This window comes from Arenibacter sp. S6351L (assembly GCF_023016025.1).
Classification (GTDB): domain Bacteria; phylum Bacteroidota; class Bacteroidia; order Flavobacteriales; family Flavobacteriaceae; genus Arenibacter; species Arenibacter algicola_B.
The window spans coordinates 57,672-115,342 of sequence record NZ_JALKBB010000018.1 but is presented as its reverse complement, the minus strand read 5'-3'; the positions used below and the strand labels follow the sequence as shown (position 1 = coordinate 115,342).

The following is a 57,671-nucleotide window of genomic DNA, read 5'->3' as shown; positions in this document are numbered from 1 at the left end:
TTTGGTTCGCCGTTGAATTTTGAGATTTCGGTTTTGCGCTATCCTAGTGTCAAGTCAACGTTTAAATGACGGGTAAGGAATGATGGATCTTGAGTTGGGCCAAGGCGCAAAAAACGCACATAGCCGCCCGCGTGTCGCAGAAGCTTTAGCGGAGGCACTAGCTACGTAAGGATTTTTGCAACGCAGGAGCGGCTCAAGAGACACTTTAAATTACCCGTAGGTTTAGGCTTGACTGGACACTAACTATTGATTTGGATCCTTTTTATTTCTTACCAATTTAGGGAATTTTGGTTTGTGTATGGAGGATTTTTCTTTGCTTTCCTTAAGTGGTAATGATTAAATAGGAATGGCTGGCATTAATAACCGGGATATATTATTAACTGGCAGGCCACTTGGTAAGGGGAAACTAGGCTAAGGTTCAGTCAACACGGCGTTCATGTTTGGCTCCCGCAAATTTCGCGGGACAGGCCGTACCGACCACACGAACGCTTAGATATCAGCTGTAGTTATTTATTTTTCTTTGATATTGCTATTATAGTTTTCAATAATCAGTTTTGCTACCAATTCTGGATTTTGATAATATATGCCGTGGCTGTATTTTGGCAACAAAATAATTCTACTGTTATCATTGTCCTTTATCAAATCCGTGAAATGCTGTATTCTCAAATTATCGTATTCTTTCCACCAAGGCTTGAAATTAATTCCTAGATTAAGGTTCTTATTTAATTCTTCGTCTGGTTGTTCGATAGGTTTGTTATATGAAATAATTACCGTTGCAGCAATATTCCTATTCAATTCAGGTAAGTGTTGATATTCTTGAAAGTAACCCGATACACTAGATTTCAAAGCCCTTGTGGCATCATTCCTTGCTCCTTGGCCAAAACTATCATTTTCGGACATCATTTTCTGAATTAACAAAGACGTTTCCCGATAACCAGTAGCACTTTTAGATTTTATTCTTGCTTCTTCATCCTCTTCAACAGTCAACATAAAGTCGGTTGGGTCCGAAAAAACGAGCCCACAAACTTCGTTTGGGAACTTAGATGCGAATAATCTTATGTACGGTCCACCTATGGAATGCCCAACCAATAAATATGGTGGTTCAATGTTCAAGGTTGTTAATAAATTATGTAGTCGATCGGCAAGTTGAGAATCAGATGTTATTTCAGTATCTAGCTCTGATTTTCCAACTCCATTTCTAGCGTATTGAATACCCGAAATATTACTAGGTAGAAAAGGAAGAATAGGGCCAAAAGTTCCGCCACCTAATCCCGTTTCGAAAACAAGAATTGGTTCCCCTTTTTTTCTGTTTTCAATATTGAAGGATTTGTACGCTATTCTTTTGCCATCGACAACAACTAATTCGTTATCGTTATTTTGAGCATGATTTGACGGATTTAAGGCAATTACAAATAAAATGCTCAGAATTATTTTAAGTTCACTTCTCATATTTAGTGATTCAGATGTTTGTATTTTCTCCTGATGCAAAATTATTGGAGTAAATAGGAGAGAATTGAAAAAGACGTATGTCATTTTTACGCCATCTGTATGACAATGTAGGATTTAAAGAACATTTGGGACGAAGCTTAATACTTCCTTTTCTTTATTTATCTGAACTGATATATGTATTGTAATGATGATATTTGCTAACCCATAAGTTAAATAAGAGACTATTAAAATTATAGGAAATCCTCCATACCCTTTTCCTGCTAACAGGAATAGAATAACTAGGAAAAAAGGTAGTGCTAACATACTTAAAATTTGAAAATTCAAAATTTTCTTTCCAATAGTATTCATCTTTCTATCATTTCTATTCTTGAAAAATATAATTGATGGGAAAATAATATTACCAAATGGGATTACCAACATTGTTAAAACACTAAAATTCATAAGTTTCAATGTTTTTATGTTGTTTTTTACAAATAATTTGGGGTTACCTTCATCATGAAATATATCTGAGCTTTCAATGGATAAAGTTTTCGCTAAAGTTTTGAGGGTATGAGAACTTCCCGTTGACAATCCTTTTTCGATTCGCTGAATAGTTCTAATGGATATTCCAGAAGACTTTGATAACTCTTCTTGAGTCAGGTTTTTAAGTCTTCTATGCTCCTTTAAGCTATTCTTCATTGTGGTTTTCAAATTACCGTTAACATTATAGGATTAAATCAGGTAAGCCAAGGGCGCAGTTCTTTAATGTAACTATGCGGTCTCGGTTTTGCGCTATCCTTGCTACAGGGATTGGATCCTTTTTATTTTTTCCAATTTAGGGATTTTTAGTCAATAATATGCAAAGAGGTTGGACAGGAGCGGTGTTTGGCCAGCCAATTTAAGGGAAGGCACGAGCCAGTGGGGAATTTTATTTGTTTTCTTTAAAGTGGTACAATTTAAAACGGGATGGCTGGCACTGATGCATTAAAGAAAGCCTGTAAAGCGGTTTAAATAAGCTGGATTTTCTAAAAATTAGGACTTGTACAACGGCTGCCCGTGTTGGTTTTGTTGAAAGCTGGTTTGCAAAGGCCTCCAAAAATATCCGGTTACTTGCTGACCTAAAAAGAGAAACTGCCTTAAAAGGGAGTTATAGAAGTTTGTTTTTTTTATAATTTATTTGCTTGTGCAACGGTTACGTTCGTTTTATGGGACTTTAAAAAACTAGAATTTAACGTCTCACCAAACGCAGTTTCTTTTAACGAGGTGATGTACTTCATTTATTTGAACTCACTTTTCTGATACAACATAATGCTTCTTTCCATAACCGACGCGCCCGTCCCTTGAAATAGCCTCTACAACAATTATATAGTCGCCCGGAACGTCTCCATTATAAAAACGAGCCGATGCGCTTCCTGACTTATCAGTGCTCAGATGGGGTTGCCAGTGGATAAGTGCCCTAAGATCCGGCTTTTGTTCTTTGGTGGGAATCGGACTGTCGTATTTTGGGGTGTAGAATTCCATGACCGGGGAAAAGACCTCGACAGACGTATTAAAGGTGCCAGGTGTCGGCCTTATGGAAGTATTGATACCTAAACCGCCTTTGGTAACCACAGAAATGATATGTCCAAGAGATGGCGTATTCATGGGACTTACCTCTGGAAAAACACTCTGGTACAAGCTCCTAAAGGAACTGGCGTACTGGATAAGTTCTACCCGCTCTATAATTTCGGGGGACATATTGGACACCTGACCATATTGGTGTTTGTCAAGCGGTTTACCGTCGACGATCAATAAAGTCCCCTCCTTTTTTGGATTTCCCGGTACGATACCGCGTCCGGATTGATATCTTACGGCTCCATACTGTCCCGCTCTGACATGCGCAAGCATAAACCCGTCGCTATATTTTTCAATAAATACCTGATCTCCGTAATTGAAAAGAAGGATACTGTATAGCCCATAGGACCATTTTTTCTCCTTTGCCCTTAAATCATCTCCATTGACGATCCCATCTGGTTCTCCGTATTTGTCGTAAAGTTTTTTGCGCTCGGGACTTAAGAGGTTGTCGGTAACAATCACCTCGTCCAGTTGCGTAACCCCATAGAGGGAATCTAATATGGCTTCTGTTCGGACACGTTCCATTCCCGCCACGGCCACACTTCTGATCAGGGTATCCAGTTGACGAAAGGCCGGCCTACGATCATAGGTTACTTTTGGAGGCTTTGGGTTATTCAAATTGATCCTATAATCAAGTTTATTCCCCTTTTTTCCATCATCTACCGTAAGTAGGACCCGCATGGGTGGGCCATAGGTATCCTCCATCATGAACCTGAAGTTACCCAGACTATCGGTGGTTCCTGAGTAGAAGACCGGTGACTTTGAGAAGGAAGATAAGGTAAGCCCCACGCCTTCCTTAGAGAGTTTGCTCCTTCCGGGGGCCTGTACCGAGCCCCTGACCTCGAGGCGAGACTGAGGCCAATAAAGGGTCTTCTCGATGCGTTTTGCAGGATATTTGTAACGGCGCCAGCCCTGGGAGAGCATAAGGGCGTCGAGGTCCTGGGCACGTCCGGTATTCTGGGAATTAAAGTAGTAATCGGGATCCTCGATCGTTCCCCGCAGTTCCGAACTTAAAAGAAAGTAGGATTTAATGTTCCCAAACGTATGCTGGCCCTGTACTGAATTGATGGCCAAAACGGACAATTCTACGGGGCCCTGAACGGAATCTTGTCCCGTGATAAGGATATCCAATTGGGTAGGTTGGCGCCGTGCATACGTTTCCCTGTCCGTAGCCAGGTCCACCTTCAAATGGTCTTCGGTCTTTTCATTGAAGAACAGCCGCTCCGCAACGGTATTTTTGTTCTGGTCCATCAGGGTAAAGACGAGTATGCCCTCTGGCAATGCCTCCGATAAAAGGCTCTTGGACAGATATCCGTCTCGCAACGGACCCTCTATCATAATAAGATCCTGCCCCCGGCAAGAGACCTTGATATACACATTGCCGGAAAGGACATTTGAGTATACCCCCGCCCAAATATTTTTGCCAGTTCGTTGAACAGAGATAATACTTCCATTGGATGCCGATTTGGGCAAAGGGAATTTTACGATGGTTTTCGGTCCGTTCGTGGAACGAATTTCGGCATGGTAGGTACGGGAACTTTCGGCGTAAATTGAAAAATAGCCCATTCCCAAACGGTTTGACACAAAATCAATGATATGTTTCCCCCTGTCGTCGAAAACGGTTCCCTGGACCCTGCTTCCCTTGCCGTCGATGCCTATGGCCTTGTACGCTATCTTGTTGCTGTACCCCTCAATTAACGTACCGCTTTCAGGAAAGAATTGCAGGTCTACCTCGTTTTGATCCAGGACGACCGTTTCGGATAGCCCCTCTACTGTCACGGTCACCCAGCTAGGGTCTTCCAGCATCTCGTATTCAAATGCATAAGCTCCATGGCCATTTCTTTTTATAAGCAGGGTGTCGCTCCCCTTATCTCTTTCTATGGCGACCTGTACCTGCTTGGCCCCGGTCGATTCTATGGCGTCTGACCTAACCTTAGCGCTCAAAAGGAACCGCCCGTCACCTACTTTCTCCAGTTTTAGGGAATCCAATAATTTCGGGTTGTTTGAGGGCCAAGGAGCTACAATGTCCACGTAGCGCTTATAAATGAAATCATCCCCAAAGTTTCTGTTCCATTGGGTATAGGCCTGTACCAGATAGCGGCCCTCCGGCAAGCCCTTTTCGGGTTCAAAAGACCCCCTCCCTACCCCTTTGGACAACTTGACCAATTTACGCGACACGATTTTCCCGTCTGGACCAATCAATTCAACATGAAGTACACCGCTAATTTCCGTGAAACGGTGGGAAATTGCATCGGTTACGATGGCCTTGAACCAGATAGTTTGGTCGGTAGCGAACACTTCGGAGGCAAGCTGCAAATAGATCTTTTCGGGCGACCACCTATCTTGTGAAAAAACGGAGGTTGAAATCGACAATAATAGCAGAATGATAAACTTTCTTGACATTTTTATTTCGAATAGTAAACTTCTAACCAAACGCACACTTTAATATCTAGATATCTAGAGTTTGTACTTAAGTTAGTCATTTGAATTTATTTAAAATGAAATACCATCCTATTGGAAGGTATTAATGCTTTAAAAAATTTACTCTTTAAACATTAGCGACCTAAATACTTAAAGAAGAGAAAGCTTGTTTTATATTTTGAATATTACTTTTCCGATAATATTCTTTTGGGCAACAGGGCCAAATGACCTAGAGTCAATAGACTTGTTTCTGTTGTCCCCAATCATAAAATAGTAATCGTTTTTGAAAATATAAAATTCACTTTCTTTATTATCATAATAAAAAGAACATTCTTCTCCAATTTCACCCCCTTCTTCCCATTCCATAATATCACGATAATCCTTTATTTTGTTTGACTCAAAGCTAATCTTTAATCCTTTGTAGGGAATTACAAATTTATCCATGTTGTTTTCCGAATAGGGTGGGAATTGAATCATTGAGTTATTATGTTTGGCGTCTGGCTCGATTGCCCCGATCGAATCGACGCTTTTACAACCCATAAGCAATTTTTCCTGGTTCAAATCAAGATTGATTATAACGTAACCGGAATATTTCTGTATAATACTGCTTGAGTCCTTATTCATACACTCTTTTAAGTCATTAAAATTTCGGTACCAAACCTTTCGAAAATGACACGAGGTACGGGGAGGGTGTGCGTATCGCCCATTAATAAAAATATCCGTGTCTTTTATTTCAATTATGTCACCTGGCAGACCAACACATCTCTTCACGTATATCGTTGATTCTTTACCTACGCTGAAGACTAAAAGATCGTTTATTTTTGGTTTTTGCTTAAATTTCAGCTCTTTTAAGATTTTTGCTAGGGGGCTGCCGTAAAAAATCTTGCTAACAATTATAAAATCGTTTTTTTGTAAGGTGTTCTCCATCGAAGAACTTGGTATATGGAAAACATCAAAAAAAAATAACCTTAAAACAATCGTACTCAAAAAAAACCAAAATAAGACATTTAATAGCTTAAGAAAAAAAAAGCGAGCTATCTTTAGTCGTAAATTCAAACGCTTTTCCATAATTACAGTTATAATGATTTCATTTTTAATTGATTGTGCCTGCCGCAACCATAAACAACAGGTATTGTCGAATCAATCAACATAGTTCACACCTTGAAGTTTTAGAAAATTTTTTGCTCCATTTATTATTTCAAACGTTGTCTCGGAAGGAACTGTAACCTTTAAATTCAATATTCTATTAGCAACATTCACAGCATTTTCCATTTGATTGTTGTCGGAATACATTTTAAGCAATAAGTAATGGCTCCTAAAACTTCCTGGAACCATATTAATGGAACGTTGATAACATATTTCAGCATTTTTGTAATCTTCTATTTCCTTATAGCAATTCCCCAACACATTTTCTATTACGGAATTATTAGAATAATTCTTGGCTTTGCTCAATATATTAATGGCAGCATATGTATCCTTTGCACTATATAAAGCCAGACCATAGTCGGTAAGGAACTTCCCGTCGGTATCAAAAAACGGGTATATTAACCTGTAACCCTTAACTGCCAAATTAAAATCTTTATCCAAATAATTTTCGTGGGAATTATTCCAAACATAATAAGCTTTTGCTAGTTTCAGTGTCTTATAAAACAGTAAGCAAGAGATAGATAGACTAATCAATAGTATGTAAAATGATCTTGATTTTGATTTATTTTGGGGTTTAAAACGGTTGCAAAAGGAACTAGCCTGGTTTGCAGATAAAATTGCCACGTAAAGGATTAACACCAATTTAATAGGCAGAATTTTAGAAGGATACGAGAATAGTGAGAAGATAATTATCGACAAAATTCCGGCCATTGCCATCTCGTACAATGGTTCATTTTCTTTTAAAGTCCCTCTTCTAATAATTAAAAAATATAGCACTAGCAACAAAATTGACAATCCTAATATTCCATTTTCTACGGAAAACTGTAATGGTTCGTTAAAGGCATAAGCTGTATTCCCTGCCCTTAGCGCCATTTTTATGTTATTGTGTTTTTCAAAATATTCTGACTGATAAAGCATATAGTTACTATGGAACCTGTCATAGCCAAAACCCATAACAGGCCTATCTTTCAACATTTCCACAGTAGTTTTCAATATCAACAACCTCCCTTCAGTTGACCCTTTTTTAAAATTATATATAAAAATAATGGAAGTAATCATGCAACATATTGCCCCCAAAACCAACAAAACCTTTACAACCCTTTTCTTTGTGTTTTTTTCAAAAAAGGACTGAATATTCTTGCGATAGATATATCCTACAGTAAAGAAAATAACAATAAAGGCGGCTCTCGATCTTAATGCAGGAATTATTGTCACACACCCAATAATGTTTAAAACAACAGCAAAGTGAACGATTGCTTTTCGTATATTAATATATTTTTTCCCATCTTCAATTAGGAAATTACCATTCTTTAAGAACTGTAGGCCAATTGGAAAAACGGCTACCAAGTAACCACTGTAGGGGCCACTGTTAAAAAAACCACCTGTTACCTTTAAAACCGAACTGTTAGATTCTATCAAGCCGTATAATTGTAACCATCCTATAATGATTTGGATATTGGCACCGATAATGGCCGCAATAAGTAGCCAAGAATGATGTTTAGGTGTAAGCGATTTTATCACAAAATACAATGCCAGCAACCCCAGCAATTCGTAGAACCTTATTGAAAAACCGTAAGTGGGTTGAAAAAAATATCTATTGAACGTTATATAAACCACGAGTAGAAGAATTGAAATATCTATCCGGCCAATAGAAAAGGATTCATCAGAAACTTTCAGCTTTCCCAAAAATAAGCAGACGATTAATAGGGTTGCGAGTAAGAATATAATAAATTTTCCGGTCACTGGGGAGCGTCGAAATGGCAAGAAATCAATCGATGGCAAAAATACGTATAGAGAGAATAACAACAGCACTATCAATAAGTTAATACTATGTTCTAATCTTAATATTCTAATTTTGGTACAATCTATCTTAAGTGTCATTTCAATGTCCTTTTGCAAAATAACTTTCAGGATTCAAGGGGCTAAGGCTTTTTCAAATTTTATAGAAAGTGAGTATTACAATAATCGGAAATTATCCACATCTCCATATAGTCCATGTAAAATGAAAAAAATATTCACAAACTCCGAAACCTGTTAAACTAACGTTCGTTTACGAATATTTGCTTACCGTCCCTATAAACAAAGGGTAATTCTTCCTTACCGTGGTCCTTGTTTCTTAACCAGTATATCGTATTCTCGGGTACATTCTCAAATTTTAAAAAGTTATACTCTGCAATTTTGGAGCCTCCACTTTTCCATCTCTTATCGTAATATAAAAGCTCGTAATTATCCCCAATCACTATTCCATTGTTGGCATTTCTGGGGGCAAACCTTACTTGTGAAATGTGCTGAGGGCTTCCAAAATCGATACCTATGGAAAAAGTTGTAACGTATGTTTCTAGGTTGCCATCCAAGGCCCGCTCTACATCTTGGCTTGAAGGTAAAAGGTTACCATTCAATTTTGTATAAAGACCAACATCCACGTTTCTTAATTTTTCCTCAGACAAGATAGAAGGTTCCGACCCTTTGACAATATTCATGTTTTGATTTACTGAAGAGAACACCTCAAAAGTTGCAATATTAAGCGGTTTACCATTACTAATACACCTCACATACCTAAATTTCTTTTTTGTCGAAATAGGTAAGGCTTTCACTGAAAAATCCAAAATGTCTGATGAGCCAATGGAATAGAGGTCTATTGCATCCGAAAAATCCGCGCTGTTGGCCCCTTGTATTTTGGAGCCAATCATATCCTTCATGAACTCAATTAAATGGTATTTCAAGGGAAATTTACGAGTAAGTCGTAAGGTAATCGGATTGTTGTTGGGAGCTATTTCCATAACCTTTCTGTCGAAATCGATATGTAATGGGTTGGAGATTGGAATGAACCCATTGGAATCATAGATACCAACAATATAAGTTGCATTTACAGGAACTTTTTCAAAATTGATTTTTTTACGGTCATAATCAATCTCTCCCCAGGCAATGGGCTTCCAGCCTCTAGGGCTAAATATCGCCAAATAGCCCAATTTTCTATTGGTACTATCCTTCTTAAACTTGTAGGGAACTGAAAAGGTGGTAACCTTGTGGTATTCCTCGGTTACATCCTTCATATATGGGTTTTTGAATGTATTCGGGACGTATTCATTAATGCTGGCCAATGTTCTTGGGCACCTCTGTTTGACATACATATTTCTGTACATTTTGGATAATTCGTTTTGATGCCTGTAATCACCTAACTGTTGCCATTTAGGGGAATAATGGTGATAAATTCCTGAAGTATCCCGTACCGATACCCCATAATGTATTTTGTCCCTGTTAAAGTAACCCGAAGTATAGTCCAAATAAGCGGGAACGCCACATGCGTTTAATACCCTTACTGTCCATTCGGAATGTCGGTCGCAATCGAACTTATAAAACTGTAAAATATCGTAAAACCCTAAATTTCCGATTTTATGGCCATTGTCCTCGAAAACATCGAGACAATAGGTGGCAAAATTTAAGCGTCTCACGGTATTAGCAAGGTTTAAAGAATCATTAGAATGAACAATACCGTAAAAATAATTATTAATATAACTGGAATATGTATCCACAGATTCATTCATGCTCCTATATGTCAACAAGGTGTTCTTGAACTCGTTATAACTCAAATCCCTTGCAAAAGGGGACTTCTTCCAACAGGAAAACGCATTATCAATATGGTCAATCAACCAGTTGCAGGAGATATTTTTCAAATCGGGATAAATTCCGTTGGTTTGATTTTCCGTTTGGATATTGAATAGCAATTCCTTGCCAATACTATCTACAAAGTGCTCAAAATGTACAACTTTTTTTCTATGGAATTTTACGTCAACAGTATCAGGGTAAGTTCTTTTTATCAGGGAATCTACAAAGCCCTTTGTCGGAGCGAAATCCTTTGTGTCTAGAATATTATGAAGATAATCTGCAAACCGGAAAAGTGAAGTATCTGCCTCATGAAAGAAGATTACTTTGGTAAGCGAGTCAATTTTTTTAAATGATTCTTTTACTAAATCTGGGTAGGACTCAATCCTTTTTGATGAAAAATGACCCTTCATATTAGATATAAGAAAACAGGCCGCCCTATATTTTAAACTGTCTTGTGGATACTTTTTATAATGATCTAGCACTTTAATCAATTCCATTTTATTTTCCCCCGCTTTTTCTAAAGAGGAAAGCACACCTTTCGGATATGGATATCTTCTTAAATCCACACAATTATAGAATAGGAGAAGAAAAAATACCAATATTTGTAGATTTACCAAAAGAACAAATAATCTTTTACTCATTGGAAACAAAATAGAATATGAAGTGGAATAGCCCTTATGCTTAATAAATGTAACAAGCCAACAATCATTGGTTCTATAGTACTGTAAAGAGCCAAAGTTTCATTCCACCCTACCATAAAATGTCAATAAAAATGGGGATAATGGTGAATTACTGTTAACAGTCACTACTTTGTTTACAAAACCTTTCATGTGTTCATCACTTACAAAGATGCCAATTATCGAATCAGTCTTTCCAACAGGTAAAGGGCTATCATTAAAATAAGCTACCGTACAGCCACAAGTAGCCTCTGCGTTATAAATTAAAAATGGGTGTTGCCCTACATTCTTATATTTAAAAACCCTTTTAATTGTATCGCCTATCTTAACGGAACCTATATTGATAGTAGTATTTGTAATAAACTCAATCTTAACACTATCGTTTTGCACATTCTTAAATTCCAAATTATATTCATTATTCTTGTCTTTGTGTTTTTGATTACATCCAGTCAATCCAATAAAAAGTAATATTGTCCATAGCAATATTTTGTATTCATTTTCCATTTTCTAAAATAATTAAGTCACTAACTTTTACTGACTAGTTTTCAGATAATACATATTTAATTAATTTGTTAGAGTCCATCATTCCATATAAATGTGTGAAATTTTCTCTGTCGATAGCTATTGTATTCACTTTTCTGTCCAATTTAATTCTATTTACTGGATTCCCTTCCCAATCATAAACCAAGACAATATCGGATATATTGAAGTTTTCATCACTGTCGTTCAACAAAGGGCCACTGTAAAGGGCGAAGATATTTTTATCACTAACCGCAATATTGCGAAAGCCTTTTTTACTGTCCTTCCCTGCAACAATTTTCTTTGAATTTGGTCCTACAAGAAGATTAAAAGTAGGCAGATAGTATACTTTTTGATATTTTTTCTTTAAACGATAATTTTTGTCAACCGATATTATTTGAATTACTGCTCCTTTACCAGAAAAACAAGCAAATTCATGGAAGCTTCCTGGTCTATAGGCTACTCTATTATCCATTCTCATATTTAAATATTTGAAGTACAAAGAATCCTTTTCGCTTTGGGTTTTATTATTTTCATTTCCGGGTACTTCAATACCCGTTGTTAATTTGTTTGTATAGAGGTTCAAAACGCCAAAGGTTTTGTTATCCATATTTGAAGTTAAAAACTTACCGAATAGAATTGAATCGTTCAAGAAATAAGTATTCGAAAAAGTAATTTTTGTTGAATAAAAAATAGGTTTCGGCCTGTATTCAGATTTATTTAATAAACTGTCCCAATTATAGCGAAAGATTTTATGCGGAGAGTTTACCTGGGTAATACTAAAAACTGAATCATTGTTTGCGACACCATTTTCCATTGAAACTGCATTAATATTCATTTCGGATTCTCCATTGCCCGCAAAACCAAACTTCTCTACTAAACGGCCATCTTTTAAATTGACAATACTAAAACCCGCCTCACCTGTATTATCATTAAAAATGGCCAAGGTGTCATAAACTTCGAATTTACGGGGCCGAAATAGTATTGTGTCGCTTTGAAATCGGATTTCCTCACCTACCAGTACAATCTCATTATCTTTAGAAAAATCGTTTAACGGATTATTGTAGTTGTTAGCACAACCCAACAGAACACACGTTGCTAGTATTTTTAAACAGTATATATGTAGAGGCGGATGTATCTTATAAAATCCTTTATAAATATTCCTATAACATGTTCGTAAAATACGTATCATAAAAACAAAGCGCAACTTAAAATAATTAATCATCACAAGGTCGATTATACTAGCATATGTATGTTTTGATTTTTTGTGAATACATCCAAAAAATACTTTTTAGGGTGTTCCGTATCCAATTTTTTCCTTGATCTGTCATCAAGTAATTTAACTACATGACCAATTTGGTTGTTTTGCACGTTGCCCAAAGGTGAATCCTTGGAAAAATACTTTCTCAATAATTTGTTGGTATACTCATTGATGCCCGTTCCCAAGATACTTATGGATATATGAAAAATACATTACAACCGATTTCTTGGCGATTTTCATATGCCCAGAGATCTCCTTACCTTTGTCATTGGATTAATATGGATTCATTCCTTATAAAGTTCTTGTGCATTTACTGTGATCTTGAAGAACTTATCGATTGCATTTCCACCGACATTTTCGACTAACAGTAAGCTGGAGCACCTGTCCAAAATGCACCCTTATGCCCCTTTTCGATGATAAGGTCTTCCTTGAAGTTCCCGACAGTTTTCTTGTTTTCCACAATCGAGAGGAACTTATCTATGGCGACCCTTCCCAGTATGCCCACTATTGTCTTTTCTCAGTATCGTTTATATTTTACGTAAGAATTCCTCAAACTCTTGTAAAGTTTACCTCCAATAGCCTTGTCCTCCCATATCCTTATTTAGATGCGCTCACGACAGACCATATCTATATCCCTCAGACGTGCACTACTTGTTATCACTTAGAGGGACCATTAGTAATTCCAGAGCTTGTCCCATTCATAAAGCTACATCTTGGGCGTAAAACGCTTTTTCACATGTCCTTCCCTCATTCGCTCGTCTACAATTATTTCGGTATCTTTGGTATTGTTAACGCCCCGTCTTCCCTAGTTCCTTTCCTGCTCTTGGGAAAGGGACGACTCGGCAATGGATGCTTTATGAATATATCTATCTTCTTAAGGCCGTTTTTCAACTTCCACTCAACAACAGACCTTTGTTCCAAGGTCATTTGTTTGTAGCTCTTAACACAACTATTTGACTTTTTTGGGGAATTTTTCCTTCGGGGATACCCCCGAAGGAAAACTCCCATCAAAAACTTTCAATAGCAATTGAATCTAAGCCAAATTCCCCTTCTATGATATAATAAATCCAAGAGGCAAAATAACATATCTCCAAAACGTTAAAGCAAATCATACTTGGATACACTTTGAACTACAGTCTATTCATCTGAGATAAATCAATAAAATTTAGCAGAACCCCCTTAACTTGACAACAAATATGATAGTACAAAGTAAAACAATGAATAATCCATGAGACTTTTATATTTCTTCAAAATCATAAAGTGTATACCATTCACCACCACCCTCTTCAATACATGTATCCCAATCACTGTAAACACAAAAGCCAGATGCCTTGGCATCTTTAACCTCTATAACAGAAAAAGAATTTGCCGAACTACTATTAATGTTAACATAATTAACCGCCATCACAACAGCTACTAATAAACCACCTAATAATTTTAAATAATTTTTTGTTTTCATAATTAAAAATTTTTAAAAGATTAATAAAAATTACTTATGTATATACACATTAATAAAATTAGTAGATTATTTATTTAATATACACTATTTCTTACTTTTTTGTAATAAAATATTAACTATAAAAGAAAAAAAAACTTAGGTAATAGCTCAGGGCAAACTCACACTTTCCAATAAATACATCTTCAATAAAATTTCATCCAAATAGATGTAATTCAAGTAAATAAGTGTTGTTTTTTAGGTCGATTATTTGTATATTGTACTGATAATTGATTGTTGTTGAAAACAATCCACAATTTCAAGTCCATTTTCAGCAAGATGGACGACCCCAGGAGCGATATAAACAAGCTTCACAGATTGGACGATATCCTTCTTATTGGTATAATTTCGGTGATCTGTGCCGCGGATACATGGAAAGATATGGAAACATACGCCAGGGCAAAAGAGGATTTTTTACGTTCGTTCCTGGATCTTCCCAATGGCATACCTTCCGATGACACCTTCAACCGTGTATTCTCATCAATAGATCCAGAACAGTTCGAATCCTGCTTTATGGGCTGGGTATCGGGATTGGCCGATCTTACCGATGGCGAGGTTATCCCCATTGATGGCAAAACGCTAAGAGGATCCAGATCCAATGGAAAGAAGTCCCCTTTTCATATGGTAAGTGCCTGGGCCAGTGACAACAACATGGTTTTGGGCCAGGTCAAGGTCTGCGAGAAGTCCAACGAAATTACCGCCATCCCAAAACTCTTGGAGCTTATTGCCATAAAAGACTGTGTAATCACCATAGATGCCATGGGTTGCCAAGAACATATTGCCAAGACCAATGTTGGGCAAGGGGCCGATTACATCTTGGCCGTAAAGGACAATCAAAAGCGGTTGCACCGGGATATCGAAGATGAATTTAGATTTGGCAAAGCTATCGGGACCCATATCCATGACGACCTGGGCCATGGTAGAATAGAGACACGTAGCTGTAGTGTCATCAATACTTTTGACTTTATAGAAAACACGGATAAATGGACCAAATTAAAGAGCATCATAAAAATTGAAAGCATCAGGGAGTTTAAAAATAGTGCAAGATCCAAAGAAACGGCTACCCGATATTATATCTCAAGCTTGGAGAACAGTGCGGAGGCCTTCCAGAAAATGATACGCCTACATTGGGGAATTGAAAATAAATTACATTGGGTATTGGATGTCGCCTTCTCGGAAGATGCATCAAGAAAAAGAGCGGGAAATGCCGCCCAAAACTTCTCGATACTGAGCAAAATTGCCTTAAACCTGTTGAGACAGGACAAACAGACCAAGCAAGGCTTAAAAGGCAAAAGACTTAAAGCGGCCTATGACAATAACTATATGACCAAAATATTAGGAATAAAAGTGTGAGTTTGCCCTGGGTAATAGCTTACATTTAATATGTGCCTAGCAAAAGCTGGAGTATTTTTTCTTTTTTACCTTAAGTGGCACAGATTGAAACGGAATGGGTGGCACTGATAAACGGTTCTTCCCCAAATTTGAGGAAGAACCCATCACTCCGAAATAGCCATATCGCTATTAATTTCAAATTCTTCATATAAATGTTCTTCAATCTCTTTAGAAATAAGACTTAAATAGTTCTTAATACGCTCTATCATTAAACTAGTGGTAATTGATGTTTTGTGTTGAATGGTCTAAATCAAATATATCAAAATTTAACAAGTAATCGTTTACGGAAAACCGTAACATATTTTGGAGAAAATAGTAAAAATAACATTCCACACATATTACACTCCCCTCCTATTGTCGGCTAGCATAAAAAGTGTTCCATTAATTTTTTAGAAGAAACTTTTAGAAGACCACATAATTTTTGAAGATTGATAATCTTAAAAAATTTGTACGAGATGCAGCGAGGGCCTGAGAAAACAAATACCAAATACGCCAGCACACCTCCCGATAGCCATATCGGGACACTCAAAAAAGTAAAGAATCTCAATCTTTACTTTTTATGCCGCACCCAAAGCAAAGTTACATAACCTGCCTGAATGAATTCGTTCAAACAGCCGCAAAACATTATTTTATAGCTTAATAAATTTCCTCAGCTCTAACCTTTTTTAGCTTCATCGTAGCCATCAAATTCTGCATATCCTCCCCTACCTTCTTTTCAACCACTCTAGCATAGATTTGAGTAGTTGAAAGCTTGGTATGCCCCAAAAGTTTGGAAACGGTTTCAATTGGCACCCCATTGGAAAGTGTAATCGCCGTGGCAAAGGTATGTCGGGCTACATGAAAGGTTATCTTTTTACGAATACCGCAGGCGGTTGTGATATCCCGAAGGGTGCGGTTGATCATTTGGTTGCTGTATATAGGTAATAATCTTCCATTTTCAAGCAGACTAGCATGGCTTTTATATTTATCAATGATTTCCATGGCCTTGGGTAGCAAAGGAATCTTCAAAGGTTCATCTGTCTTTGTTCTTTTAGTATATAACCAATCGTTACCGTCCATTCCTTTTACCAAATGGTCAATTTTTAGCCCACTAACATCAATAAAAGACAAACCCGTATAACAGGCAAAAATGAACAGGTCTTTTATGTGTTGGGTACTTGGAATATTAAACGTGGTATCCTCAATGAGCTGCAGTTCCCTTTCCGTCAGAAATTGACGTTCTGTTTTTTCAAAACGTAGTTTATAATTGATAAAGGGGTCCTTTTCCAACCATTCCAGTTTTACGGCAAGCCTGGACATCTTCTTTAAGCGCTCCATGTGTTTCATGGCACCGTTATTGGCACAACCCATTCGTGTGGCCGGTTTATACTTCCGTATATATTGTTCAAAATCTACAATAAAACCATAATTCAGTTTTTTAAGAGGAATATCCTCAACGCCCATTTTCTCTTTTAAAAATTCCTTGATACAACGTTCCGTACTGTAATAGTTCTTCATAGTTCCTTTTCTAAGGACGCTGATCATGGAGGTATTGTGATAGCTTATCAAATCGAGCAGTGTCTTGCCCCTATCGTCCTCTCCTAAATATCGAGCCTTTATTCCGGCCGAAGTAATGTCAACTTCCTCCTGCAAAAGTTGCCGGTGTGCCTCGTGCAATCCCGTAAAAACCTGATCCAAATACTTGTTTAGAGAGATTACATATTTGGAAAACCCCTTACCTCTTTTGCGTTTTTCGTCCCAAAGGGACACTGGCAATTCCCGATTTAAACTGAATTCCGCTCTTTTTCCATCCACGGTGACCCGAGCATAGATCTTAATGTTCCCATTTTCCAAATTCAATTTTCGAGTGACAAATACCACCGATAATCTACTGTTTTCTAACATATTACATAGCTTTAAATTAATAAATAAACGGTAAAAAACACAGGGTCAAATACCCTCTAAAGCTACTTCAATGTACAAAAAATACTGTGGTTTCAAAATCCCTTTATGGACACCAGAGGGGTGTTTTCAGGTAGTTTCAAGTGGTTTCATCTGGACCCCCTAAAAACATAAAACGTTGCAAATCAGGTGATTTGCAACGTCATGCGACTAGATGAAACTAGTCAAGTCGGGATGACAGGATTTGAACCTGCGACCACACGGCCCCCAGCCGTGTACGCTACCGGACTGCGCCACATCCCGAAAAATTACTTTTCGTCCAGGTATCGTTTGATACCTCTATTCTTTATCCTTCTTTCCAATTGCACCGCCTCAATTCGATCGGTACATGGATAAGTTTTTATCAAATTCCAAGGTCTGCCCTTGGATGTATACTTTTTACCACCATTATTGTGGGTAACAAGCCGTTTTTCAATATTGTTCGTCTGACCCACATAATACCTGTCGGCAATTTCACTGAACAATATGTAAACTACATATTCCATAACTTCAAGCGACCATCACGCCCGGGGCGTGATACGCTACCGGTCTGTCCCGCTCCTTTGCGGGAACTGCGCCACATCCCGATACTACAATTTGCTCAATACTTTCTATTCTTTTTCAGAATCTCCATTTATAAATGAATCCCCTGTGGGGCAGCCTGTCCTGAGCGTAGACGAAGGGCCACATCCCGAAAATGAGATTGCAAAAATAGGAAAGATCAAACAATTTAACCCTAAACTTTAGGCAAAAAAATGATTTTTTTTACTCACCCCTTATATTGTGGTCGATCAAAGGATTATTCCCAAATTCCTGATAAATTTAATTGGTATTCTCAGCTGTGTACCTGCATCTGTGAGGTACCTTTTGTATGATGTTGGTCATTTGAAAAATAAACACTAATTTGAAATTTTTATTTAAATACCTATCAATCTGTAATAAACTTAGTAAAATCCACCTATGATGCTTAAACGATTAATCCTCTGCTTGTTCTTAACGGGTACCACTGTTTCAATTGGCCAATCCACTAATGAAAAATTAATAAGATTGCAATACAAGGATACCAGCACTACCAAGGATCTCGCAGTAGGACTCTGGGCAAACCCCTTACCTATGGATTACGATCAGGACGGGGATCTAGATCTCATTATTTCCTGTACCGATGTTCCTTTTAATGGCACCTTTTTATTTAAAAACAGCACAAAAGACCAACACGGAAATCCCATATTTGATACCCCAGTTAAAATTGGTGAGGGTATGCGGAATGTGGCCATTTCCTATGTCGATGGCGAACCCAGGGTCTTAGGAGTAGGCTTGGAATATGACAACTTTAGACGATATGGATATACCCGGCCCGTAGGCCTTTATCAGGCATCAGAGTTATTGGATCTTTACAAAGAACGTTTTAGCGACTGGAAATATGTTGATTATGACAACGACGGGGATATGGATCTCATTGTAGGCATAGATGACTGGAGTGAATATGGATGGGACAATGCCTTTAATGAAAAAGGCGAATGGACAAACGGAGACCTTCGAGGATACTTGTATTTATTGACAAATGACAATGGAAAATATAGGAACGACGGCAAAATACTGGCCGGGAACGAACCCATTGATGTTTATGGCAACACCACCCCCAATATGGCCGATTTTGATGGCGATGGGGATCTGGATATAATATGTGGCGAATTCGTAGACCGATTTACCTATTTTGAAAATACCGGAAATAGAGAAAACCCAACCTATGCCAAAGGCAGATTTTTGGAGAATACCACTGGCATCCTGGAAATGGACTTGGAAATGATGCGGCCCGTGGCCCTTGATTGGAACAATGATAACAAAATCGACCTGGTAGTTGGTGATGAAGATGGCAGAGTGGTATTTATTGAAAATACAGGTACCGTAAAGGACAATTTGCCCATTTTTATGTCGCCCGTTTATATTCAGCAAAAAAGTCAAAATCTAAAATTTGGAGCCTTGGTCACTCCGTTCAGCGTGGATTGGGACGAAGACGGGGATGAAGATCTAATATGTGGAAATTCGGCAGGTTATATTGGTTTTATAGAGAATTTGGACGGGAGCGCAAATCCAGATTTTAAAGAACCCGTTTATTTAGAGGCCGATGGGGAAGTGATTCGGATAATGGCAGGGGAAAGCGGTTCCATTCAAGGTCCGGCCGAACGCAAATGGGGATACACCACCCTTACAGTTGCCGATTGGGACGGTGATGGCCTAAAGGATATTGTATTAAATTCCATTTTTGGCAAGGTAGAGTGGTATAGAAACATAGGCACGAAAGGTGCGCCCAAATTAACAAAAATGGGAGGTGTTAAGGTAGCCTGGGGGAAAAACACAGTCCCAAAACCCAAATGGAACTGGTGGAGTCCAGAAAAAGACGAATTGGCCACCCAGTGGAGAACAACGCCTTACGCCATAGACTGGAACAAAGACGGACTAATGGACTTGGTAATGTTAGATCACGAAGGCTATTTGGCGTTTTTTGAACGGTTTAAAAAAAGAGGTAAACTCTATCTAAAGCCAGGACAACGTATCTTCAAAAATGCGGATGGCGAAACAGGCAGCGATCTACTTCGTTTAAACGAGCGGGAAGCAGGTGGCAGTGGGCGAAGAAAAATTCAATTCACGGATTGGGACGGGGACGGAGACCTTGACCTTTTGGCCAATAGTGAGAATATTGAATGGTACGAAAACGTAGGAGAATCTAACGGAAATACCATCTTCAAAAAAAGAGGCAACCTGGTCAACACAAAATTAGCCGGCCATACCACGAGTCCAACTGTAGTGGATTGGGACCAGGACGGTAAACCAAACTTATTGATCGGGGCAGAAGACGGACATTTTTATTACCTAAAAAATTAAAGACTAAGCTAACAAAATGGGGTTTTTCTTTCTGATAACAAAATGTGGAATTAATTTAAATTGAATGGTATAAAGGAACTCGATATACATACATGGGTATGTTTAAATTCTATTTCGAGTATTAATAAAGCTACGCTCCCCTTATCTCCAATCGGATTCGACTAAATACTGTTAATAAAAAAGAACTACTTAAGCTTTAGGTGTTAAACTCGCCGGCCTCCTTAAATTTCACCAAAAATCATTTTCAGTTTTGTTAAATGCCAAAAAGTAAAAGCCCGATACAATAGTTGTATCGGGCTTTTGAAAAAATAAAATAAAAACTAACTCAATTCCTTAATTAACGTCCCAGAATAATTTTGTGGTCAAATTATCCTCGCCACTAACTGTATTATAATTGTCTGTGTTATAAACACGCTCACTATTTGGGTAAATCCAACGGTTAGGTGGCAATGTTTGTTCGTTGGCATTATCTACCTGGAAAGTAAATTCAGGTAAATTCAACCTTCTTTGTTCTGCCCAGCTATCTGGCAATTGAAGTACACTGAAGTGTATCCATTTTTGAGTTGCGATCAAAGACAATTTCTCATCATCATTAGTTGCGTTGTCCCAATTTACATCGGCACTAGCAATATAGGCCTGTATTTCCGTATCATTGGTAGGCACTAGATCAATAGCGGTACCATCGGCACTCAAATCACGTAAAGCATAGTAGAATTCAGTTGATTTCTCAATTGCATCCTCATAACTAGCTTGTGCCATGGCGTCATTACTGGCATTCAAATAATATTCTGCTTTAAGTAGACTTACCTCAGCAGCTGTAAACAAAAGCCCAGGGAAATATTCGTTTCTACTTAAAGTGGAACGGTTGTATCTTGATAAGGTACCAGTAGCTACCAAAGTAGTTTGGTCATTTTCATTAAGCAATGGATCCAAACCTAAATAGTCGCTACCGGCATTTTCGCCTGGTTCGTACATAGCTCTTAATCTAGGATCGGTATTATCCAACATGTGATCTATCATGGCTTTTCCAGCCAAGTTACCGTCCCAATCTTCCAGTCCACCTCTAAAGCTTTTGGAGTTGATCGGAGTATCCAAACTAACAACGTCTATCTGAACATTTTCAGAATTATCCTCTACTAAAGGATATTGCCCTGGATTGGCCAAAATGGCAGCAATCTCAGACTGCGCTCTAGATTGGAATTCCGAAACACCGGAAACCCTGGTCAACATTCTTAGTCTAAGCGAATTACAATACTTTTTCCAAGCACTCAAATCACCTCCGTTAACAAAATCCTGGGTCTGAAACCCTACTTGGATTCCTGGACTAACAGTGATACTATTCAATTCATCGGAAAAACCTTTTAAACCATCCAACATAGTAGTATAGATACTTTCGGCAGTATCATAAGTTGGCAATGAAGCTAAGTAATCACCTCCATTTTGGCTTAAGCGACCCGCTTCGGAGAATGGAATATCACCATGTAAGTCCACCACCCTTTGGGTATGATCATAAAGGTAAATTGTGGCCGTAAGCATATATACCCTTAAATCTGCTTGATCCTCTGGAGAAAGGTTATTGTAAATCTTCTCCAATTCCCTGTATTGTGCCAAGAAATCATAGTAATTACCCCAACGTCCACCAATTCCAGCTTCACCGGGAACATATTGGTTGGAAGTATTTATCCAACCTACTGCTTGGGTATAACGTGTTAGTGTAGTTCTAAGCACTACGAAATAGTTCCAATAGGCAGGAAGAACGTAATCCTTATTGGCAACCAACATTCCAGCAAATTGCTTCTCTACTGTTGCTGTCGATACCTTTGAAGGGTTTGCGTAATTCTCGCTAAAATCTGCCTCAGTACACCCGCTAATGGCTGTAGCCATAACAATACTGAGTATTATCGATAATTTTTTCATGAAATATCTTTTTATATAATTCTTATTTATATTATTATAAACTAGCTCTTACCATTAGACCGAAAGAACGAGTTGAAGGGTTGGTACCAACATTATTAACATTTTGGAACCATCTAGAACCTGCCGTGGTCTGTTCCCCATCCATATCCTTGATTGTTCTATATAGATAGAACAAGTTTCTACCGAAAACAGAGAATTGCAATTTACTAAGTCCTATCTTATCAATTACTTTTCTTGGCATTTTGTAGCCTATGGACAACTCTCTCATTTTAAAGTAGGTATTCTCTTTAATGTATAGTTCATAACGGGTGTTTGGACTATATTGAGGTCCACCCCAGTTGTAAACGGTCCAGTAGTAATCCGCGGCAGAAGCTATTTGATCGTTAGGCTGACCATCATTGGTAACACCATCCAACAAAATACCATCATGATAAACCACTTCTCCTCCAGGACCTGCAGCAGCTCCAGGAGTTGTCTGAATTCTTTTTCCTGTACCATCCTCGTAATAACTTAGTCCGCCACTTTCCGTATCCATGAACTTTGTGCTCTCCTCTGTTAGACCACGGCTGGTCATCCAGTTAAGTGCAGTTGGCATTACATGCCCACCTATACGGAAATCCACAAGGGCATCCAAAGTAATGTTCTTATAGCTAAAGGAGTTCATAACACCACCGGTCCATTTTGGCATGGCGTTACCGAATTTTTCCATGTTGTCCGCATCCACTTTATACATTCCATTGGGATCCACAATTTTTCTTCCTTGTGCATCTGTGGCCACTGGATGTGCATAAAGATCCCCCATTGGTTGTCCTACCAACGACTTCAATTGAGCAGCATTTCCATCATAATCCGCATGTAACAGTTCATCCAAACCAGGTGCCAGTTTCTCAACCTTGTTGTTGTTCTTGGCAAAGTTTACGATAGCATCCCATCTAAAGGAACCAGTGTCTATAGGAGTACCAGTCACCGCAAATTCATATCCTTGGTTCCTTAACGTACCAATATTGGTCAGCACATTACTGGCTCCAGAGCTATTCGGAAGTGTCAATGGCAAGATCTGATCAACAATTTGGGCGTTATAATAAGAAGCATCAAGACCTAACCTTCCCTGAAAAAATTTGAGTTCCAAACCAAACTCGTACTCATGCTTCTCTTCTGGTCTAATACCGTCGTTACCAAAACTAGAAGGAATAGTAGTGTAAAGCACTGGGTTGCCTCCTTGAGATCCCAAAGTATTCTGGTTATAGGCAATGTTTGCTCCATAAATATCAGGGTAGTTACCCACGATACCCCAAGATCCACGAATTTTGAAATAATTCATAAAAAGTGGTAGGTCAAATGCCTCTGAAAGTACAAAACTGGAGTTTACCGAAGGATATACAAAACTATTGTTGTTGGGGTTCATAGTAGAGGTCTTATCCCTACGAATTGTCCCCTCTACATAAAAATACCCCTTGTAATCCAAATTCATGGTACCCAAAAACGCATCCTTTACAATAGAGTTTCGGCTACTTCCAGAATTAGGTGTGTTAACCGATGCAGATATGTCAAACCAATTTTCAACGCTCAAACCTCCATTGGTTCCCCTGTTTAGGTGGGATTCAGATTGTTTGGTAGCGTTGTAACCAGCCATCATGGCTAGGGTTAAGTCTGTTGTGATTGGGGTTTCATATCTTAACAACAATTCTCCGTACAAAGAGTTGTAACTATCATTACTCATACTGAAACCACCTGAATTTCCAAAAGCCAAAGGTATAGATGTAGTACTACTGCCCTCTGAATTTCTGTTTGTGAAATCTGTAGAAATTCTACCTCTTAAATTAAGACCGGTGGCGATATCCCAATTATTGGTGATAGTTCCTATGATCCTATTGCTCTGCTCTTCCAAGCGATTCTCCTTTACGCTCCAAACAAAGTTTCCGATATCTCCTTTAAAACCAGGATAAATAATATTCTCCTCAGGAGTTAAACTTTGGTTTGTTCCTGTAACATACTTATATCCTTTACTAGTTTTATAATTGGCCAAATACCAATCTGCACTATCGAAGGGGGACATCATTCCTGTAAAGTTGTTCATCAATCGGTCTACAGAATAAGGTCTATTGAATACGGACTGATTTACATAATTTACAATTACATCAGTAGACATATTATCAGCCCATTTAAAGGTTGCATTTAAGTTAAATATATTCTTTTCCTCCTCAGCTCCAATACTGATCCCCTGATTATCCTGACGAGTATAAGAAAACCTTAAATTGGAATTATCGGTAACATTGGTAATGGACATGTTAACACTTGTATTGTGTGCAGTGTTGAACAAGCCACCATAACGGTCATCCTGAGCCTCATAAGGTCTTACAACTCCATCCCAACCAATGGTTGGCTTACCGTCAAATTTTGGTCCAAAGTTAATACTATAACCCAACACACCTCTAGTTTCGGCAGTTCCATTGCCATCTAAATCATGATAAATAAAACCTTCGGCATCCTGGCCACCATCTGATACGTTCAAAGGAGCACCTGGTCCCCTCACCGTTTGGTATCTTGGAAGATAAGCCACTTTGTCAAAGCTATAGGATGAACTCATATCTACAGTCATTCCTTTCTTCTTGTTCTTACCACTTTTGGTAGTGATCAAAACCACACCGTTTACCGCTTCAGAACCATACAGTGCGGCAGCAGATGCTCCCTTAAGAATGGAAATGTTATCTATATCCTCTGGGTTAATATCCAAAAGACCATTACCTCTAAGACGTTGGTCTCCCCAATAGTTATTGTTGGAAACTTCACCATCCCTAATAGGCACACCATCCATAATAATTAACGGTTGACTCTTACCTGTTATGGAAGCGAAACCCCTTATAGTAATGTTGGAAGCACTGGTAGATCCACCAGGAGTAGTATTTATACTAACCCCAGGAGCTTTCCCATACAATGCAGTTGCAAAGTTGGGTGTTGCAGTTTCGGTCAAAGCTTCTGCACTAATAGTTGCAGTAGCATAACCAAGGGCCTTCTTTTCCCTGGTAATACCCAAACCTGTTACAACAACTTCCCCTAATTGTTCTGCATCCTCTTCAAGAACAACTTTAATAGAAGTCTGTGCTCCCACTGCAATTTCCTTTTTGGTAAAACCTAAAGAAGAAAAAACCAATGTAGCATTGTTCCCTACATTTAGGGAGTAATTACCATCAAAATCCGTGGAAGTACCATTGGATGTACCTTTCTCCACAACGTTGACACCTGGTAGCGGGGTGCCCAAATCATCGGACACTGTACCGGTAACCGTTTTGTTCTGCGCCATCATTCCCTGTACAACGAGAAATGAAGCCAGCAATAAATAGTAATGAAATTTTTTAATCATACTAATAATTTTTAGTTAGTTAATTAGATGTTAAGGGAGTTACCCCAATGTTAAATAATTACTAAATTTTCATTTTCCCGCCTAGGTGGAGAAATTAATTCGACTAATGACAATTGCCGAAAGCCTAATGACGTATTATCGAAAACGTTTTAGTAGAGAACCTTAACAATAATTTGATTTTTATGTAAAAAAGCACCCTGATAGTTATGAATACTATCAGGGTGCTAGGGTAAATTATGATTAATTTATGATAAAATATGTTAATTACCAGAGGAACAAACTGTTGATATCTTTAGCCTTTTCTTCCTTCAGGAATCGTATTCCCTTGCATTTTTAGACCAAAGAATTCATTTTTAAATTCCCAATATGGTATAATTCCTTATTTTATTTTAATAACAAATGCTTCGGTGTCCAACAATTTAGCCTCCAAATCCTTGGGAAGCTGAATAGCCATACCTTTGTCTTTTTGGGTCCATTTTAATTTTTGTTTACCTCCCAATACTTGTGCCTTGGCACTTTTTTTAGGAAAATAATCAGGGAAGACAATTTCTGAAGGCAGGGATGTCTGTCCTTTTTCTACTAGATAGGTGAGGTATACAGTACCATCAGGCTTGGCAGTAACACATACGTTGTCAAACTTAAACGGGGCCAAAGACCGTGTGCCATAGATGGCCTCGTTGTTTACAGACATCCAGTCCCCTATTTCATTCAGCAATTTGTACGCCCCTTCATCCCACTCCCCTTCAGGGCTTGGAGCAACATTCAACAACAAATTACCTCCCTTGGCCACTATATCTACCAAGGTATGGATTGCCTCACGTCCGGTCATGTATTTGGCATCAAAAGAATAGGACCAGCCACCGCCAGCTATGATACAAGACTCCCAAGGATAGGGAAGCGGCTTTTCCGGCACCCTATTTTCCGGGGTAAGGTAATTTTGATTTTTACCGTGAACGGCCCGGTCCACTACAATTAATCCAGGCTGTTTTTCCCTGGCTTTGACCACCAATTCATCCATCTTAATATCTTGGTTAACGATACGGTTCTTTAAATACCCGTTGTCATTGTTAACCAATTGCTGCTCATACCAATTGGTAATTTCAGATTTTGGTGTTTTGGCCACCCAGCCACCATCCAACCACAAGATATCCACCTTGCCGTAATCTGTTAGCAGTTCCAATATTTGATTGTGGGTAAAGTCTATGTATGCCTGCCACTTTTCGGGATTTGCCTCAGGTTCGTAATTAACATTTCTGTCCCTAGGAGGATAATAGGGATCCCAATAGGTAGGAGTATTCCAATCTGGCTTGGAAAAATAAGCTCCTGCCCATAATCCCTGCCCCCTAAAGGAATTGAAAATTTCCTTGGTGATATTGGCTTTGGGGTTTGTCGAAAATGGTGTTTTTGGATCCGTAATTTTGTAATCCGTGTATTTGGAATCGAACATGGAAAATCCATCATGGTGCTTGGTAGTGAACACCACATACTTCATACCTGCATTTTTTGCCGCCTTGGCCCATTTGTCCGGGTCAAATTTCACCGGATTGAAGGTCTTCTGCAAACCTTCATATTCCTTTTTATAAGTGTTATAATCACTGGGGTTGGAGCCCTTTGTACGCTCGCACCAACCATATTCTTCGGGACATAACGACCATGATTCCACAATACCCCACTGACTATAGGTTCCCCAATGCATTAAAAGGCCGAATTTCATATCCTGCCATTGTTCCAATTTTTCCAATACCAAGGGATCTGTCTCGGGAACATATCTCTCGTCCTCATAGATGGCCTGTGCATCCATTACCTGACAAATGAAAGTCAATGTTAGTGCCAACAAAAGAGATCTTAATCTGTTTTTTGTAATATTCATTTATATCGGATTTAATTAATTATTATTTCATCCGCAAAAAGCCAAGAAGGCAATCCTGCAGCGTGATGCCAATAAGGTGTTTTTGTATTTGAAGCCTTCACCTTGATATATCGCGAGTTCCTTTTTTCAAAATCCAATTTAAAAAATTGAATGTCGTTGACCTTACTGTCCTTGGTTAAGGGAAAAGGATTATTAATAGTCCCAAAATTTTCAAAATGCTGGTTATCCAAGGAGCCTGAATAGGTAACCTTCTCTGGAAAAAAAACAATGTGATTGGTAACCTGTAAAAAGGCCAAAGAAATGGTACTAATGCTCATAGGCTCACCTAAATCCACAACCACCTCCATATCATTTCCTTCGTAACCCAACCAGTTGGCATAAAAACTGCTTCCTCCCAAAGCCCTATCCGTAAGTGCCATGGGGTCTTCCTTTGCGTATTTTTTTGGTTTTGTAATGGTAACCACTTTTTTACCCATGGCAACGTTGGGCATTCTTATTACCTCCAGTGCCGACATATAATTTGCCAGGTACTCCGTTACGGTAAAACCCATTTCATTCATTAAGGTAATATTGTTCTTTTCGCTGATTGCCGTAAAATTATCCAGTAATGTTGTTACCAGCGGATTTATTATTTTTTTACCTTCCTCATTGGGAATCAAAAGCCTATATCTGTCGGTAAAATTCTTTCTACTGGCCTCCAGTTCGGCGAAATCCACCCCCAAGCGCGCCACTTTTACCCGTGCCAAGATTTCTGGTTTTTCGGCCACTGCCTTTTCCGCATCATCAAATAATTGGGAATATTTTGAAAGCATCTCCGGACTTAAATAGGATGAAAAAGCTTCAGATGGATCTCCGTAGAGGTATAGAAAAAAATCCTTGTCCTCCCTTAACTTGGCATGAATTTCATCAATGTATTCTTTTATATAAATTCCTGCCTCTTCGTAATAACCAGTAGTAAAATCCGTCAACAGTGCATCAAAATTTTGATCGGGATTCCAGAGTAGTTTTGCTGTTATATAGGATCTAAGTTGAAAAAGTTCACTGGGATTGTTACTGTGTTGCTCAAATACCCACTTTGCATTGTTGTCCCGAAACAATTGAATATTGGGCTGTAGTGTATGTAAATTGGGAAAAGGGGCGAAAAAATTGGTAAACTGTGTTGTATAATCCCATATTCTTATGTTCTTGGTTAATTTACCCCATCCTATTAAATCGTTTGCAAAATCGGTACATTTTTCGGCAATGGGCTCACTTCTGTCACATTCTATAGAACTAAGTGTAATCAATACATTGTCCAAGGGCTTTGTCTTACATGGCTTTCTAGTATATTGATAGGCCAAGGTGGAGATCGTTTTGTCCGGAAAAGCAGCCGCCACCTCATTTACAAATCGTATCATAGTACCCGACGGACTACCCTCTTCCTCATCTATTTTACTACAATTGTCGCACTGGCAATGCTGTTCATTGTCATCCTGACTCACGGATATGACCTTGGACTGTGGATATTGTTCAAACAAAGAAGCTACCGAATCCTTAACAATTGCCAGAACATCAGGATTGGTCAAACACAATTGGGTAGGCAGCCTTTGGTTGCCTCTCAATGAATAATATTCCGGATTTGATTTGTAGAATTTTTCTTCGGGCAAAAACTTGTGGAACGTATGTACCCTAGCACTGGGGACATAAGTAGGGAAGGATTCATATGTTACCTTCTGCTGTTCCGCATAGTCAGGGTTATCGTAAAACAATCTTGAATGTACCGTTCTAGTAGTAATTTCCGGGGTATATACATAATCCAAAGCAGGAAGATCAATTGTTTTGGAAGAGGGTATTTTCTCAACTTCCGGTGCATACCACCTACAACCTAAATAACGTTCCAAAAATTCGTATACAGCATATTTTGTAGCCCTATCAGACCCTCCTGACAACAAGAGGTTTTTATCCAATGTCCTTATAGACATCCCATCCGCTTCCAAATGCCTTTCGGAATCGATACCCAAATAAATTTTTTGCTTGTCACTAGTTTGCGAGGCCTCATCAACTATTTCTAATTTTGCCCCACTTATTTCATGTAGATATCGTTGCAGTATCTCGGCAGACTCATGCTGAGTTTCAGTAGCCCTACCCATAATTACAATTTCGTAATCGGATTGGCCGTCATTAACCAATTCAATCCCATCCATATTACAGGATGCTAAGATCAATAATATTGATAAGAGACTTAGGATTCTGAAATTTGCCTTAAATATTTTCATTCTCAATGCGATTTTGACCTATTTGTTCAATTTCAACTCCAAAGTTTTACTATTTACCAATTCATCATGACCTATAAAATATCCCTTGTGTGGTTTTCCTTCAATCTTAATATTTTCAATAAACCTGTTTTGCTCCGAAAAGTTTGAAATTATAGTTATTTTTTCCTGTTGATAATAATCACTATCCAAATGTATGGTTATCTTATTAAACCGTGGCGTTGTTATGGTATAAATTGGATTGGCAGGACTTATGGGATATATCCCCATCATTGAAAAAACGGCCCAGGCAGACATGGTACCCGTATCATCATTTCCTGGAAGTCCATCTGGCGAATTCTTATAATACGTATCAAGCAAGTCCGAAACCATTTGCTGCGTCCGTCTTTCCTCTCCTTTTACATAATTGAACAAATAGGGGTAGGCGATATCCGGTTCATTGGCCATATCAAAATGCCCCTTATCAAAGACATCCTGCAATCTATTTACAAAAGGTTTTGACCCGCCCATTAGTTGCATAAGACCCTTGGCGTCATGGGTGACCATAAATGAATACTGCCAGGCATTGCCTTCTATGAATCCAAGATTTTTTACGAAGTTGGCCCCGGCTTCCGGGTTATAGGGGGTCAACCATGATCCATCGTCATTTTTAGGTCTTAAAAGATTAAATTCCTTGTCGAAAAGATTCCTATAAGAAATAGACCTCTTGGAGAATCGTTGATAATCCTTCTTCTTGCCCATGGACTTGGCCAACTGGGCTATGGCATAATCTGAAATATTGTACTCCTGGGTAGTAGATACTGATCCGCTATTGGTTGTTTTGGTGGTCAGATATCCTTTTTCCAGATAATCCTTTAGTCCAGGGCGAAGGGGGTTATCCTGAATCTGATCTGCACTTTTGATCATTGCGGAATAGGCCTTTTCCACATCAAAGTCCTTTATACCCTTCAAGTAGGTATCGGCGATAACAATTCCTGCCGGATCCCCAACCATAGTGGTAGTTTCCGTGGCATTCAACTCCCACTTTGGCAACCACCCGCTCTCATCATAGATCTGCAGCATACTCTTTACCATATCGGATTGTTGTCTTGGATAAACCAAACTCATAAGCTGATGCAAATTGCGATACGTATCCCAAAGGGAGAATACGGTGTATCTAGTATCCTGGGTCCTTAAGGTTTCCCTGGTTCTCATTTTGGGATACTCCCCATTATAATCACTTAGCGTACTAGGGTGTATTAAAGTGTGGTACAGGGCCGTATAAAACTTGATCTTATCCTCTTCAACACCTCCTTCTACCTCAATTTTGGACAAATAGTCGTTCCAATTTTCCTTGGACTCTGCCAAAATTTGGTCAAAACTTCGTGTGGATGTTTCCTTTTCCAGGTTTTCACGGGCGTTTTCAATACTGACATAGGAAACCCCAACTTTCATTTCCACTACCGTAGGCTCTTTAAAACTATATCGCATATAACTCCCTATACTATCGCCTACAACTTCCATGGCATATCCGGGCATTATTCTTGTCTTTCCATTGTAGCCCATCCATTCCGCCTCGGCACCCTTGTAGGTGGTCGGCTTTTTCCAAACCCCAAATTCATCCGCCGGCTTGGAGAATTTTGCTACAAAATACACTGGATAAGCTTCCTCTGGTTTATAATAGCAAAATGAACCAACAGAACGGACCCCTTCAATTTCCGTTGGTGAAACTACCTTTACAGAAGCACCTTGTTCATTGGTAAGTCCCAAACCAAGATTTATTAGAATATTGGCATCCCCTTTCGGAAAAAAATATTTGCTCACCCCTACTCTGGTCGTAGCGGTGGCCTCTACCTTTATATTATAATCATCCAAGGTATTGGAATAGTATCCTACTTTAGAAATCTCATTGGAATAGGAAGTACCATATTTTAGATAATCAACTTCAAGATCACCTGTGGTGGGCATGGCCAAAATAACCCCTAGTTCCGGGCAGCCTACACCGCTTAGATTAACGTGACTGAATCCTGTTAAAAAAGTGTTCTCCTGAACATAAGGTGTGGATAACCATCGACTGTCTTTTTCCAAAGGTAAATTTTTGGGTCCCGCCACATTAAAGGGGGACACACTTACCATACCCCTTACCGCAATAGGCCCTGGGTTGGTAGTTCCAAAATTTGATGTCCCAATAAACGGATTCACATATTCTACGGGTTGTTTTTGGGCAAAAGCTCCTAGGGAAAAGACTGCCAGTAATAATAGAATTGTATGTTTTGAGCTCATAGTTGTTCTTTACTATTTATGTTTGCGTTGAATGGTCTTCAATCTTAAATTTACACACTCCCTCCCCACTCCATAGAGGAGAGTTTTCTCCTACCACAGGATTCAATTTATAATTTCAAAATACCCATTTTGAGAGGAGCCTGCCCCGCCTTTTGGCGAGGGTTAGGGGTGTGTTTTCAGCGGAAGGCTAAGCGTGTGTTTTCAAAACGCCTAAATTATTCCACAACCACCTCATCAATAAACATCCAGGAGCCACCTCCCGTTGGCGGAGAACCCAAATTTGTTGCCTTTACCTTAATATATCTAGCGGTCTGTTTCTCTATTTCGATTACAAAATCCTTTAATTCCGAACCATTGTTTGCCGCATAATCCCGTTTTATGATTCCTGCCCTTTTGAAGGTTTTGCCATCATCCGAAAGGAAAACCTCCACTTGAATTGGAAAGTAGATCCCAGAACCTTGATTTTCCATGGCTCCAACAGATATCTTTTCCAATTCCGTAGGAGATTCCATATCAATTACCAATTCCATATCGTCACCCAACCATCCTTGCCATTGTCCGTCGTGAAAATTTTTGGAACCGCGCACTACATTTACCATTCCCAATTCTTTAGCTCCCTGATAACTGTCGTGATATTTATTTATATAGTTTACAGGTTTCCCCACAGCCTTATGGTAGGTGATTGTTTTTTCAAATAAGGCACCCTCAGGTTGTTCATCTTTAAAAACTTGTGCCTTAATGGTAGTAGTCTTTTGGATGTCTATAGGATTGGTGTACTTTTCAGAAGCCAAAGTAATATCGCTACCATCTAGGGTATAGCGAATATCCGCATTGGGGAATTCCGACTTAAGGGCGATTGAAATTACTGCATTTTCGGGATTAACAGTAGTTTCAGTTGTTACCTGATAGGCACTTTTGGCATAATTGACCCCCATAGCACCATATCTTTGAAAAAGACTGCTTACCCTATTTGAAAAATCGTCCCAATTTCTATTATCCTTACTACTCCAAACAGCTTCTGCCAAGGCGGCCAAACGCGGATAGGTCATATACTCCGCTTGGTCATTGGTCGGTACATATTCCGTCCATAAATTAGCCTGACCTCCTAAGACATGCTTGGCCTGCTCCTCACTCATCCCTTCAACCACAGGGTCAAATTGATAGACCTTACTTAGCGGTAAATTACCACCCCAAGCCAACGGCTCAGCATCTTGGTCCCCTTGGTAATAATCAAAATAACAATGTGAATTCGGCGTCATTACCACATCGTGTCCGGCCTCAGAAGCTTCCAGACCACCTTTTACGCCTCGCCAACTCATAACAGTTGCTCCGGGAGCCAAACCGCCTTCCAATATTTCATCCCAACCCAATAAAATTCTTCCCTTGGAACTTAGAAAACGCTCCATTCGTTGAATAAAGTAGCTCTGAAGTTCCTCAACATTGGCCAAGCCTTCATTTGCCACTCTTTTCTTGCAATCAGGACATATCTTCCAGTTGGTCTTGGTGGCCTCATCCCCACCCACATGAATATATTGTGAGGGAAACAATTCCATCACTTCCAATAATACATTTTCCAAAAATTCAAAGGTGGTATCCTTTCCAGCACAGTAAATATCAGTTATAGGCCATACTCCTCCGGAAGGGGCCATTATAGGTTTTTGAAAACAGGACAATTCAGGGTACGCAGCAATGGCACTCATTACGTGTGCCGGCATTTCTATTTCCGGAACCACAGTAACTCCCCTACTACTGGCATAAGCTACAATTTCCTTAATATCCTCTTGGGTATAAAATCCACCATAGGTAGTGGCTGTTCCCAATTCAGCTACAGGCCTGGCATTCCACGGCTTGTCTTCTTGGTCTACCCTAAAGCCACCTACTTCTGTTAATTTTGGATATTTTTTTATTTCTATTCGCCACCCTTGATCATCTACTAAATGCAAGTGCAGGGTATTCATTTTTAACAAGGCCAATTGGTCTATAGTAGCCAGAACATAATCCTTATCAAAAAAGTGTCTGGAAACATCCAACATAGAACCTCGCCATTTAAATCGAGGGCTATCCTTTATTTCCACATTGGGAATATCCCAATTAATATTGTTAACCGCGCTTTTACTTTCTATGGCGACCGGAAGTAATTGTCTTATCGTTTCCAAACCATACAAAAACCCATTAAGACCATTGGCTTTAATAATCACCTGATTATCCGTCACCTTTAGGTTGTAGCCCTCCTCTGACAAGGACGAATCTGTGGATAATAGGACAAAATTGCTGCTTGGCGCGGTATCTACCACTTCTAAGTTCCATCCGGCCGCTGCGGTAAACTTATCCTTCAATACGCCCAAAACCTCCCCTTGACCCTTAGGTGCCACCAATTTGGTGTCCTCGTTAAAGCGAAATGCCCCTTGGTTAAATTTCATTTCCAAAGGTTTGGGAACAATATTTATATCATTTTCAATAAAAATAGTTTTGCTTTCCTCTCCACACCCCACCAGGATAACTAGCAGAATCACTAAAAAGCTTTGAATTATTGTCTTTTTCATTTTACTCCCTTTGTTCATTTCCATTGACCAGCCCTATAGTTTGTGTAATCACATCATTTTTATTCATCAATACTTCGAAATTCCCCATCTTCCTTGATCGTCAATATTTTTCCTGTAAATGGACTTTTAACCCAAAGATTATATCCAAACTGGTGCTTATCCAAACTGGGTTTTATAGACTTGCCCAAAATATTCTTAGGTGTTGCAACTTGCTTTTCAGCACCCTTTTTCCCTTGTAAAACTCCTCTGTAAAGCGAATACAAATGCCATTTTATATAATCGTCCTGAGGAATGGAGAAATTGGCCTTTCCACCAGCCTCTTCTGAAGAAAAGTATACATAGCCCCAATGCTCCGGTTCATGCATATTTATAACTCCTTGAGGTGACCAAACCCAATTATATTCGGGCATAAACTTTCCATTATCGTCCTTTTTTCTGGAATACCTCCCGTCCGTTAGATCAAATTTCCAGTTGACCCTGGAGAAGTTGATCCTCCAAAAATCGTTCTCAGGCACTTGGCCTCCGCTGCTTGCTTCGGTGATCACTTTCCATGGAATGGCTATTTCCACGGTCCATCCTTTGTCCGTGTCCGAGGAATCATTTAAGGTACCGTCGATACTAACTGCCGATTTCACCCCTTGAATATCCCAACTATCTATTACTTTGCCGTGGTTCCTATATGGCTTGGTCAAAAATAAGTCCCACAGTGTATTATGGGCATTCATCTCGTATTCGTAATAATTATGGGTATCGCCGTCCGGGTCTATAAAAATCTCAAAATCATTGTTGTAAAAAATAACGGTATCCCTTTGTTTTAAAGTAGCCCACACATGTGGCTCCTCCATTTCCGCCATAACATATAGGTAATCATTATCCCATAACATTTTCATCCTAGTCCTATAATCTGGTATCAGTTTTCCTTCGATATCAATATAATCTTGGGACCAGGTTGCTTTTTGCCAAGAAGCGTCATCCCCTTTCCCATCTATAGTCAGTGCTTCACTGGCCTTATATGCAATATAGTTTCTTGGTACAAGCTCTTGGCCTTTTACTGCGGTAAAGCCAGCGCACAAAAACAATAGCGCCAAGGACCAGGTTCTGGTTTGGATGGAAAAAGTGGTCTTCATATTTTGATTTTTATTATTTCTATTTAACGAGCAAAAGCCGTGTGGAAAAACACGGATTACAAACTATTCTCCTTTGTGAATTTTACAATTTCAGATATGCGTCCAAATGCCAAGCCGGTAACCGTATCCGCAGCCCCATAATAAATGGCTACCCTATCCTCTTCGATTGAATGCAATGCCGCACATGGAAACACTACATTTGGGACATCGCCCACACATTCATAATTTGTCTGTGGAGATAACAAGTAAGGCTTGGTTCTATACAATACCTGATCTGGTCGTTCCTTATCCAAAATAGCCGCACCCATGGAATATCTAAATCCGTTGCAGGTATTTATTACACCATGATAAAAGGTGAGCCAACCCTCATCGGTCAGTATAGGAATTGGTCCTGCCCCTATCTTGGTGCACTGCCAGGCGCTATCTACAAAAGGGGTCACCTTCATTACACAGCGGTGCTCTCCCCAATATTTCATATCTGGACTATAACTAATGTATATGTCGCCAAAAGGGGTATGGCCATTATCACTCGGGCGACTCAACATAGCATATTTACCATCTATCTTCTCTGGAAATAATACGCCGTTCCTATTAAAGGGTAAAAAGGCATTTTCGCATTGAAAAAATTCCTTGAAATCGAAGGTATACCCGATACCAATGGTTGGACCGTTGTATCCGTTACACCAGGTGATCCAATACCTATCCTCAATAAAGACCACCCTAGGATCGTATTTATAGTCGGATTCTATCATATTGGTATTGCCTGCCTGAAACTGAATGGGCTCATGGTTAATATCCCAATCTATACCATTCTTGCTAAAACCGGCAAAAATATTCATCTGTACCGCCTTATTATCACAACGGAATACGCCAGCAAACCCATCTTGAAATGGAACTACCGCACTATTAAAAATACTATTGGAAGAAGGGATTGCATCCCTCTTTACCACAGGATTCTCCGTATATCGCCAAACTACATCTGCACTATTGGCAGGCCTTTCTTGCCATGGAATGTTACTCACTTTATTTTGATTTAAATATTATAACTAAACTTATTTCTCTCTAATGTAATCTATCTAAAACTTAGTTCTAGGAACTTGTCAATTTTTTCTAATTTGGTATTTTTCGAACCTTATCCAACCAAGTAAACTTTAAAATTGCCGAAGTGGCACCAAATATCACTAATGCAACAATAGCTTTAGGATAATCCCTGATCATAAAATATATGGGGAGTACAATCATACTGGACTGCCATATGATGCCAATGGCACAGTTCATCATATCCCACCAAAATTCATTGTTCTTTTCAAATGTAGGATCTTCCGCTTTCAATTCTTTATATATCGGATTCCACCAACCCCAAGGTTTCACATTCTTGTAGAAGGATTTTAACACTTCCTTGTCGGTCGCAGGGCTAAAATAGGTCCCCAAAAACGAACCCAACATAGAGACCCCAAAAATTATAGGGAATAGATAAATGGCATGGACATGGGAAAGCTCGTACAACAAGCTACCCTCTGTAAAATTGCCTTTATTGTTATCTAGCACAAATTGTAATGAAGCAATAATCAAACCGGACAACATACCCCAAAAATAGCCCCAACCGTTAAATCGCCACCAGATCCATTTTAAAAAATTAGCTGCAACATACCCCCCGAACAACGCACTTGTTATCCAAAGGGTCAGGGAATTGATGGAATCTGCAAAAAATCCCATAACAACACCTAAAATCACCACCAAAAAGGAGGCTATATGACTCACTTTAATATAATGCTTGTGCGACGCTTCCGGCCTAAAGTATTTTTTGTAAATATCATTGACCAAATAAGCGGGGCCGGCATTTACAAAAGCCGAGAAAGTAGACATAAAAGCTGCAAGCAAACCGGCCAACAGCAAGCCTTTTATTCCCACCGGCACATGAAAGTTGATTACTTTGGGCAGCAATACCTCCAACTCCGCACCGGTAAGTCCAGGATTGGCAATCATTTCCGGCGTTAGTACAACCAGGGCAATTACTACAATCCCGGTTATTAACAAATACCTGGGAATAAACAGCACCAAATTTGTAAAACCACTCATGTAAGCGGCATCTTTCACGGTACGGGTAGACAAGATTCTTTGAAGGTCGTAACTAGGCGTAGGTCCCGCTATACTAGCAAAGAAACCTTTAAAAAGTGTCATTCCTATCAAGGCCCCGAACATCTTATATCCCTCAGAATCGATCAAATCATTAAAAGCCTGAAATTCCTTATCCCAATGGGTTCCCAATTCCCAACCAAAGAATACGTTTTTCCATTCGGCGCTTATTACCGAATTGATCTCTACATCGGAGAAAGCAAAAAAGGCATAGCCCGCAACAAGTATCCCAGCAATAACCATAATGATATATTGGAGTACTTCCGTAGCTACCACCGAGAACATTCCTCCCTTCACGGTATAGATCGTGGTCAAAAATATGATGATCATGGCATAGGACTGTTCAGAGTTCAACAAAACCATCTCCCCTATATGCAAAGCCATATCCCATGGTAGGATAATGGTCAAAAATTTACCAACGCCTTCAAAAAAATAAGCAATAAATCCTACCGCGGCAACAATAGCAAATACGGCCACTATACTATGGGAAGCCCTCCCTGCCCTATCGTCCCCAAAGCGGGTAAGTATCCATTCCGATCCGGTCATAATATTGGACCGCCGAATCCAAACCGCCAAGAACATCATAACAAAGATTTGGTTCCAAATTGGCCATAGCCACATGAACATAAAACTCTTTACCCCGTACAAAAATAGAATTCCTACCATCCACGCGGTACCGGAAACATCGAACATGCCAGATCCATTACTTAGCCCCAGATAATACCATTTTATGTTATTCCCTCCTAAAAAATACGACTTAAGGCCTTGGGATGCTTTTTTTGAAACCCAAATACCAACAAAGAGGGTCAACACTATATAGGCAACAATAATTGCCACATCGATTGCATTCATTCAATTTATTTTATGGTCAAAGCAAAAAAGCTCATCAACCAGTGATTTTTTATTTATAAAGGTTTAAAAAAAATATCGCAGCCTTATGTTTTTTCGCGCCTAAAGACAAGAACTCTTATTTTTTTTATAAATTCCCCAAATTTTCAAAACTATATTGGCGATAATTCAAAAAGTAAATAAAAACCAACAAGGGCATTCCACTTACCTGAACTAAATATTTGATTTTTTTTCAGGAAGAAGAATAAAATTAGACCAACAACCAACCCGTAAAGCCAAACGCCAATTTTTAGAATTTAAGACCGTGATCAATGCTAATGCCAATCAAAAAACTGAATCCTAAATTATTTAGTAGAAATAGTTCCGGTGATTTTAATATCAATTACAGGCACCATATCATTTTTTGGGCCGTGTATATCCTGTTCAATATTTTCCGCTGGGGAAATCTACACCAGGATTTTGCCTATTCCATAAAAACCAACTTATTGGGTTTCCCCATACATATGGCCTTGGCATACTTCAATATTTATTTTTTGATGCCCAAATTCGTTTACACGAAACGATATATTACTTATACTTTTTTACTCCTGGCCTCTTTGTTCATAGGACTATTGGTAAAATTCAACCTTACTTATTATTTAGTAAGCAACAACGTAATGCCCGAAGCCGGGGATGTTGAAAGCCTTACACTGAATTACGCCATAGTTACCATGCTGGGAGAACTTTATGTAATGTCGTTTGTGACGGCCATAAAAATTACGGTAGACTGGTTAAATGAAAACAGCAAACTCCACGAACTGGAAAAAAGACAGTTGACCACGGAATTAAAATTCCTAAGATCACAGGTTTCGCCACATTTCTTCTTTAACACGTTAAATAACATATATTCCCTAACTTTAGAAAAATCGGACAAGGCCCCTCAGGTAGTTCTAAGGTTATCAGAATTAATGCGTTATTTGCTATATGCTACGGACAAACCCTATCAGGATTTGACCAAAGAAATTGAATGTATCCAAAACTATATCGATTTGGAACGTATCCGATTTGACAATTCTTTACAAATTGATATGAATATTTCGGGCGATATTGAAGGAAAGGGAATTGCCCCCATGCTATTGATGCCCTTTATAGAAAACAGTTTTAAACATGGCGCCAGTAAAAATATTGGCAAAATGTACATCAAAATAAATTTGGAAGTTGTGGACGACATCCTGAATTTTGAAATCAGCAACAATATTCCACAAAATAAGTCGCGCAACACAATAAACCCAGAAGTTGGTGGAATTGGACTTACCAATGTAAAAAAACGATTGGAACTGGGCTACGAACCCAAAGATTACAATCTATCTATCTTTGAAAAGGACAAAATGTTTAACGTTATTCTTAAATTAAAGGTGTAATGAGTTTTAAGGTAATAATTATCGACGATGAACCACTGGCAATCAACATATTAAAGAACTATGTGGAACAGATTAAGGAACTGGATCTGGTTCAAACCTTCACCAACGCTATTGACGCTTCCACTTTTTTACAGAGAAATGAAGTAGACATTGTATTCCTGGATATCAATATGCCCATTATGAACGGCCTTGATCTCCTGGGAAGTGTAAATTCAAAAGCTATGGTAGTTATGACAACGGCCCATGAAGATTATGCCCTTAAAAGTTTTGAGTTGGAGGCCATAGACTACTTGGTGAAACCCATACCTTTCCACAGATTTTTAAAGACGGTTAATAGAATTATTAATTTAAAGGAAGGAGTTCCCAAGAACGAAGTGCATACGACCAATGATAATCCAAGTATTTTTGTAAAGGTCGATAAGAAAAAATTGCAAAAAATTTATTTGGACGACATTATTGTCATTGAAAGTCTAAAGGATTACATCAGGATAAAGACCAAAGCCAACAAACATATCATTCATAAAACCTTGAGTAGTTTTACGGAGGAACTACCTGCAGACAAATTTATAAGAATACATAGGTCTTATACCATAGCCATCAACAAGATAGATGCTATTGAAGGCAACAGCGTGGAAGTGCAGGGCATTAGATATACTATTGGGCGTAGTTACCTCAACGAAGTAAAAAGTAAAATTCTAGATGGTGATTTGGAATAAACCTTCCTAATTACACTTTATTCTTTTTTTTCGCCGCATTTAGCTGTCTTGGATTGTCATTTGTCGAAATTTACCGTTAAATTATTGTAAACTCGTTAACTTAGAAGGTGTTATTTTATCCAAAATCAAATGTTGGTCCAACCTACAAAAAAATTCCTTACCCGATCCCTAACCGGATTATATTCACTTTTGGTGTCCATTCCTGTTTTGGTCGCCTTTGGCTGCAACACTGGAGTACAAACCTCCGAAACGACTGTTAGCAACGATATTAACGGAAGAGTTCCCGATAAAATAGACTTTACTTTTCATGTAAAACCAATCCTATCGGACCGGTGTTTCAAATGCCATGGTCCCGATAAAAACGCCATAGAGGGCGGACTATCCTTGAACACGGCCGAAGATGCCTATATGGCCTTGGGCAAAAAGAAGGACCATTATGCCATTGTTCCCGGTGATGTTGAAAAAAGTGAATTGGTCAATCGCATATACACCGCGGACGAATCCTTAATGATGCCGCCTCCAGAATCCAACCTTACCCTTACCCAGTACGAAAAGGAAGTTTTAAAAAAATGGATAGATCAAGGAGCCGAATACAAGGAACATTGGGCATTTATTGCTCCTGAAAAGCCAATTGTACCAAAAACGACCAATACTACCTGGGCCCAAAATGAAATTGACCAATTTGTTTTAGCACAACTGGAACAAAAAGGCCTGCAACCCAGTGAAAAAGCTTCAAAAGAAAAATTGTTAAGAAGGGTGTTCTTCGACCTAACCGGGCTACCACCAAGCGTGGAACAAATAAACAACTTCGTCAACAACGACTCCCCCACTGCCTTTGAAGAAATTATAGATTCCCTGTTAAATACTATGGACTACGCAGAGCACATGTCCGCTGAATGGATGGATATTGCGCGATATGCGGACACCCATGGATACCAAGACGATTTTGAACGAATCATGTGGCCTTGGCGCGACTGGGTAATTCACGCCTTTAAGCAGAACATGCCCTATGACCAGTTTGTCACCTATCAATTAGCGGGAGATCTTCTGCCCAATGCCAACGCGGAACAGATTCTTGCCACAGGTTTCAACAGGAACCACAAGATTACCTTTGAGGGCGGGGTTATACCCGAAGAATATCGTATTGAGTATGTAGAGGACAGGGCGGTGACCTTTGGAACTGCTTTTCTGGGTTTAACTTTTGAATGTGCAAGATGCCACGATCACAAGTATGACCCAATAAGTCAAAAAAACCATTTTGAATTGTTCAGTTTCTTCAATAATATTGACGAATTAGGACTGACACCAGGTGGGGCTGGAAAAATTCCAAAACCATATATGACCATTACCGAAAAGGAGAAAAATGGCATATTGAGCTTTGTTCAACTCCAAAAATCCACCATGAAAGAAGTTCCTGTAATGGTCATGAACGAAATGGAGGAAATTAGACCATCCTATATCTTGAACAGGGGCGTTTACGACCAACCCACTACACAGGTATACCCCAATACACCCGAATCCATACTCCCTTTCCCTGAGGAATATCCCAAAAACCGATTGGGATTGGCAAAATGGCTTTTCCATGAAGACAATCCATTGACTGCCAGGGTTACCGTAAACAGGTATTGGCAACGCATGTTTGGCACAGGTTTGGTGGCATCTTCCTTCGATTTTGGCAATCAAGGCTCATTGCCTACACACCCAGAGTTGCTAGACTTCCTTGCCATAAAATTAAAGGAAGAAGGTTGGGATTCAAGAAAAATATTAAAATATATGGCCCTTTCGGCCACGTACCAACAAAGCACCAAGGTATCCAAGGAATTACAGGAATTAGACCCTGAAAACCGACTATTGGCACGTGCCCCAAGATTAAGGCTAACAGCCGAATTAATTAGGGACCAAGCCCTCAAGATCAGTGGATTGCTCAACAAAGAGGTGGGCGGCCCAAGTGTTAAACCTTATCAACCCGCCGGTATTTGGGAGGCCACCACTGGAGGCGGAGGAGGAAGTACGGCCACCTACATTACCAGCACGGGAAAAGACCTATATAGAAAAAGTTTGTACACCTTCTGGAAAAGAACCGTTCCTCCACCAAGCATGATGACTTTTGATGCGGCATCCAGAGATCTTTGTACTGTAAAACGGCAAGAAACCAATACCCCCTTACAGGCATTGGTATTGTTAAACGATCCCCAAATCATTGAGGCTTCAAGGCTCATTGCCAAAAACGCCATTGATCGCAATAAAGAAATCAGCGAACAAATAAAATATATATTTAAACTGGCAACGTCCAGAACTCCGGATGAGGAAGAATTGTCCATGTTGAACAATTATTACAATAGCATGCTCCAAAAAGTGGATGAAGAAGGTATAGACCCGCAGGACTATCTGTCCATTGGAGATTTTGAAATAGATAGTTCCTATTCAAAAAACCAATTGGCCGCATTGGCATTAACGGCACATACCATTTTAAACTTAGACGAAACTATAACCAGGGGTTGATCATGAGCGAAAAAAAAATTATAGAAGAACGATCCTTGATTTTAAACCGAAGGTCATTTTTAGGCAAAACGGCCTTAGGCGTAGGCGGGGTAGCACTAGCATCCCTTTTAGGTGCAAACCTATTTAGAAAAGATAAAAATGGCATACTTACTAAGGATGATGGTCTGGAAGGGGTTAAGGGAATTTTAAATTCACTCCATCACCCGGCCAAAATTAAAAGGGTAATCTATCTGTTTCAAAGTGGGGGACCTTCCCAATTGGAACTTTTTGACTATAAACCGCTTTTGAATAAAAGGCGGGGGGAAGATCTGCCAGAATCTATCAGAAATGGACAACGGCTTACGGGGATGACTGCCGGACAGGATAAATTTCCCTTGGTCGGTTCCCTGCACAATTTTAGCCAGCATGGCAAGAACGGCACCTACATAAGTGATATTCTTCCCTATACCGCTAAAATGGTAGACGAGCTATGCATTATAAAATCCATGTACACGGAAGCCATAAATCATGATCCTGCGGTTACGTTCTTCCAGACAGGATCCCAACAACCCGGAAGGCCCAGTATCGGATCATGGTTAAGTTATGGTTTGGGCAGCGAAAATGAAAATCTCCCGGCATTCACGGTCCTGTTGTCACGAGGCACGGGTAGACCCAACGGACAACCTTTATACACCAGGTTATGGGGCAATGGTTTTTTACACTCACTTCACCAAGGTGTTCAATTTAGGGCAGCCAAGGATCCCGTTCTATATCTGAACGATCCCAAGGGCATTACCAAAGAGGTTAAACGCGAAATGTTGGACAATTTAGCTGCATTGAACGACAAGCACTATCAAGATTCCGGTGATCCTGAAATAAAAAGTAGAATTGCCCAATATGAAATGGCATACAGGATGCAAACCTCCGTCCCAAATGTTATGGACACTGCCAATGAACCCGATTATATCTATGAAATGTACGGGCCCGAAGCTAAAATTCCGGGAACCTATGCAGCAAATTGCCTTTTGACAAGAAGATTGGCGGAACAAGACGTACGTTTTATCCAATTGTACCATATGGGTTGGGATCAACACGACAATCTACCTGGGGCCATTGCCAAACAGGCAAAAGACGTAGACCAAGCTTCTGCCGCTCTTGTGGCCGATCTAAAACAACGTGGATTATTGGAGGATACCTTGGTGATTTGGGGAGGTGAGTTTGGAAGGACCAATTATTCACAAGGTCTTTTAACGGATACCAATTATGGTAGGGACCATCATCCAAGATCTTTTACCATTTGGATGGCCGGAGGAGGTATAAAACCCGGTATCGTCTATGGAGAAACGGATGATTTTGGATACAACATTGTAAAGGACCCGGTTCATGTCCATGATTTTCAGGCCACAATGTTACATTTATTGGGAATAGACCATGAAAAATTAACCTACAAATACCAGGGAAGACGGTTTAGATTAACAGATGTGGAAGGCCATATTGTAAAGGATATCCTAACCTAAACCTATACACCAAAGAATGATACTACAGATTATAAGCCTTGGTCGCCTACATCCCCTATTGGTACACTTGCCCATTGGTATTCTTGTATTGGCCTTTCTAATGGAACTATACTTTAGAAAGAAAAATTCCGGAACGGAAAACGATATTATTAAATTTACTCTTGCCATTGCTGCGGCAAGCACAGTGCTATCAGTGGCCAGTGGTTGGTTATTGGGCGAAGATGGAGGTTATGATGAGACCTTGTTGTTTAGGCATCGCTGGATGGCCGTTGGATTGGCCATAGGCACTACCCTTCTATATTTTATTAAAAAATATCCAAAGGCCTGGTCCAAAAACATATACCTACCCCTTTTTATAAGCGTTATGGCCCTTTTAGGCCTAACAGGACATTATGGTGGGAGCATGACCCATGGGGAGGACTATCTGTATAAAAATAGGGAAACCAAAAAGGTGGTTATAACAGATGTAGACAAAGCCTTGGTATTCAATGATATTATAATGCCAATCCTGGATGATAAGTGTGTTAGTTGTCACAATCCCAACAAGGTTAAGGGAGGTTTAACTATGACCAACAAAGAACAACTGCTTTTGGGAGGAGACTCCGGCAGCCTATTAATTGCAGAAAAGGACGAAGTCCCCAGATTGATACACCACATAAAACTACCTATGGAAGACGAGGACCATATGCCTCCAAAGGGTAAGGTGCAACTGACCAATCACGAAATTCAATTATTGGAATGGTGGATAAGCCATGAAAACTGTTTTGATTGTGTGGCCGGAACTTTGGATAAAACCGAAAAGATCAATGATATTTTAAATTCATTGGAAGAAGACACTTCCACTAGGGCGCTTATTGCAAAAGAAGTGGAAATGGCTCCCGAAGACTGGTTAGCCTCCATAAACATCAACGGACCTATTATCACCAAATTGGCGGAAAAAAATCCCCTTTTAATAGTAAACTTGTCGGGTAATCAGAGTTTGCAAAAAAATGATCTAAAAGCACTAAAAAAGCATGCCGAAAACATTGTTGAACTCAATTTGGGCAACTCTAATTTTAATGATACTATTTCTTCGTATTTAACTTCCTTCAAGAATCTTACCAAATTACAATTACAAAATACAAAGATCACGGATAAGTCCATGGCGTCCATAGGAGATTTAAAACACTTGGAGTCCCTAAATATTTATGGTACCGATATTACGGATCAGGGTCTGGAAAAGTTGACCGCTCTAAATGGTTTAAAAACTTTATATCCATGGAATTCCAAAATCACCAAAGAAGCTCTGGATCACTTTAGCAATAAGTATAAGGGGGTTACAGTGGTAAGCATCAACGAAGATCTCTTTACCCCATCCAGCTTGGAACCACCATCCATAATTGCAGATACCGATTTCTTCAAGGATTCGATTGAGGTGACCCTAGATTATTTTTTCAAGGGAGTGGACCTCTACTATACCTTGGACGGTTCTGAACCGGACACCACATCCACGAAATACAATGAACCCATTTTACTGACCACCTCTACCCAGCTCAAAGCTGTTAGTCATAAATCGGGTTGGGAATTAAGCCCTGTTAAAACCGTCAGTTTTAAAAAATCGAATATTCTACCCAATTCCATTACCCTAAACAATAAACCCAACGAAAAATACAAAGGAAATGGAGGAAACACCTTGATAGATCTTAAAAGAGGAACCATCAATTTTGTTGACGGCAATTGGATAGGTTATGAAGGCAGTAATTTTGCAGCCACTCTAAAACTCCAAAAAGAAGAATTGATATCTACGGTATCGGTAGGGGCATTTTCTTCACCTGAAAAATGGATTTTTTATCCAACAGGTTTCAAAGTGTGGGTATCACAGGATGGCAATAATTTTAAGCTTGTCCACACGGAGAAAGTTCCGACGGAAAAACCCAACTCGGATACCAAATTTCAATTTTTCGACCTAAACATACCTCCAACCAAATCTACTTATGTAAAAGTAGAAGTAATAAGTCAACTTAAGAACCCGTCCTGGCATGCTAACCCTGGGGGAAAAAGTTGGTTGTTCGTAGACGAGATAGTCCTTAATTAAAAATATTGGATAGTGCAACCTCTAAAATCTCTTGTGTAACAATTGTTACATAGAGAATTTTAGATAACTTTATCTTTGCATCTTAATAAATAATATGGATTATATACTTCAACCCTGGCCATGGTATGTGTCCGGGCCTTTGATTGCCCTCGTAATGCTAATTTTGGTGTTTTTCGGAAAAACTTTCGGCATGTCCTCCAATTTACAGACACTTTGCAGCATTGGCGGTGCAGGGAAATTTTCGGACTATTTCAGACTGGATTGGAAGGCACAGCGCTGGAATCTCACCGTTGTTCTTGGAGCTATCCTTGGTGGATTCATAGCAACACAATATTTATCCGATGGTTCGGCAATTGCCTTAAGCGCGGAAACCATTTCGGATCTAAATGCCTTAGGGTTTAATGAGGCAGGGGAAACCCTCCTACCCCCCGAGATTTATAGTTGGGAAAATGTGTTGAGCCTAAAAGGGATTTCAGTCTTGGTCATTGCGGGATTTTTAGTGGGCTTTGGAACCAGGTATGCCGGAGGATGTACTTCGGGCCATGCTATTACAGGCCTAAGCAACCTTCAGCTACCCTCGCTCATAGCGGTAATAGGTTTCTTTGTTGGCGGACTTATAATGACCTTCTTTATTCTACCCTTAATTTTTGGATCTTAAAAATGAATTTCAAGAAGCATACCGTATATACGTGGAGCTAAATATTGGATTCATCAATTATTGTAATATCAATTAATAATAAACTTAAGGCTGGAGAAATTGTTTTCAGCAAAAGCACATAACAGAAACAAAATGAAATTCTTAAAATTCTTGTTGGTCGGTATCTTCTTTGGTATTGTTCTAGTGAAATCGGAAGCAGTGTCTTGGTATCGTATCTATGAAATGTTCAAGTTTCAATCCTTTCATATGTACGGAATTATTGGGTCTGCAGTATTTCTGGGCGTTCTTTTTATTTGGATCTTTAAAAAATACAAGGTTAAGAGCATAGAAGGGCGAGAAATAGACTTGCTTCCAAAAGAAAAAGGTGTGGCAAGATATATCCTTGGCGGTACCATCTTTGGCTTAGGATGGGCCTTGGCAGGTGCTTGCCCTGGACCCATGTACATTCTGGTAGGTACAGGTGTTTTTAGTATGTTCATTGTTATTGCAGCTGCCCTATTGGGCACATTCACCTACGGCCTACTTCAGAAGAAATTGCCCCATTAAAATCACACACATAGACCAACAAAGTGGGGATTGTGTTACCGATAACCACAAACCTAATTTTTCAAATTAATTATAGGTATACGGATATGCCCAAAACTCCTCCTGTCATTAGGAAGCGGGTTGGCTTAATGAAATAAAGAAAAAAAGGTTTTTATAGCTATTGCTTACTTAAACAATTTCAGCACTTAGTCCAGCATTCAAAAGCTTACTGCACCTAGGCTTTAAATCGTTATATTCCCCTGTCTTAACCGTACATTTTCCATTGTAATGTACAATTAGGGAACATTGCTCCGCCTGTTCCGGAGTGTGGTCGCAGGCCATTATTAAAGTTTCAATAACGTGATCAAAAGTATTAACCTCATCATTGAACAAAACAATCTCATTTTGCTTTACAGTCTCCTCATCCAAAAGTAATTCTTCCGAGACTTTTTCCTTTGTACTCATAGAATTCAATTTTAATACCTTCTAAAATACATATTTTACGGCAACCCAATTATTCTTTTCCAGATTTTTTTCAAATTTTAACCCTACTTCCTCACATCTTTCCGAAATCTGCGGTATATCCTCCTTATAAAAGCCACTTAAAAATAACATACCACCCTTGTTCAGGCATTTCACATAGGACGGAATGTCCTCCAACAAAATGTTTCTATTAATATTGGCTATGATAATGTCGTATTTCTGGTCCACCAGTAAATAGGCAGTTCCTTCGTAAACATTAATATGGCTACAATTGTTGCGCTCAACATTTTCCTTGGCATTTAAGTAGCACCAGTTATCTATATCTATGGCATCTATATCTTTAGCTCCCTTCATTGCCGCCAAAATAGCCAAAACACCTGTTCCACTCCCCATATCCAAGACAGATTTACCATTAAAGTCATGGTCCAGTATATGCTGTAACATCATATGGGTTGTTTCATGATGCCCTGTCCCAAAACTCATCTTTGGTTCAATAATAATATCATAATCCACTTTGGGCTTATCATGAAAAGGAGCTCTAACCACGCATTGGTCACCTACTTGAATAGGGTTAAAATTACTTTCCCAGGTAGCGTTCCAATTCTCCTGTTCTATCTCCGAATAATCATAATCAATGCTAAACAAAGGATTGGAAAGAATCTGTAGGTCATCCAGAATATTAGGATACCAATCTTCTTTTTTAATATAAGCTTGAACCCCATCTTCCGTTTCCACAAAACTTTCGAATTGCACTTCCCCCAATTCCGCAATGAGAATATCGGAAGCCGGTTGAACAGGGGCCACCTTAAAATTATACTCTAGATATATTGAATTCGACATTTTACTAAAACACCTTAATTAGACACCATTTTATAGTAAAAGAACCCGTTGAAACTTCAACGGGTCTTTAAATTATTTTGTTGCACCCAAACCTCTTAAATAAGTAAATATCACTGGGTTTGAATCCAAATATTTATAGTTAGCTGCTTATGCTATTGCTTCAATTATAGCAATAAAGTCATCCGCTACCAATGCAGCACCACCTATTAAACCACCATCAACATCCGGTTTAGAAAAAATTTCGACCGCATTATTCGGTTTTACACTACCTCCATAAAGTATGGAAACATTGTTTGCTATGGCCGCATCATAGGCATTGGTAATAGTCTTTCTTATAAAAGCGTGCATTTCCTGCGCCTGTTCTGGCGAAGCTGTTTCTCCTGTACCAATGGCCCATACCGGCTCATAGGCCAGGACGATTTTACTCCAGGCCGAGGCATCCAAGGAAAATAAAGCATTTTTTAATTGGCTTTCCACAATTTTAAAGTGGTTACCAGACTTACGATCCTCTAATTCCTCGCCAAAGCAAAACATTACCCTCATGTTTTTCGCTAATGCGGCTACGACTTTCTTGGCTAAAATTTCATCGGTCTCCCCAAAATAAGCCCTTCTTTCCGAATGACCTATAATTACAGTATCTACCCCTATTCCTAAAAGCATATTGGCCGATATTTCGCCAGTGTAGGCACCATTTTCTGCAAAATGCATGTTCTGGGCAATTACCTCAATAGTAGATGATTTTAATTTATCCACCGCAGCGCTCAAATTCACAAACGTAGGTGCCACCATTACCTCTGCCTTGGTATCTGGAAGTTTAGCGGAAAGTTCTGCCAACAAAACTTCCGTTTCCGCTAAATTCTTGTTCATTTTCCAATTTCCTGCTACTATTTTACTTCTCATTTTGATTCTAATTTATGTTGTTCCCTTATTATCAGTAAGGCTAATATATCCTTGGTTATAGAGGCATTGCCTCAAAATTATTAAAACTTTAAATCTTCCAAGTCGTTGAAATGGACTTTCTGCATAATGGTCCCCTTCTCCAATACCAACACTCCGGGATTGGATCTTACAATGGTTTTCAAAGTGGTTTCATCCGTGAAATAAAAATCAAATCCCAATTGATATTCCTTTTTCATTTTTTGGGTATAATCCTTACCTGAAGCGGACATTCCAATAACCTTATATCCGTTCTTTATAGCCTTATCCGTCACCTCCTTTATCTCAGTAAAAGCACGGTAATTACTCTTTGCCAGATCATAGGCTATCACCATGACCAATTTTGGTTCCTGCAGCAAGGAGGCGGCCATATCCTCACCATCCTGTTCAATAGTGAAATCATGGATCGGAGGTTCGTATCCTTTTTGAATTTCCTTGGTTTCTACATCAATAAACTCGCCATCTACAGCCGGATAATCGCCATTGGTAACCACTACCTTTTCTTCACCATCTACATTAAACTTCCAACTGTAATCAAAAATGGCCACCGGTGCGTTCTCTGGAACGCTCATGCCTTCTTCAATATTGGCCCCTATTTTATAAGGCCTAAAATCCAAAGCCGGCAAATGGTTAAGCACATAATAGGCAAAGATAGCACTAACTAACAAACTAAGCCCTACGATAAGTCTTTTGGAACCATCACCAAAAGGCGATCCAATATATTTTACCCCAAAAAAGAGTACAACAATAAGTATCAACAAAACCACATCCTTGGTAAAGGATTCCCAAGGGGTTAATTTTATGGCATCCCCAAAACAGCCACAATCGGTAACCTTATTAAAATAAGCGGAATAAAAGGTAAGAAAAGTAAAGAAAATGATCATCAAAAGTAGGCTCCAAACCGTAATTCTAACTCTGAATCCTATTAATAACATAATACCCAACAGTACCTCAAGGATTACCACAAAAATAGAGATCCCCAATGCATAGGGCATCAAAAATTCCAAATCCAGTACGCCTGGACTAAAATATTCCTCCAATTTAAAGGAAAACCCAACGGGATCATTCAATTTAATAAATCCACTGATAATAAATAAAACGCCGACAATTAAACGGCTTAAAGTCACTATATACTTCATATTCTAATACGATTCCGATTTTTATAAATTACTAGATATTATTAATTATCAGCCTTTTTTAGCCAGGGTTAAATATGGAATTTAGGATGTTGTTTTTTCTCCAAGATGTATCATTGCAAATACGGCATAGTTGATCATATCCTGATAGTTGGCATCTATCCCTTCACTCACCAACGTTTTTCCTTTATTATCCTCTATTTGCTTAACACGTAACAACTTCTGCAAAATTAGATCTGTCAGGGAACTCACCCTCATCTCCCTCCAGGCTTCACCATAATCGTGGTTCTTATTTTCCATTAAGGTCTTGGTGAAGGAAATGTGCTTATCAAACAAGGCCACAGCCTCCTCTGCGGAAAGATCTGGTTGATCAACTATTCCTTTTTCAATTTGAATCAAGGCCATAATGGAATAATTAATAATTCCGATAAACTCGGAAACCTCATCCTCATCCACCTTGCGCACTTCATTTTCTTGCAAACTTCTAATACGCTGTGCCTTAATATATATTTGATCTGTAAGGGATGGAAGCCTTAAAATTCGCCATGCACTGCCGTAATCTTGCATCTTTTTCAGGAAAAGGTCCCTACAAATTTTAATAACGGCATTGTATTGCTCGGAAGTATTATGCATTTAATCTTTCTAATTTGTGTAAATTTCGCTTAAAATTTTAAACTATTCAAAAATCGAGATTTAAACTTAACTACCAAAAGTTTTACTCCCCTTTATCCAATAAAAAACATGACCATTAACTGCAAAGGAAAATTAGTGGACCTAAGTACTCCCAGAGTAATGGGAATAATTAATATTACTCCCGACTCCTTCTATGATGGTGGCAAATACAAAGACGAGACCGAGATTATTGCGCAGGTGGAAAATATGTTGGCCAATGGGGCAAGTTTTATAGATATTGGAGCCTATAGTTCCAGACCGGGTGCCGATCACGTAGATGAAAGTGAGGAATTGGCTCGAATTATCCCTATCGTAAAACTATTGCTAAAGACCTTTCCGGACATCCTTATCTCCATAGACACCTTTAGAAGTAGGGTTGCCGATGAATGTCTGGCCCTTGGAGCTGCAATAATCAACGACATTTCTGCCGGCAATTTGGATCCAAAAATGTTGGAAATAGTCGGGAAGCACAGAGCGCCCTATATTATGATGCACATGAAAGGCACTCCCAGCACTATGCAGGGCATGACCAACTATAAAAACCTCTTGGGAGAAATACTCTATTATTTTTCCGAAAAAGTAGCCTTGGCGCGTGCTGCCGGCATTAACGATATTATTATTGATCCTGGTTTTGGATTTGCAAAAACCTTGGAACAGAACTATGAAATTCTCAAAAAATTTAATTTGCTGCACGCTATGGATCTGCCTGTTTTAACGGGTATTAGCAGGAAATCCATGATTTATAAGCTACTTGAAACCTCTCCTAACAATGCCTTAAACGGCAGTACGGCCCTACATATGTACGCGCTTACCAAAGGTTCACAAATATTAAGAGTACATGATGTTAAGGAGGCCATCGAATGCATTCATTTATTTAATGCCATTAATGGCTCCGAGAATCATTTGTGACCAATTTTTATTCCTAGCTATTGAAAAATTGTTCAAAAAAGGGTCAAAACATTTCTTAGAATTTAATTTGAGGTTATAGCTTATTTCCTATTTTTACAAAAACCACAGGATTGGATTTTTTAAACTTCTTAGATTTTAGTGTTACAGATATTATAGACATCTTTTTGGTGGCTGTACTAATGTATTATGTCTACCAATTAGTCCGTGGTACCGTAGCCATTAATATATTTATAGGAATTGTTATTGTTTGGGCTTTTTGGAAGTTGACTGAAGTTTTGGAGATGAAAATGATCAGTAGCATGGTAGGTGGTTTTATGCAAGTGGGACTAATTGCCCTTATCATTGTTTTCCAACAGGAAATCAGAAAATTTCTGTTAATGGTAGGCTCTACCAATTTAGCCTCAAAGCGCAACTTTTTAAAACACTTTAAATTCCTTAAGGAAGACGGACTTACCATAGGAACCAATGTAGACGCTATTATAGCTGCCTGTGAAAAAATGGGGAGCACCAAAACTGGTGCCCTAATTATAATTGCCAGAAATAATTCCTTGGACTTTGTTAAGTCGACCGGAGATAAAATGTATATCGAAATAACCCAGCCTATTCTGGAAAGTATTTTTTATAAGAACAGCCCCTTACATGATGGAGCGGCGGTTATTGAGGATAATTTTATAGTGGCTACCCGCGTAATTCTCCCTGTTTCCAATGAACGCTCCATACCATTGCGATTTGGACTAAGGCATAGGGCTGCTGTTGGCATCACCGAAAAAACCGATTCCTTGGCGCTTATTGTCAGCGAAGAAACGGGCCTGATCTCCTATATCAAAAATGGGGAGTTTGTATTGTTTAAGGATTTGACCGAACTGGCCAGTATAATTAAGTCCGATCTAATGTAACAGCACTTATTTTTCTTTAAGCTACCTCTTCTGCCAAAAATTGGGCTTCATATAAATTTTGATAATACCCTTTTTGTTTCAATAGTTCTTTATGGGTTCCGGTCTCTACTATCAAGCCGTCCTGCATTACCAATATTTTATCGGCCTTTTTAATCGTTGCCAATCGATGGGCAATTATAATGGAAGTGCGCCCTTCGGTAATCTTTTCCGTTGCACGTTGTATCAACTGTTCGGAATACGTATCTACCGATGAAGTAGCTTCATCCAATACCAAAATACTGGGGTTGCTCACGTAGGCCCTTAAAAAGGCTATCAATTGTCGCTGACCACTGGAAAGCATAGTTCCCCTTTCCTTAATATTGTAGGTATACCCTCCTGGAAGACTGGAAATAAACTCATGGACACCTATCTGCTTGGCAGCCTGTTCCATTTGTTCTATGGTAATAGCATCATTCTTCAGGGAAATATTATTGGCAATGGTATCGGCAAAGAGAAATACATCCTGCAACACCACGGCAATTTTAGACCTTAATGAGCTTAATTTGTAGTCCTTGATATTGATACCATCAATCAAAATAGCGCCTGAATTAATTTCGTAGAAACGATTTAGCAAATTAATTATGGTGGATTTCCCAGCACCTGTTGCCCCTACTATAGCAATGGTCTCTCCCGCCTTTACCTTAAAGGAAATTCCATGGAGCACTTCCTCATTTTCCAAATAGCCGAAGCGTACATTGCTAAATTCAATATCACCTTTAACACTATCCTTATCTATTGTTCCTACATCTTGAATATTACTGTCCGTATCCAATATTTTAAACACCCTGTTGGCAGCTACCATTCCCATTTGGAGGGTATTGAACTTATCCGCAATTTGCCTCAGTGGTCTAAACAACATACTGGACAGCAATATGAACATGAAAATGGTACCGTATTCCTCCTTACTAATATTGGCAACATTCTGCAGACCTCCGTACCAAACTATCAATCCTACGGTAATAGAGGATACAATTTCAGCAACCGGAAAAAAAATGGAGTTGTACCATACCGTTTTTAACCAAGCATTTTGGTGTTTTTCATTGATTTCCCTAAACTTCTCCTTCTCTATTTCTTCCCTAGTGAACAACTGCACTATCTTCATTCCGGTAATACGTTCCTGAACAAATGAATTAAGATTGGAAACCTGGGCCCTAACCTCAATAAAAGCAACCTTCATGGCCTTTTGAAACAGTCTTGTAGCGTATAAAATTATAGGCAAAACAGCAAATACTATTAACGACAGCTTCCAATTGGCTACAAGCATTACAATGGCCACCACCAACATTTTAAGTAAATCGGACACGATAACGAAGAAACCTTCACTAAAAATCTCCCCTATCCTTTGCATATCCGTCACCGCTCGTGTAACCAATAAACCTATGGAAGAATTGTCATAATACTTCATCTTAAACCCCATAAGATGGTTAAAAAGTTTTATCCGAATATCCTTTATAACGGATTCTCCCAACCAATTGGCGTAATAATTAAAATAAAGCTGACTTAAAACTTCGCCCAACAGTACACCCACCATGGCCAAGGTCAAGGTCAATAATTTTTGACCATCCTTATTGGTAATGGCATTATCAACTATCTCACCCACCAAAATAGGGGTAAGAACAGCAAAACCCGACAGTAAGATTGCTGCTATGGCAACGCCATAAAAAGTTAATTTATATGGCCTAACATGTCTAAGCAGACGCTTGAACAATCTATAATCAAATGCTTTACCCGTATCCTTATCCATTGTAATCAATAATATTTTTTGGATATTTTATTGCTGTCAAATATAATCCTTTTGCAGGTACCGATACCCCTGCCTTCCCTCTATCCTTACTGGCCAATATATATTCTATGTTGGTCGGGGAAGATTTGTCCAAACCAACATCTATAAGTGTTCCAACGATGGCTCGGACCATATTCCGCAAAAATCTATCGGCACTTATGGTAAAAACCAACTTGTCCCCATCTTTGGTCCATTGAGCCTTCCTAACATCGCAGAGATAGGTTTTTACATCGGTATTCGACTTTGAAAAACACTCAAAATCTTTATGTTCCACTAAAATAGCTGCAGCTTTGTTCATCTGCTCTATATTTAACGGATATTTCACATAATAGGCCCCATCTACCAAAAAGGGATTCTTTTTTTGAACTATCCAATATTCATATGTACGCTCAGAAGCATCAAAACGGGCGTGTGCCTCCGCCGGAACTTCAACAATAGAAACAATGGCTATATCTTCAGGAAGATAGGCGTTTAACCTATGAACCAATTCCACACCTTCAAAAACCGCATCGGAATCGAAATGGGCGAACATTTCCCTGGCATGGACTCCAGCGTCCGTCCTACCCGCACCGGTCAAAGACACTGTTTCCCGTAGAATTAAGGAAAAAGCGTTTTCCAAAACCTCCTGTACACTTATTGCATTGGGCTGTTTTTGCCAACCGTGATACGACCTGCCCTGATAAGAAAATTGGACGAAATATCTCAAATGAATAATTTAGTTTTGTGGTTGGCAAAGATACTTGTTCTAAGGGAGAAAAACAGATAGCTGAAATGTTTTAATACAATATTGTTATAAAGTTTTACTATGCCCATTTATCCAATTCCCTTATGTTTACAGCTCCAAAATTCCAAGGCAGGAACCTTAGGTTTACACAGTTTTTAAATTTGCAATTTGCTTTCTTGGCAAAAAAATTAAAAAGAATTAAACGCATGAAAAAAATACTCCTTCTTTCCGATACCCATGGGCATATGGACGAAAAAATCCTAAAATACGCTAGGGAGGCCGATGAAATATGGCATGCTGGAGACATTGGTAATTTGGAGGTAATGGATACGTTGGAAAAAATAAAGCCGGTAAAAGGAGTTTACGGAAATATAGATGAACATAGGATTCAATTGGAGTATCCATTGGACAACCGATTTAAATGTGAGGATGTTGATGTCTGGATGACCCATATTGGTGGATACCCCAATAAATACAATGTACGGATCAGGGAAGAGATCAAAAGGAACCCACCAAAACTTTTCATCTCCGGACACTCCCATATCCTAAAAGTAATGTGGGATAAAAAGTTAAACCTGTTACATATGAACCCCGGAGCGTGCGGCATCCATGGTTTTCATCAAATACGGACCATGTTGCGATTTGCAATAGACAAAGAGAATATTAAGGATTTAGAGATTATTGAGCTTGGTAAGAGGGGATGATTATCATTGGCCTATAAGATACTAAGGGATAAACCACAATATCCCGCTAAAAAAGAGGGATTAGTTCAACTAACAGTTTTAAATTCGTTACAAGCAACTTTTTAAATCTGAGTTTCACCAAAAAAAAACCCGGGCACTACCCCGGGTTCACGCACTAATACTACTAAGATGTTAGGCTTAACGCAATCGATCAACAGATTTTACAAGATCTTCATCCTTTTTTATTGCCCTGTTGGCCAGGACTAAAAAAACGATAGAAAATACAGGAATCAGCATCCCAATACCCTTCTCAGAAACCAAAGTTTCTCCGGATAAGTTTAGTGATCGGTAAACGAAAAATCCTAGTAAAAAAAGATTCAATATCATATTCAACCTGTTAACTACAAATTGATTTTGTCTATTCTTAAATAAAACTATCCCCAACAGTCCAAGGACTGCAACGGCATAAAAAGCAATGGAAACAAATACTTCATTTTCCGCAAATATCTCATTTCCCCTA

The 57,671-nt window shown here is 39.1% G+C and carries 40 protein-coding genes and 1 tRNA gene (1 of these 41 only partly in view); 12 read left to right on the top strand and 29 right to left on the bottom strand.

Annotation, left to right across the window (positions count from 1 at the left end):
* Positions 1 to 510: 510 nt before the first annotated feature.
* The 9 genes from MWU82_RS15110 to MWU82_RS15070 form a co-directional block, all read right to left on the bottom strand.
* Positions 511 to 1,449 (bottom strand): alpha/beta hydrolase, encoded by a 939-nt coding sequence (locus MWU82_RS15110; protein ID WP_111622090.1) that lies wholly within the window; start codon positions 1,447 to 1,449, stop codon positions 511 to 513.
* 114 nt (positions 1,450 to 1,563) lie between these two features.
* Entirely contained in the window at positions 1,564 to 2,127 is a 564-nt protein-coding gene (locus MWU82_RS15105) for a helix-turn-helix domain-containing protein (RefSeq protein ID WP_085496272.1), read from the bottom strand.
* 588 nt (positions 2,128 to 2,715) lie between these two features.
* On the bottom strand, positions 2,716 to 5,445 hold the full coding sequence (locus MWU82_RS15100; protein ID WP_085496271.1) for a hypothetical protein: 2,730 nt from the start codon (positions 5,443 to 5,445) through the stop codon (positions 2,716 to 2,718).
* Positions 5,446 to 5,634: 189 nt separating this feature from the next.
* On the bottom strand, positions 5,635 to 6,531 hold the full coding sequence (lepB, locus tag MWU82_RS15095) for a signal peptidase I (RefSeq protein ID WP_085496269.1): 897 nt from the start codon (positions 6,529 to 6,531) through the stop codon (positions 5,635 to 5,637).
* Positions 6,532 to 6,603: 72 nt separating this feature from the next.
* Positions 6,604 to 8,295, bottom strand: a complete 1,692-nt coding sequence (locus MWU82_RS15090) for an O-antigen ligase family protein (protein ID WP_085496267.1) — start codon at positions 8,293 to 8,295, stop codon at positions 6,604 to 6,606.
* Between the two features lie 353 nt (positions 8,296 to 8,648).
* Positions 8,649 to 10,856 carry a hypothetical protein gene (locus tag MWU82_RS15085; protein ID WP_085496264.1) on the bottom strand — a complete coding sequence of 736 codons (2,208 nt, stop codon included), beginning with the start codon at positions 10,854 to 10,856 and terminating at the stop codon, positions 8,649 to 8,651.
* 99 nt (positions 10,857 to 10,955) lie between these two features.
* Positions 10,956 to 11,396, bottom strand: coding sequence for a DUF1573 domain-containing protein (locus MWU82_RS15080; protein WP_085496262.1), 441 nt, complete (start codon positions 11,394 to 11,396; stop codon positions 10,956 to 10,958).
* 34 nt (positions 11,397 to 11,430) lie between these two features.
* Positions 11,431 to 12,636 carry a BF3164 family lipoprotein gene (locus tag MWU82_RS15075; protein ID WP_085496261.1) on the bottom strand — a complete coding sequence of 402 codons (1,206 nt, stop codon included), beginning with the start codon at positions 12,634 to 12,636 and terminating at the stop codon, positions 11,431 to 11,433.
* Positions 12,637 to 13,909: 1,273 nt separating this feature from the next.
* Positions 13,910 to 14,131, bottom strand: a complete 222-nt coding sequence (locus MWU82_RS15070; RefSeq protein WP_085496254.1) for a hypothetical protein — start codon at positions 14,129 to 14,131, stop codon at positions 13,910 to 13,912.
* A 315-nt stretch (positions 14,132 to 14,446) separates the two neighbouring features.
* Between MWU82_RS15070 and MWU82_RS15065 the strand changes: the two genes are divergently transcribed.
* Entirely contained in the window at positions 14,447 to 15,520 is a 1,074-nt protein-coding gene (locus MWU82_RS15065) for an ISAs1 family transposase (protein ID WP_111622089.1), read from the top strand.
* 675 nt (positions 15,521 to 16,195) lie between these two features.
* Here the strand turns inward: MWU82_RS15065 and MWU82_RS15060 are convergent.
* The 3 genes from MWU82_RS15060 to MWU82_RS15050 all read right to left on the bottom strand — a co-directional run bounded on the left by MWU82_RS15060 (position 16,196) and on the right by MWU82_RS15050 (position 17,985).
* Positions 16,196 to 17,443 carry a site-specific integrase gene (locus MWU82_RS15060; protein WP_085496253.1) on the bottom strand — a complete coding sequence of 416 codons (1,248 nt, stop codon included), beginning with the start codon at positions 17,441 to 17,443 and terminating at the stop codon, positions 16,196 to 16,198.
* Between the two features lie 226 nt (positions 17,444 to 17,669).
* A tRNA-Pro gene (locus MWU82_RS15055) sits at positions 17,670 to 17,743 on the bottom strand.
* Between the two features lie 5 nt (positions 17,744 to 17,748).
* Complete coding sequence (locus tag MWU82_RS15050) at positions 17,749 to 17,985, bottom strand: GIY-YIG nuclease family protein (protein ID WP_247097009.1); 237 nt, start codon at positions 17,983 to 17,985, stop codon at positions 17,749 to 17,751.
* Between the two features lie 454 nt (positions 17,986 to 18,439).
* On the opposite strand from MWU82_RS15050, the gene MWU82_RS15045 reads away from it, so the two are divergent.
* Positions 18,440 to 20,362 (top strand): VCBS repeat-containing protein, encoded by a 1,923-nt coding sequence (locus MWU82_RS15045; protein WP_247097008.1) that lies wholly within the window; start codon positions 18,440 to 18,442, stop codon positions 20,360 to 20,362.
* A 333-nt stretch (positions 20,363 to 20,695) separates the two neighbouring features.
* On the opposite strand, the gene MWU82_RS15040 is transcribed toward MWU82_RS15045, so the two are convergent.
* The 9 genes from MWU82_RS15040 to MWU82_RS15000 all read right to left on the bottom strand — a co-directional run bounded on the left by MWU82_RS15040 (position 20,696) and on the right by MWU82_RS15000 (position 38,682).
* Positions 20,696 to 22,279 (bottom strand): SusD/RagB family nutrient-binding outer membrane lipoprotein, encoded by a 1,584-nt coding sequence (locus MWU82_RS15040; RefSeq protein ID WP_247097007.1) that lies wholly within the window; start codon positions 22,277 to 22,279, stop codon positions 20,696 to 20,698.
* A gap of 34 nt (positions 22,280 to 22,313) precedes the next feature.
* A complete protein-coding gene (locus tag MWU82_RS15035; RefSeq protein WP_215946660.1) occupies positions 22,314 to 25,640 on the bottom strand; it encodes a SusC/RagA family TonB-linked outer membrane protein in 3,327 nt (1,108 codons plus the stop codon).
* 379 nt (positions 25,641 to 26,019) lie between these two features.
* Entirely contained in the window at positions 26,020 to 27,510 is a 1,491-nt protein-coding gene (locus tag MWU82_RS15030) for an alpha-L-fucosidase (RefSeq protein WP_247097006.1), read from the bottom strand.
* Between the two features lie 11 nt (positions 27,511 to 27,521).
* Positions 27,522 to 29,765 carry a DUF4838 domain-containing protein gene (locus tag MWU82_RS15025; protein ID WP_247097005.1) on the bottom strand — a complete coding sequence of 748 codons (2,244 nt, stop codon included), beginning with the start codon at positions 29,763 to 29,765 and terminating at the stop codon, positions 27,522 to 27,524.
* Positions 29,766 to 29,783: 18 nt separating this feature from the next.
* Positions 29,784 to 32,024, bottom strand: a complete 2,241-nt coding sequence (locus tag MWU82_RS15020; protein WP_247097004.1) for a GH92 family glycosyl hydrolase — start codon at positions 32,022 to 32,024, stop codon at positions 29,784 to 29,786.
* A 215-nt stretch (positions 32,025 to 32,239) separates the two neighbouring features.
* Positions 32,240 to 34,567 carry a family 20 glycosylhydrolase gene (locus tag MWU82_RS15015; RefSeq protein WP_247097003.1) on the bottom strand — a complete coding sequence of 776 codons (2,328 nt, stop codon included), beginning with the start codon at positions 34,565 to 34,567 and terminating at the stop codon, positions 32,240 to 32,242.
* A gap of 59 nt (positions 34,568 to 34,626) precedes the next feature.
* Positions 34,627 to 35,694, bottom strand: coding sequence for a carbohydrate-binding family 9-like protein (locus MWU82_RS15010; protein ID WP_215946656.1), 1,068 nt, complete (start codon positions 35,692 to 35,694; stop codon positions 34,627 to 34,629).
* 56 nt (positions 35,695 to 35,750) lie between these two features.
* Entirely contained in the window at positions 35,751 to 36,716 is a 966-nt protein-coding gene (locus MWU82_RS15005) for a glycoside hydrolase family 130 protein (protein ID WP_215946655.1), read from the bottom strand.
* A gap of 88 nt (positions 36,717 to 36,804) precedes the next feature.
* Positions 36,805 to 38,682: a sodium:solute symporter family protein gene (locus tag MWU82_RS15000; protein WP_215946654.1), complete on the bottom strand. Its 1,878-nt coding sequence runs from the start codon at positions 38,680 to 38,682 to the stop codon at positions 36,805 to 36,807.
* A gap of 314 nt (positions 38,683 to 38,996) precedes the next feature.
* Between MWU82_RS15000 and MWU82_RS14995 the strand changes: the two genes are divergently transcribed.
* The 7 genes from MWU82_RS14995 to MWU82_RS14965 all read left to right on the top strand — a co-directional run bounded on the left by MWU82_RS14995 (position 38,997) and on the right by MWU82_RS14965 (position 48,071).
* Positions 38,997 to 40,079: a histidine kinase gene (locus MWU82_RS14995; RefSeq protein ID WP_215946653.1), complete on the top strand. Its 1,083-nt coding sequence runs from the start codon at positions 38,997 to 38,999 to the stop codon at positions 40,077 to 40,079.
* A complete protein-coding gene (locus MWU82_RS14990) occupies positions 40,079 to 40,795 on the top strand; it encodes a response regulator transcription factor (protein WP_215946652.1) in 717 nt (238 codons plus the stop codon). Before MWU82_RS14995 ends, MWU82_RS14990 begins: the two co-directional genes overlap by 1 nt.
* A gap of 129 nt (positions 40,796 to 40,924) precedes the next feature.
* Positions 40,925 to 43,297: a PSD1 and planctomycete cytochrome C domain-containing protein gene (locus MWU82_RS14985; protein ID WP_215946651.1), complete on the top strand. Its 2,373-nt coding sequence runs from the start codon at positions 40,925 to 40,927 to the stop codon at positions 43,295 to 43,297.
* A gap of 2 nt (positions 43,298 to 43,299) precedes the next feature.
* Positions 43,300 to 44,793 (top strand): DUF1501 domain-containing protein, encoded by a 1,494-nt coding sequence (locus MWU82_RS14980; RefSeq protein ID WP_247097002.1) that lies wholly within the window; start codon positions 43,300 to 43,302, stop codon positions 44,791 to 44,793.
* A 16-nt stretch (positions 44,794 to 44,809) separates the two neighbouring features.
* Entirely contained in the window at positions 44,810 to 46,867 is a 2,058-nt protein-coding gene (locus MWU82_RS14975; RefSeq protein WP_247097001.1) for a chitobiase/beta-hexosaminidase C-terminal domain-containing protein, read from the top strand.
* Between the two features lie 94 nt (positions 46,868 to 46,961).
* Positions 46,962 to 47,525: a YeeE/YedE thiosulfate transporter family protein gene (locus tag MWU82_RS14970; RefSeq protein ID WP_215946648.1), complete on the top strand. Its 564-nt coding sequence runs from the start codon at positions 46,962 to 46,964 to the stop codon at positions 47,523 to 47,525.
* Between the two features lie 132 nt (positions 47,526 to 47,657).
* A complete protein-coding gene (locus MWU82_RS14965) occupies positions 47,658 to 48,071 on the top strand; it encodes a DUF6691 family protein (protein WP_215946647.1) in 414 nt (137 codons plus the stop codon).
* Positions 48,072 to 48,239: 168 nt separating this feature from the next.
* On the opposite strand, the gene MWU82_RS14960 is transcribed toward MWU82_RS14965, so the two are convergent.
* The 5 genes from MWU82_RS14960 to MWU82_RS14940 form a co-directional block, all read right to left on the bottom strand.
* Positions 48,240 to 48,515 (bottom strand): ATP-dependent Clp protease adaptor ClpS, encoded by a 276-nt coding sequence (locus MWU82_RS14960; RefSeq protein WP_072862636.1) that lies wholly within the window; start codon positions 48,513 to 48,515, stop codon positions 48,240 to 48,242.
* Between the two features lie 21 nt (positions 48,516 to 48,536).
* Positions 48,537 to 49,373, bottom strand: coding sequence for a 50S ribosomal protein L11 methyltransferase (gene prmA, locus MWU82_RS14955; RefSeq protein ID WP_247097000.1), 837 nt, complete (start codon positions 49,371 to 49,373; stop codon positions 48,537 to 48,539).
* Positions 49,374 to 49,520: 147 nt separating this feature from the next.
* Entirely contained in the window at positions 49,521 to 50,273 is a 753-nt protein-coding gene (gene tpiA / locus MWU82_RS14950; RefSeq protein ID WP_215946645.1) for a triose-phosphate isomerase, read from the bottom strand.
* 80 nt (positions 50,274 to 50,353) lie between these two features.
* Positions 50,354 to 51,448 (bottom strand): BT_3928 family protein, encoded by a 1,095-nt coding sequence (locus MWU82_RS14945; protein WP_247096999.1) that lies wholly within the window; start codon positions 51,446 to 51,448, stop codon positions 50,354 to 50,356.
* Between the two features lie 81 nt (positions 51,449 to 51,529).
* Complete coding sequence (locus tag MWU82_RS14940; protein ID WP_247096998.1) at positions 51,530 to 52,078, bottom strand: DUF1599 domain-containing protein; 549 nt, start codon at positions 52,076 to 52,078, stop codon at positions 51,530 to 51,532.
* Between the two features lie 108 nt (positions 52,079 to 52,186).
* Between MWU82_RS14940 and folP the strand changes: the two genes are divergently transcribed.
* Positions 52,187 to 53,026 carry a dihydropteroate synthase gene (gene folP, locus MWU82_RS14935; RefSeq protein ID WP_247096997.1) on the top strand — a complete coding sequence of 280 codons (840 nt, stop codon included), beginning with the start codon at positions 52,187 to 52,189 and terminating at the stop codon, positions 53,024 to 53,026.
* Positions 53,027 to 53,136: 110 nt separating this feature from the next.
* On the top strand, positions 53,137 to 53,922 hold the full coding sequence (locus tag MWU82_RS14930) for a diadenylate cyclase (protein ID WP_215946641.1): 786 nt from the start codon (positions 53,137 to 53,139) through the stop codon (positions 53,920 to 53,922).
* Between the two features lie 16 nt (positions 53,923 to 53,938).
* Here the strand turns inward: MWU82_RS14930 and MWU82_RS14925 are convergent, their stop codons facing one another.
* Both MWU82_RS14925 and truA read right to left on the bottom strand, forming a co-directional pair.
* The gene (locus tag MWU82_RS14925) at positions 53,939 to 55,705 is read right to left on the bottom strand and encodes an ABC transporter ATP-binding protein (protein WP_215946640.1); all 1,767 of its coding nucleotides are present in this window, start codon (positions 55,703 to 55,705) and stop codon (positions 53,939 to 53,941) included.
* Complete coding sequence (truA, locus tag MWU82_RS14920) at positions 55,698 to 56,450, bottom strand: tRNA pseudouridine(38-40) synthase TruA (RefSeq protein ID WP_247096996.1); 753 nt, start codon at positions 56,448 to 56,450, stop codon at positions 55,698 to 55,700. The genes MWU82_RS14925 and truA overlap by 8 nt, the downstream gene beginning before the upstream one ends.
* Positions 56,451 to 56,674: 224 nt before the next feature.
* Between truA and MWU82_RS14915 the strand changes: the two genes are divergently transcribed.
* Positions 56,675 to 57,172 (top strand): metallophosphoesterase family protein, encoded by a 498-nt coding sequence (locus MWU82_RS14915; protein WP_215946638.1) that lies wholly within the window; start codon positions 56,675 to 56,677, stop codon positions 57,170 to 57,172.
* A gap of 177 nt (positions 57,173 to 57,349) precedes the next feature.
* On the opposite strand, the gene MWU82_RS14910 is transcribed toward MWU82_RS14915, so the two are convergent.
* Positions 57,350 to 57,671, bottom strand: the 3' portion of a protein-coding gene (locus MWU82_RS14910) for a DUF4293 domain-containing protein (protein WP_215946637.1). 89 nt of this gene lie beyond the right edge of the window; only the last 322 of its 411 coding nucleotides appear in the window; its start codon lies beyond the right edge, outside the window; its stop codon occupies positions 57,350 to 57,352.

What these genes read in the sequence shown, in the direction of transcription:
- MWU82_RS15110 (WP_111622090.1), bottom strand. Translation starts at nt 1,449, where the DNA reads ATGAGAAGTGAACTTAAAATAATTCTGAGCATTTTATTTGTAATTGCC.
- MWU82_RS15105 (WP_085496272.1), bottom strand. Translation starts at nt 2,127, where the DNA reads ATGAAGAATAGCTTAAAGGAGCATAGAAGACTTAAAAACCTGACTCAA.
- MWU82_RS15100 (WP_085496271.1), bottom strand. Translation starts at nt 5,445, where the DNA reads ATGTCAAGAAAGTTTATCATTCTGCTATTATTGTCGATTTCAACCTCC.
- lepB (WP_085496269.1), bottom strand. Translation starts at nt 6,531, where the DNA reads ATGGAAAAGCGTTTGAATTTACGACTAAAGATAGCTCGCTTTTTTTTT.
- MWU82_RS15085 (WP_085496264.1), bottom strand. Translation starts at nt 10,856, where the DNA reads ATGAGTAAAAGATTATTTGTTCTTTTGGTAAATCTACAAATATTGGTA.
- MWU82_RS15080 (WP_085496262.1), bottom strand. Translation starts at nt 11,396, where the DNA reads ATGGAAAATGAATACAAAATATTGCTATGGACAATATTACTTTTTATT.
- MWU82_RS15075 (WP_085496261.1), bottom strand. Translation starts at nt 12,636, where the DNA reads ATGATTAATTATTTTAAGTTGCGCTTTGTTTTTATGATACGTATTTTA.
- MWU82_RS15070 (WP_085496254.1), bottom strand. Translation starts at nt 14,131, where the DNA reads ATGAAAACAAAAAATTATTTAAAATTATTAGGTGGTTTATTAGTAGCT.
- MWU82_RS15065 (WP_111622089.1), top strand. Translation starts at nt 14,447, where the DNA reads ATGGACGACCCCAGGAGCGATATAAACAAGCTTCACAGATTGGACGAT.
- MWU82_RS15060 (WP_085496253.1), bottom strand. Translation starts at nt 17,443, where the DNA reads ATGTTAGAAAACAGTAGATTATCGGTGGTATTTGTCACTCGAAAATTG.
- MWU82_RS15050 (WP_247097009.1), bottom strand. Translation starts at nt 17,985, where the DNA reads ATGGAATATGTAGTTTACATATTGTTCAGTGAAATTGCCGACAGGTAT.
- MWU82_RS15045 (WP_247097008.1), top strand. Translation starts at nt 18,440, where the DNA reads ATGATGCTTAAACGATTAATCCTCTGCTTGTTCTTAACGGGTACCACT.
- MWU82_RS15040 (WP_247097007.1), bottom strand. Translation starts at nt 22,279, where the DNA reads ATGAAAAAATTATCGATAATACTCAGTATTGTTATGGCTACAGCCATT.
- MWU82_RS15035 (WP_215946660.1), bottom strand. Translation starts at nt 25,640, where the DNA reads ATGATTAAAAAATTTCATTACTATTTATTGCTGGCTTCATTTCTCGTT.
- MWU82_RS15030 (WP_247097006.1), bottom strand. Translation starts at nt 27,510, where the DNA reads ATGAATATTACAAAAAACAGATTAAGATCTCTTTTGTTGGCACTAACA.
- MWU82_RS15025 (WP_247097005.1), bottom strand. Translation starts at nt 29,765, where the DNA reads ATGAAAATATTTAAGGCAAATTTCAGAATCCTAAGTCTCTTATCAATA.
- MWU82_RS15020 (WP_247097004.1), bottom strand. Translation starts at nt 32,024, where the DNA reads ATGAGCTCAAAACATACAATTCTATTATTACTGGCAGTCTTTTCCCTA.
- MWU82_RS15015 (WP_247097003.1), bottom strand. Translation starts at nt 34,567, where the DNA reads ATGAAAAAGACAATAATTCAAAGCTTTTTAGTGATTCTGCTAGTTATC.
- MWU82_RS15010 (WP_215946656.1), bottom strand. Translation starts at nt 35,694, where the DNA reads ATGAAGACCACTTTTTCCATCCAAACCAGAACCTGGTCCTTGGCGCTA.
- MWU82_RS15000 (WP_215946654.1), bottom strand. Translation starts at nt 38,682, where the DNA reads ATGAATGCAATCGATGTGGCAATTATTGTTGCCTATATAGTGTTGACC.
- MWU82_RS14995 (WP_215946653.1), top strand. Translation starts at nt 38,997, where the DNA reads ATGCCAATCAAAAAACTGAATCCTAAATTATTTAGTAGAAATAGTTCC.
- MWU82_RS14990 (WP_215946652.1), top strand. Translation starts at nt 40,079, where the DNA reads ATGAGTTTTAAGGTAATAATTATCGACGATGAACCACTGGCAATCAAC.
- MWU82_RS14985 (WP_215946651.1), top strand. Translation starts at nt 40,925, where the DNA reads ATGTTGGTCCAACCTACAAAAAAATTCCTTACCCGATCCCTAACCGGA.
- MWU82_RS14980 (WP_247097002.1), top strand. Translation starts at nt 43,300, where the DNA reads ATGAGCGAAAAAAAAATTATAGAAGAACGATCCTTGATTTTAAACCGA.
- MWU82_RS14975 (WP_247097001.1), top strand. Translation starts at nt 44,810, where the DNA reads ATGATACTACAGATTATAAGCCTTGGTCGCCTACATCCCCTATTGGTA.
- MWU82_RS14970 (WP_215946648.1), top strand. Translation starts at nt 46,962, where the DNA reads ATGGATTATATACTTCAACCCTGGCCATGGTATGTGTCCGGGCCTTTG.
- MWU82_RS14965 (WP_215946647.1), top strand. Translation starts at nt 47,658, where the DNA reads ATGAAATTCTTAAAATTCTTGTTGGTCGGTATCTTCTTTGGTATTGTT.
- MWU82_RS14960 (WP_072862636.1), bottom strand. Translation starts at nt 48,515, where the DNA reads ATGAGTACAAAGGAAAAAGTCTCGGAAGAATTACTTTTGGATGAGGAG.
- prmA (WP_247097000.1), bottom strand. Translation starts at nt 49,373, where the DNA reads ATGTCGAATTCAATATATCTAGAGTATAATTTTAAGGTGGCCCCTGTT.
- tpiA (WP_215946645.1), bottom strand. Translation starts at nt 50,273, where the DNA reads ATGAGAAGTAAAATAGTAGCAGGAAATTGGAAAATGAACAAGAATTTA.
- MWU82_RS14945 (WP_247096999.1), bottom strand. Translation starts at nt 51,448, where the DNA reads ATGAAGTATATAGTGACTTTAAGCCGTTTAATTGTCGGCGTTTTATTT.
- MWU82_RS14940 (WP_247096998.1), bottom strand. Translation starts at nt 52,078, where the DNA reads ATGCATAATACTTCCGAGCAATACAATGCCGTTATTAAAATTTGTAGG.
- folP (WP_247096997.1), top strand. Translation starts at nt 52,187, where the DNA reads ATGACCATTAACTGCAAAGGAAAATTAGTGGACCTAAGTACTCCCAGA.
- MWU82_RS14925 (WP_215946640.1), bottom strand. Translation starts at nt 55,705, where the DNA reads ATGGATAAGGATACGGGTAAAGCATTTGATTATAGATTGTTCAAGCGT.
- MWU82_RS14915 (WP_215946638.1), top strand. Translation starts at nt 56,675, where the DNA reads ATGAAAAAAATACTCCTTCTTTCCGATACCCATGGGCATATGGACGAA.